Consider the following 57547-nt stretch of genomic DNA (forward strand, 5'->3'; position numbering starts at 1 on the left):
GCCCGTCCGGCGTTTGAGGACGGACCTTCGCGCTCAAGGCGGCTGGAAGGCCAAGGTCCCTCGGACGAAGCCGCTCGCCCGTGCCCTGCTCCCCGCCGCCTCGGGCGAGCCGGTCGGGTCGGTCAGTCCGGGCGGTGGTCAGTCCGGGCGATGCCCAGCTCGCAGCGACCGTCGGCACAGGAACTCCGCAACCGCCCCATCGAGACCGTCCGCACCAGCCCGATCGCCCAGCACATGGGACAGCCGCGCAGTGCGAGCAGCCCGACCGGTGCGAGCAACAGACTGCCCGGCCCGGTGACCGGCAGCAGCAGCACCGCACCGGCCAGCGCGCCGAACCCCACCGCGCCGCGCGCCAGATGCCGGGGCAGCGAGGCGCTGGCGAAACCCCGCCCGCCGCCCACGGACGACGTGCTCCCTTCCGACGCGGCCGGCTTCTGCGGGGCGTCCCGTACGCCTCCCTCCCGTACGCCCCCGTCCCGTACGCCCCCGTCCCGTACCGCGGCTCCCGCCCCGCGCCGATCAGCCATGACCGCCTCCCGGGACGGGTCCGACCGCCGGTCCCCGCAGTGATCGGCGGACGTTCATCCGGGCCCGGTGCAGCCGAGACTTCATCGCGGCGGTACTGAGGCCGAGCGTGTCGGCGACCATCCGGCCGCTGTAGCCCTGGACGTCCCGCATAATCAGCACGCTCCGCTGGTCGGCCGGCAGGGCGATGATCGCCGCCGCCACCCGCTCCGCCTCCAGGCGCTGAAACACCTCGTCCTCGAAGGACGGCACGACGGGCTCCGGCGCGGGTTCGGGCCTGCGCGGCGTCAACCGCGCCCGGCGCAGACACTCGTTGCGCACGATGCGGAACATCCACGAGGCCAGCGCGCCGGACGCCCGCAGCATCCCGATCCTGCGGTACAGGATGATCAACGCCTCCTGCGCGGCGTCCTCGGCGTCCTGGGGCGAGGCGCACAAGGAGTGCGCGAACCGCTGTACGTGCGGGTGCGAGCCGTGCACCAGGGCGGTCGTCGCCGCGGCGTCACCCCGCTGCGCGGCAGCGATCAACGGTTCGCCGGGCCAGCCGGTGTCAGCCATGGGAGCGCCCCCGCCGACGCAGCACGGCGACCGTGCAGGCGCAGATGAGCAGAGCCGAGACGATGACGGCACCAAGGATCATGACAGCCTCCGGTTTCCGTGCGGACGCTGATGTCCGCACAGATATAGGAGGCGCGATCGGCTCCGAAGGATTCGGCTCGTACTAATCCCGGTTCGTACGGGCCGGTCGTACGAACCGGGCCCTCCGGTGGCTAGCCAGCGACCGTGGTTGCGTGCTTGGCCGCGTATCGGCGCGCCTTGGTGCGGTTGCCGCAGACGCGCATGGAGCACCAGCGGCGGCTGCGGTTCTTGGACACGTCCCAGAAGACCCAGGCGCAGCCGTGTTCGGCGCAGCGTTTGAGCCGGGCGGCTTCGCCGGTGATGAGGAGTCGGCTCCAGGCGATGGCGATGGCGGCCAGCGCCTGACCGACCGGCGGCAGGTGGGGGGCCGGGACCAGCACGGTGCCGGTGGCGCGCCCGCCGACGGTGGTGAGCAGCGGCAGTTCGCGGAGCGCCTCGTCGGCGGCGCGGACGAGGCCGGGGTCGGGGGTGTCGCCGACGTGGAGGCCGAGTTCTTCGCGGATTCCGGCGCGCAGCCGCAGGCCGAGGTCGTGGTCGGCGGCACCGACCGGGGTACCGGGCGCGAGCAGTTCCCGCTCCGTGAGCCAGGCGGCGAGCTGGGCGGGCTCGGTGATGTCGTCGGTGCCGAGTTCTACGTCGACGGTGTTGGTGAACGCCTCGACCAGTTGGGCCGAGGCCGGTGTCTCGATCATGGGCCACCTCCCGTGGGCCCCCAGTCTAGCCACCCCTAACCGGCTAACTGCTTGACCGGTTCGGTCCGTCGGTGGCAGGCTGCACGCTGTGATTAACCGGTAAACGGCTTAGAGGGTTAGGGGACTTTTCTGTGGACGCTCACGCACCACCGGCCGCTCCCGGGGGCGCCGCACCAGTCGCCCAGTTAGATCAGGCAGTCGGGTCGGGTCAGGCAGCCGGGCCGGATCGGGCCGCCCGGCCCCCGGTCCGATCGCTGCCCGCCCCACCGTCGCCCCGTGGTCCGAAGGGTGATCCGCGCGGCACCCGGAACACCGTCGTCCTGCTCGCCCTCACCGCGGCTACCAACCTCGCGGACGGGATCATCAAGATCGCGCTGCCGGTGCTGGCCACCCGGATCACCAACTCTCCCGGCCAGGTGGCGCTGGTCGCCCTCGCGCTGACCCTGCCCTGGCTGTTCATCGGGCTCCCGGCCGGCGTCCTCGTGGATCGCGCGGACCGCCGCCGACTGCTCTGGCTGGCGAACGGGGCCCGACTCCTCGTGGTCGGCTGGCTGATCCATGTCGTAGCGGCCGGAAACGCCACCATCTGGACGCTGGCCGCCATCGGTGCGGCGCTCGGTGTCGCCGAAGTGGTGGCGCAGACGGCGGAGTCGGCGCTGATCCCCGCGCTGGTGCCGCGGGCGGGACGCGAACGCGCCAATGCGTGGATCGTCGGGGTCGAGACGGCTGCCAATGAGTTCGGCGGCCCCATGATCGGCGGATTGCTGCTGGCGGTCGGCACCGGCATCGCGCTCGGCGTCACCTGGGTCGGCTATCTCGCGGCGGTGCTGCTGCTCTTCGCGCTCGTGGGCCGGTTCCGGGCGGAGCGGCCCGCGACGGGGCCGAAGCGCGACACCGGGCGCGGACCGGAGCGCGTCACCGGGCCCGAGCGGAGGAAGGGTGCCGAGCGGAGGAAGGGTGCCGAGGGGAGGAAGGGTGCCGAGCGGAGGAAGGGTGCTGGGGTGCGGGCGTTCACCGAGGGGCTGCGCCACCTCTGGGGCCACCGACTGCTGCGGACGATGACCCTCATCCAGGCGGTCCTCTGTGCGGGCTGGGGAGCCTGGTTGGCCCTGATGCCCCTGTTCGCGAAGGAGTCGATGGGCCTCGGACCGCAGGAGTACGGGATCGTGCTGAGCGCGCTCGGCGTCGGCGGCCTGGCCGGCACCCTCGCCGTCGTCCGGGTCAACCGGTGGCTCGGCCGCCGCTGGGCCATGTTCGTGGATCTGCTCGGCACGCTGGCGATGGTGGCCGTGCCCGCCCTCACCACCCAGCTCTGGGCCGTCGCGGTCGCCGCCTTCCTCGGTGGCATGGGCGGCACGCTCTGGACGGTCAACGCTCGACTCATCGCCCAGAACGTCGTCCCCGACGAGCTGATGGGCCGGTTCTCCAGCGCCGCACGGCTCCTCGGTTATGGCGGTATGCCGGTCGGTGCCGGTCTCGTCGGCCTGCTCGCCGAGGGGGTCGGTGTCCGGATCGCGTTCCTCATCTTCGCGGTCGCCGTCGCCGCCTCTGTCCTCCCGTTCCTGCGGGTCGTCACGGCTGCCGAACTGCGGGCGGCGGTCTGACGACGGGTGCGGTATCGCGACCGGACGACGACCGGGCGACGGTCGGGCGACGGTCGAAACGCACGGCAACAAGGCGTGTTCTTTGTCTTCCCTCCCCACGGCCCCCGGCGTACCTTGAGCGCCGATCTGATGTTCCGTCAGTAACTTACGGCGGTGGATCGCCCGTACGGCCCGTGATGGCTCCGGCAAGAGGGGAACACTCAGGTGAGGTACCAGAAACGGTCAGCCCTCGCGCTGGCGGCGGCGATGGCGGGCCCGGTGGTGCTGCTGGCCGCCCCCACCGCCCAGGCCGAGGTCGTGAGCGTCAACTACCAGTGCCAGACGCCGATCGGACCCAAGGGTGCCGTCTCGCCGATCGACATCACGTCGGTGAAGAGCGGCAGCTCCTACAAACTGACCATGTCCTTCCAGAAGGGCGTCTCCTCCAGCCCGGTGGAGCTGGGCAAGGGGGCGATGAGCCCGAGCGCGAAGATCAAGCTCGGCGGGGCGGACTCGGGTTCGGTCCCGGTCAGCGGGCCCGCCAACGCGGCGGCGATCCCCGCCAACAGCCCGATCAAGATCAGTGATCTGACCGGAACGTACACACCGAAGAAGAGCGGCAAGGTCACCTTCACGGCCGGAGTGCTCACGATCAAGGCACTCGGGACGACGACCACCTGTACGCCCCAGAACAATCCGAAACCGTCCCTGGAACTGGACGTCACCGGCTCGGGCGGCTCCGGCTCCGGCGGCACGGACTCGGGCGGTTCCGGCTCCGGCGGTTCGGCCGACACCGGTGGCGGCTCCGGTGGCGGCACCCCGGACGGCGGCGGCGAACTGCCCAAGACCGGCCCGCTGGACTCGGCCGTGGCCCTCGGCACGCTCGGCGGCACGGTGCTGCTCTCCGGCGCGGCCGGAGTCCTCTGGCTGACCAGGCGCGGCGGCCGGCGAGCCACGGGCTGACCGGTGGCGGCACGGCTCTCGGTGACACTCGCGGTGGCGCTCTGCGTCCCCTGCGCTCCCGTGACGCTCATGACGGCGGGCCTCCTCGCCACCCCGGCCCTCGCCGCCCCGGCTTCCCCTGCTCGGGTTTCCGCGCCCTCCGCCCCTTCTCTCCCAGCCCGTTCTCTCCCGGCCCCGGCCTGGACGGTGGCCCCGGCCGGAGGCAGACCCGCCGTCTACGCGGAGGGCGCGCCCGGAGCCGTACTGGAGGACGGACTCGCGGTCACCAACCCGGGCTCGGAACCCCTGACCGTACGGCTCAGGACCGCCGACGCGGGCACCACACGGACCGACGCCCGCGCGCCCCGCCCCGGTCCGGACCCGTTGATCACCCTCGCGACCAGGGGCATCACCGTCCCGCCCCGTACCCGCGCCGATATCCCCTTCTCCGTCACCGTCCCCGCCCGCGCGGTCCCCGGCGACCAACCGACCTCCATCACCGTGTCGGCGGCCGGCCGGGAGGTGCGCGTACCGGTCCATCTGCGGGTGACCGGCCCGGCGCTGGCCGCGCTCACCGTCGAGGACGTATCGGTCACCCGGGGCGGCACCATCCGCTACACGCTGGTGAACCGGGGCAATACGACCCTGCGGCCGAAGGTGACGATCACGGCCGACGGTCTTCTCGGGGAGGTCCTGCGCCGCACCCCGCGCGCCCTGCCTGCGGAGTTGGCGCCCGCGCGGCGGGTGACGCTCACCGAGCGGTGGCCCGACCCGCCGTCGCTGGACTCGGTGGACGTCCGGGTCGAGGCGACGGCGGGGGCGGAGGTACGCGGCCGAGGGACGGCGTCGGCGACCTTCGTGCCCTGGCTCCCGGTGTCGGCGGCGGCTGCGCTGCTGGCGGCTGCGGCGGGCGCACTCCGGTTCGCCGTTCGCCGCCACCCCGGCCGGAGACCATCCGAACCGTCCGGTAGTGCACGCCGAATGAAAGACCCCAGGTCAGGAGCGTGATGATGTACGAGGCCGACGCGGCACGCGCGACGGATCAGGCCCGGCCGTCCGCGCCCGCCCTCATCCTGGTCCTGGTCCTGGTGCTGGCGCTGCTGCCCCTGCTGCTGCTCGCCCCGGTGACAGCGGCTCCGGCGCACGCCGCCACGGCCCGATCCACCCCCGGGATCACGCTCTCCCAACCACAGGCGGGCAAGGGCGCCGAGATCACGGTCAGCGGCAGCGGCTGGCGCCCCAACACCCTCCTCATGATGCTGATCTGCGGCCAGAACATGATCGGCGGCACCAACACCTGCGCCAACGCCGACGGCCGCGCGGTCACCACCGACGCCCAGGGGTCCTTCAGCAAGAAGATGCCGGTGACCGCACCCCCCAAGCCCTGCCCCTGTGTCATCCATGTGGCGACCGTCACCGGGGCCGCGGCGGCGGAGGACGCGCCGTTCACCGTCACGGGCCATCCGACCGCGCCCCTGCCCCGGCCCACCGGCGGCGGAAAGCTCGCGGTGCTGGCCACGACCCGGCTCGAAGGCGACTCCGGCGTACTCGTCTTCTTCGGCGCGCCGCCCTCCCGGCGCCTCACCTTCACCGTGGGCAATCTCGGCACCACCCCGATCAGGGACCCGCTCTTCCGGGTCGGTACCGCGCACGGCCTGTACGCACCCCAGTGGGAGGAGCGGCAGTGGCGCGGCACCATCGCGCCCGGCCAGAAGGCGCAGGTGAAGCTGCCGGTCGAACTGTCGGCGGGGGCGCACGGTGACTACGAGGTCTCGGTGCGGTACGGGGAGAAGGTGATCGTCGCCCAGCCGTGGGGCGTCGGCCGCCCCTGGGGCGTGACGATCTTCTGGGTGCTGCTGGCCGTCGTCGTACCCGCGGCCCTCTTCCGCATCGGCATGGCGATCGTCGACCGGGTCCGCCCGAACCGGGTCGCCCGTGGACCGGCCCGCCACCGCGCCCGCGCGGCCACCGGGCCCGCCGAGCCGACCGCGACCACGACCACGGCGGTCCTGCCGTGGTTCACAGCTGACTCCGCACCGTCAGAGAACCGACCGACGACGAAGGGACATTCGTGAGCACGCAACGGAGGATGAGCGCGGCCGGAGTCGCACTGATGCTCGGCGGCGCGGGAATCCTGTTGGCCGCGAGCCCCGTCCAGGCCGCCGAGGTCTCGTACGCGACGGAGTGCGTACCGCCCGCGATCTCCGGGCTGCCACCCGTCCAGGGCACGACGAAGGTGGAGCTCACCGCGCCGGCCCAGGCCAAGGTGGGGGACGAGATCGAGGTGGTGTGGAAGACGGTCCAGGCGGCGTCCAAGAACCCCGACGTCCTTGACCTCGGGAAGGACACGGTGAAGCCGACCGGCACGATCGCGCTCGGCGGCGCGGCTTCGGGGGAGCTGCGGATGGAGGGGCCGCGCCAGAACCCGCCGATCCCGAAGAACAGCCCGATGGTGTTGCCGCAGATGAAGGGCAAGCTGAAGCTGACGAAGGCGGGCGAGATCACGCTGACGCCGGGCGGGTACACGATCAACGTCTCCAAGCCGCTGTCGACGGACACGAAGTGCACACCGAAGGAGACGGTGGGAGCAGGCGCGACCATCAAGGTGACGGAGGGCGGCAGCACCACCACGGGCGGCTCCACGACGACCACCGGTGGCGCCACGACAACCAGCGGCGGTGCCACAACAGGCGGTGCCACAACAGGCGGTGCCACGACTGGAGGACCGGGTAGCGGCACCGACTTCCCCGGCAAGACGGTCCAGGTCACCTATGACTGCACCGCCCCGGGACCGAAGGGCATCAAGGCCCCCGTCACGATCAACGCCAAGAAGAGCGGCGGCGGCTACGCCCTGACGGTCAAGACCGGCACCTCGGTGATGGACAGCCCGGCGCCGCTGCCGGTGGGCGCCATGAAGGGCTCGATGAAGGTCGCCCTGGGCGGCGCTGACAAGGGCGCGGTCAACGTCGTCGGCGAGCCGAACAAACAGCCCATCGAGGCGGGCAAGCCGGTGGGCATCGGCGAATTGAAGGGCACCTACAAACCCGGCGCTACGGGCAAGTCGACGCTCAGCCCCGGCACGATGACGATCGATGTCAACCTCGGCGGCCAGAAGATCGTCATCCCCTGCCAGGTCAAGGGCGCGGCGGGCGTCTCCCTGGAGCTGACGACCGAGGCCCAACAGGGCGGCGCGAGCGGCGGCGACTCCGGCGCTGCGAGCGCGTCGGGTGGCGCCGGGTCATCGGGCGGCGCCGGTGGCGCGGCCGACTCGGGCGGCGGCCTCGCGGAGACGGGCGCCGAGGACAACGGCACCCTGCGGGCGCTCGCACTGGTGGCGGGCACGGTCATCCTGCTGGGCGGCGCGGTGTTCACCTTCACCCCGTGGACCAGGCTCCGCGGCACCCGCTGAGACCCGACCGGCTCGCGGCCGGGGACCGAGACCGCCGTGGAGGGGCGGCCGGTCCAGGACTCAGCCACTCGCGGTGAGGGCCCGGCGCTGGGTCTCGGTGAGGCGGTCCCGGCGGGCCTCGGTCGTGTAGGTGTCGGGCGGGGTCCGTACGACGGTGAGCGGGTCGGCGATGTCGGGGTGCCGGTCGGCGAGGCGCAGCGCTTCGGTGACCCGGTCCGGGGGCCAGCCCAGGGCGGTCGCCAATTGGTCGGTGGTGCGGGGTGCGGCGGTGTGGACCAGGGCGGCGAGGACGGTCAGGGTGTCGGCGAAGACGGCCGCCGTGGTGCCGCCCGCCATATCGTCGCCGAGGCTGCGGAAGAAGTGGCGCATCCGGTCCAGCCGGGCGCCGGCCGGGGTGGTGGTCCCGAGGAGTTCGGCGCCCCGCTCGGCGGTGTCCGCCCAGAGCGTGTTCGTCCGGGCGCTCGTCAGCCAGGCCCGGAGCCAGACGTCGTCGTCGATGACGTAGCTCTCGCGCCGCTGCCGGGGGTCCCGTTCGCGCCGGATCACCGAGAGCGGTTCGAGGTAGCCGACGGCTTTGGAGACCGAAGCCGGGCTGACCCGCAGCCGCTGGACGAGTTCGGCGGCGGTGAGGCGGCCGGCGTCGGTGGTGACCAGGTGGGCGAGGAGTCGGGCCGCCATCCGGGGGACCCCGGTCTCGACCATCATGGTGGCGAACTCCTCGGCGAACTCCGCGGTGGAGTCCCGTACGGCGCCGCGATCGTGCCCGTCCGTGCCGGCGCCGGACGCCGGCTCCGGGGCGCGGCGGCGGGCGCGTTCGCCGGTGGACCGGTGGGCGCGGTCCGCGCCGTAGCCGTCGGGGCCGCCGTTACGGGTGACCTCCCGGCTGACGGTCGATGTCGGCCTGCCGAGGCGCCGGGCGATCTCCGCGTAACCGAGCCCGTCGTCAAGACCCGCGCCGATCCGCTCACGGTCCCGCTGGGTCAGCCTGCCTCCGGGCATCCGGGGCGCCTCCTGCTCCTCGATGTGCGCCCAGTATGCGTTCACCGTCAATCCATTGCAACGAACAGCGCGATCCGTCGATGCATTCACGCTCAAGGTCATTGCAATGAAGGCTCCACATAGCCCTAATCTAAAGGGCATCATGGGTCTTCTCCATCATTGACGCATTCAGAAACGCAACGTAGCCTTCGCGGAATTCTGAATCTCCACGCCCCGCTGTGAGCCGCACACACCAGGCGTGCGCGGAGGCGTGCACACACGAAGGCGAGATGATGACGACGAGCGGAAAGACCGTGCTCGATGTCGACGGACTACGCATGCGCTACGGCACCCACGACGTCCTGCGCGAGGTGACGTTCCGGGCCAGCCACGGGGAGGTGCTGGCCCTGCTGGGCCCCAATGGAGCGGGCAAGACCACCACCATCGAAATCCTGGAAGGCTTCCGCATGCGGTCGGCCGGCCGGGTCGAGGTGCTCGGCCACGATCCGGCACACGGCGACGAAGCCTGGCGGGCCCGCCTCGGAGTCGTACTCCAGTCCTGGCGTGACCACGGCAAGTGGCGGGTGCGCGAACTCCTCGCCCACCTCGGCTCCTACTACGTCCCGTACTCCACCGAGGCGGTCCGGCGGCCGTGGGACCCCGGCGAACTCGTCGCGGCGGTCGGTCTGACCGCGCATGCCGGTAGCAAGATCAAGACACTCTCCGGGGGGCAGCGGCGCCGGCTGGACGTGGCGATCGGCCTCGTCGGCCGCCCCGAACTGCTCTTCCTGGACGAGCCCACGGCGGGCTTCGACCCGGACGCCCGGCACGAGTTCCACGGCCTCGTCCGCCGTCTCGCCGAGGAGCACGAGACCACCGTCCTGCTCACCACGCACGATCTGGACGAGGCCGACAAGCTCGCCGACCGCATCATGATCCTGGCCGGTGGGCGGATCATCGCCGACGGCACGGCGGACGAACTCGCGCGGCGCGCCGCGAGCCGGGACGAAGTGCGGTGGACGCGCGACGGGCGGCGGTGGTCCGAGTCGACCACCGAGTCGACCGCGTTCGTCCGCGGACTCTTCGGCCGGTACGGGGAGACGATCGGCGAACTCGAAGTGCGCCGGGCGTCCCTGGAGGACACCTACCGGGCGCTCGTACAGCAGGGCGGGCCCGCCGCCGACCGCCCCGCGGCGGTGGCGCTGTGAACCCGCGCGGCACGGCCTTACGGGCGGGCTGGAACCGTGGCCTGATCGAGCTGCGACAGTCGTTCACCAACGGCGAGGACCTGGTCTCCCATCTGCTCTGGCCGGTCCTGATGCTGCTCGTTCTCTTCTTCCTGCGCGACCGGTCCTTCGAGTCGGACGGAATCCCACTCTCCACCCTGGTCCTGCCGAGCGTGCTGGGGATGAACGCCGCGATGGGCATGGTCACCATGAGCCAGGTGCTCACCGCCGAACGCGAGGACGGCACCCTGCTCCGGGCCAAGGCCACCCCGAACGGGATGCCGGGCTACCTCGTCGGCAAGGTCGTCGCCATCTCCGGCGGTCTCCTCGCCGACCTGGCTATCCTGCTGCTCCCCGGACTGCTGATCATCGACGGGCTGACGGTCGGCAGCCCCGGCGCCTGGCTGAACCTCGCCTGGGTGCTGGTCCTCGGAATGCTGGCGACGCTGCCCATCGGCGCGATCCTGGGCTCGGTGTTCACCAGCGCGCGCGGCCAGGGACTGATCCAGCTCCCGGTGCTGGGCGTGATCGCGATCTCCGGCATCTTCTATCCGGTCACCGCGCTGCCGGAGTGGCTGCAAGGGGTCGCGCAGGCCACCCCGGTCTACTGGCTCGGCCTGGGTACCCGATCGGCCCTGCTGCCGGACAGCGCGGCGGCGGTGGAGATCGGCGACTCCTGGCGGCAGCTTGAGACGGTCGGGGTGCTGGGCGCCTGGGCCGTCGCGGGCCTGCTCGTGGCGCCGTTCGTGCTGCGCCGGATGGCGCGCCGGGAGTCGGGTTCGGGCGTGGCCGGCCGCCGCGAGAAGGCGCTCCAGCGGATCGGATAGCCCGGGTTACGGGGCGGAGACCGAAGGGGTACGGGGCGGAATGCCTCGCGCGAGCTGGGCTTCGGGGCGGAGCGGACGGCCCGGCGCACGGGGAAGGGCGCCGTACCGGTGATGTACCGGGCGGTCCGGCATACGGAGAAGGGCCGCCGCATCGGTGACGTATCACCGGTGCGACGGCCCTTCCCGGGAGTCAGCCCCTGCGGGTCCGGCTCCCCTGAGCGTCGGGCGTCAGTTCACGCCGCCCATGAGCGGCTTGACCTTGCGCCGGAACATGAAGATCGCGACACCCGCGAGCGCGGCGATCACACCCTGGCTGGCGAACCACCCTTGGGTGTCCGTCGGCGCGCCGACGAGCTGGAGCAGCGCGATGACCGAGTCACCCGCGGTCACCGCGAGGAACCAGACACCCATCATCTGGGAGGCGTACTTCTCCGGCGCCAGCTTCGTCGTCAGCGACAGACCCACCGGGGAGAGGCACAGCTCACCGACGGTCTGCATGAAGTAGACCGCGACCAGCCACATCGGGGAGACCTTGACGTCGCCGACGGCCATGCCCTGCGCCACCATCATCACGCCGAACGAGCCACCGACCAGCACCAGGGCCGCGGCGAACTTCGAGAGCGTGCTCGGCTCCTTGTTCCGCTTGAACAGCGCCACCCAGAGCATCGCGAAGATCGGCGCGAGCGCCATCACGAACAGCGGGTTCAGCGACTGGAACCAGCTCGCGGGGAACTCGAAGCCGAAGAGCGTGGACTCGGTGTTGTTCTTCGCGAAGAGCGAGAGCACGGAACCGGTCTGGTCGTAGATCGCCCAGAACGCGGCGGCGGCGACGAAGAACCAGATGTAGCCCGACATCCGGGACTGCTCCATCGCCGACAGGTCCTTGTCCCGCTTGATGCGGAAGAGGTACCAGGTCGGCAGCAGCAGGCCGAGGACGGTCAGCGGCCACAGCACCCAGTCCAGGCTGAACGCGCCCGAGAGACCGACGATGGCGTACGCGGCTGCCGCGACACCCAGCCAGATCAGGGCCTTGCGGATCATCGCCGAGCGCTCGTCGTCGGAGAGCGGCGACGGGACCTTGGTCGACTCCTCGTTGAGGTGCCGGAAGCCGAGGAAAAAGCAGATCAGGCCGATCGCCATACCGACACCGGCCATGGCGAAGCCGAGGTGCCAGTTGATCTTCTGGCCGACCCAGCCGATGGTCAGCGGGGCGAAGAAGGCACCGAGGTTGATGCCCATGTAGAAGATCGTGAAGCCGCCGTCACGGCGCGGGTCGTTCTTCTCCGTGTAGAGCTGGCCGACCATCGTGGAGATGTTGGCCTTCAGCACACCGGAACCGGCCGCGATGAACGCGAGACCGATGAAGAACGAGATGTCCGCGGGGACCGCGAGCAGGAAGTGGCCGGCCATGATGACGGTGCCGGCGATCGCGGTCGCCTTGCGCGCGCCCCAGACCCGGTCGCCGAGCCAGCCGCCCGGCAGCGCGAGCAGGTACACCATGGCGTTGTAGACGGAGTAGATCGCGACCGCGGTCGCATCCTTCATGCCGAGTCCACCGTCGGCCACATTGGTGGCCAGGTAGAGCACGAGCAGGGCCCGCATTCCGTAGAAGCTGTAGCGCTCCCACATCTCGGTCATGAACAGATTGGCCAGGCCGCGGGGGTGGCCGAAGAAGGTCTTCTCGGGGACGGAGCCGACCGAGTCCTTCGTCAGGCTTGACGCCATGGACGTTCCTTGCTGTCGGGACGCGCTGCTGGGTGAGCGGTGTCGCGCCCGGTGGGGGTGACCGGCACCGGTGAAGAGTCGTCCCGACCCCACGCCTGCGAAGGGGCCCGCTCCCGGCGTGGGGTGCCGGAGGCGCGGGGGACAGTCCGCACCGGGATCCACGCCCCTGAGGCGGCATTGCCTCGGGGCCCGGCCCACAGGTCGTTCACTGTCTTTTGGAACCGGAATCTCCGGCTCCACGCACAGAAGAGACCTCTGGCTTCTATACCGCGCTCACTGCTAGCTGCTCGCGCGGCAGGCCAAAGGTCTGCGTGTAGTGCTACAGGCGTACTCGACACCATACGACACGACACGGAGGGATATGGAAGGACTTGTAAGATGGATCACAGGTGATCGTGGAACCACCTGCCCTGTTTCCAAGGTGATAGTCAAGATCAAGTACCAGAGTCATGGGGCCTGTCGATCGCCCCTCGCCGCCTCCACCTCGCGGACTACCATCACCACATGACGCGTGTACTGCTCGCCGAGGACGACGCATCCATCTCCGAGCCGCTGGCCCGGGCCCTGCGCCGAGAGGGGTACGAGGTCGAGGTGCGCGAGGACGGCCCGGCCGCGCTGGACGCCGGGCTGGCAGGCGGCATCGACCTCGTCGTACTGGATCTCGGACTGCCCGGCATGGACGGCCTGGAGGTCGCGCGCCGATTGCGCGCGGAAGGGCACACCGTGCCGATCCTGGTGCTCACCGCCCGTGCGGACGAGGTCGACACGGTCGTGGGCCTGGACGCCGGGGCCGACGACTACGTGACCAAGCCCTTCCGCCTCGCGGAGCTGCTCGCCCGGGTCCGGGCACTCCTCCGGCGCGGCGCGACCGAGCCCGCACCGGCCCCCGCGACCCACGGCGTACGGATCGACGTGGAGTCGCACCGGGCGTGGATGGGCGAGGAGGAGCTACAGCTCACGGCGAAGGAATTCGACCTCCTGCGGGTCCTGGTCCGTGACGCGGGCCGGGTCGTCACCCGCGACCAGCTGATGCGCGAGGTGTGGGACACCACCTGGTGGTCGTCGACGAAGACGCTCGATATGCACATCTCGTGGTTGCGGAAGAAGCTCGGTGACGATGCGGCGAACCCGCGCTATATCGCCACGGTGCGTGGGGTGGGCTTCCGCTTCGAGAAGAGCTGATCCCGGGGGCCCTCGGGCCCGGACGCCCGGCTCCCCGGGCGGGCTGAAATGTTCGGCCTCTCCGGGCGGGCTCGAATCAGCCTCTCCGGCGTTTGAGGAGCGGGGTTCGGGGCGGAGGCCCGCGAGGGGCTGGGACTTACGGGAAGCCGGGCACCGGGCGGGCCACTCCGGTCGAGGGATCCTGTACACCTCAAGCCCTTGTGCGCGGGGGTCCGTCCTCAAGCGCCGGACGGGCTGAAATGTTCAGCCTCTCCGGGCGGGCTCAGATCAGCCTCTCCGGCGATTGAGGAGCGGGGTTCGGGGCGGAGCCCCGCAAGGTGCCGAGACTCACGGGAAGCCGGGCAACGGGCGGGCCGCTCCGGTCGAGGGGCCCGTACACCTCAAGCCCTTGTGCGCGGGGGTCCGTCCTCAAGCGCCGGACGGGCTGAAATGTTCGGCCTCTCCGGGCCGGGCGGAGGGCATCGGCGTCAGCGACCCGCGCCCCCCGGACGCGACTCCGGCATAGGCTCGGCCCAGCCATCCCCACCCCCGCCCGCCCGGAGGGCCCCTGTGCGTCGACGACTCATCAACTCCACCCTCGCCGTCGTCCTCGTCGTCATCGCCGTCTTCGGGGTCTCCCTGGTGATCGTCGAGACCCGCACCATCAGCTCCAGCGCCCAGGAGAGCGTCGACTCGGAGGCCATCCGACTGCTCAGTCTCGTGGACAACCTGCTGGCCGACGGCGAGGAGATCAGCCCCGGTGTCCTCGTCGAGCGGAGCGGCACCAAGCGCTACGCCCTGATCGAGATCCCCGGCCGGGCCCCCATCGAGATCGGCGACCGCCCCGGCGGCAGCGTCATCCAGGGCGAGGCGAAGGGCGACGACCGGGTGCAGGTCACCGTCAAGGAGCCCTGGTCGGCGATCACGGAGGAGGTCGCCCGCAGTCTGCTGATCATCGCCGGGGTCGCGCTGCTCGCCGTGATTGCTGCGGTACTCCTCGCCGTACGGCAGGCCAATCGGCTCGCCTCCCCGCTCACGGACCTCGCCGAGTCGGCCGAACGGCTCGGTTCGGGCGATCCGCGCCCCGGCCACAAGCGGTACGGCGTTCCCGAGCTGGACCGGGTCGCCGACGTCCTGGACGCCAGCGCCGAGCGGATCGCGCGGATGCTCACCGCCGAACGCCGGCTCGCCGCCGACGCCTCGCACCAGCTCCGTACCCCGCTGACGGCGCTCTCCATGCGGCTGGAGGAGATCTCCGAGACCGACGATCCCGCCACCGCCAAGGAGGAGGCGAGCATCGCGCTCACGCAGGTGGAGCGGCTCACGGACGTCGTGGAACGGCTGCTCACCAACTCGCGGGACCCCCGGACCGGCTCCGCCATCGTCTTCGATCTGGACGAGGTGGTGAAGCAGCAGGTCGAGGAGTGGCGCCCGGCCTACCGGAGCACGGGCCGCGCCCTGGTCGCCTCGGGGAAGCAGGGGATGCGCGCGGTCGGCACCCCGGGGGCGGTCGCACAGGTGCTGGCCGCGCTGATCGAGAACTCGCTGATGCACGGCGGGGGCACGGTGGCCATCCGTACCCGGGTCACCGGCAACCAGTCGGTGATCGAGGTGACCGATGAGGGCCCCGGCGTACCGGCCGATCTCGGGGCGCGGATCTTCGAGCGGACGATCAGTGGCCGGAACTCGACCGGGATCGGGCTGGCGGTGGCGCGGGATCTGGCGGAGGCGGACGGCGGCCGGCTGGAGCTGCTCCAGCAGCATCCGCCGGTGTTCGCGCTCTTCCTCAGCCGGGTGGCCCGCAAGCGCAAGGACGACCCGCCGCTGGTGCGCTGAGACCTGCCGGTGCGCACCGGCGCGTTGAGACCTGCCGGTGTGCGCCGGCGCGCTGACCGCCCGGCCGCGTCCGCTACGGGAGCGGGAGGCCGTCCGTCAGCGCCGGGGCCCCACGGCGCCCGGCTCCACCCGCCCCGGCTCCAGCAGCGCCTCCACCGGGTCGCGCGGAGTCGGAGTCGGAGCAGCAGTCGGAGCAGCAGCAGCCGGAGCCGATATCCGGGTCGCCGCCGTGGCCTTCGCGGCCGGTGACTCCCGGAAGACCCACGTCCGGTAGGACCAGAAGCGGAACAGCGTCGCGACCCCGATGCCGAAGAACTTGAAGAAGTTGCTCTGGAGCGGACCGTCCCAGTCGAACCCGTAGGTCGCCGCGTACAGAATGCCGTTCTCGATCACCAGTCCGATGGCGCTGAACACCAGGAACATCGAGAGTTCACGGGTGCGGCCGGTCTTGTCCCGGTCACGGTAGGTGAAGTGGCGGAAGCCCACGTAGTTGAAGGCGATCGCCACCACCGTGGCCAGTATGGAGGCCCGTACGACGGGGACCTCGGTGAAGTGCCGGATCAGATTGAAGACGGCGAGGTTGACGAGCACGCCCACGGCCCCGACCGCCCCGAACTTGGCGACTTCGCGCGTGAGCTGGTCGAGCTGCCCGCGCAGCGCTCCGCCTCGTTCACTCATAGTGAAGGTCCAGCCCCATCAGATCGATGACGTCAACCCCGTCATGCTAACCAGCGATGGGCGCCCGCGCCCGGGGACCTGGTCGACGGCCCCCGACCCGACCGCCCGGAACGAGCCCCCCGAACGGCCCCCCGCCGGGTGACTCCCCGGCCCGGCCCCGTACCCCCGGCCGCCCCGCATTATCACAGGGTGGGACGCATGGCGAGGCGGGAACGGGCCGTCAGGGTCCCGGAGCGTGGCGGATACCCTAGGAGGGTGACGTTTCCGGTAGTCGGCATGGTCGGCGGCGGTCAGCTCGCCCGCATGACCCACGAGGCGGGCATCCCCCTCGGCATCCGTTTCAAGCTCCTCAGTGACACCCCGCAGGACTCCGCCGCGCAAGTGGTCGGCGATGTCGTCATCGGCGACTACCGCGATCTCGACACGCTGCGCGAGTTCGCCCGGGGCTGCGATGTGATCACTTTCGATCATGAGCATGTCCCGATCGAGCATCTGCGCGCCCTGGAGGCCGACGGCGTTCCCGTCCGGCCGGGCCCGGACGCGCTCGTCCACGCCCAGGACAAGGGGGTGATGCGGGCCCGCCTCATGGAGCTGGGCGCGCCCTGCCCCCGGCACCGGCTGGTGACCGACCCCGCCGATGTGGCGGCCTTCGCGGCGGAGGTCGGCGGTTTCCCCGTCATCCTCAAGACGGTGCGTGGCGGCTACGACGGAAAGGGCGTCTGGTTCGTACGGACGGCGGCGGACGCGGCCGAACCGTTCCGCGCCGGTGTCCCCGTGCTCGCCGAGGAGAAGGTCGACTTCACCCGCGAGCTGGCGGCGAACATCGTCCGCTCCCCGCACGGCCAGGCCGTCGCCTACCCGGTGGTCGAGTCCCAGCAGGTCGACGGCGTCTGCGACACGGTGATCGCGCCCGCGCCCGACCTCAGCGAGGAGTTGGCGGGCCGCGCCCAGCAGCTCGCCCTCCGGATCGCCGCCGAGCTGGACGTGGTCGGCCACCTCGCGGTCGAGCTGTTCGAGACGGCGGACGGCCGCATCCTCGTCAACGAACTGGCGATGCGCCCGCACAACTCCGGCCACTGGACCCAGGACGGCGCGGTGACCTCGCAGTTCGCCAACCACGTACGGGCCGTGCTCGATCTCCCGCTCGGCGATCCCCGTCCCCGCGCGCCCTGGACGGTCATGTGCAATGTGCTGGGCGGCGACTACCCGGACATGTACGCGGCGTATCTGCACTGCATGGCCCGCGACCCGCAGCTCAAGATCCATATGTATGGCAAGGACGTGAAGCCCGGCCGCAAGGTGGGGCACGTCAACACCTACGGCGACGACCTCGCGGACGTCCGCGAACGCGCCCGCCACGCGGCCGACTACCTCAGAGGAACGATCACCGAATGAGCAACACCCCGCTTGTGGGCATCGTGATGGGCTCCGACTCCGACTGGCCCGTGATGGAGGCGGCGGCCGAGGCGCTGGCCGAGTTCGAGATTCCGCACGAGGTCGATGTCGTCTCCGCGCACCGGATGCCGCGCGAGATGATCGCGTACGGGGAGCAGGCCGACGCCCGTGGTCTGAAGGTGATCATCGCGGGGGCCGGGGGAGCCGCCCACCTCCCCGGGATGCTCGCCTCCGTCACCCCGCTGCCCGTCATCGGCGTGCCCGTCCCGCTGCGGTACCTCGACGGCATGGATTCACTGATGTCGATCGTGCAGATGCCGGCCGGCGTCCCCGTCGCCACGGTCTCCGTCGCCGGCGCGCGCAACGCCGGACTGCTGGCCGCGCGCATCCTCGCCACCGAGAACCCCGCGCTCCGCGACCGGATGCGCGAGTTCCAGCAGGAGTTGAACGACCAGGCCACCGAGAAGGGCAAGCGGCTGCGCGCGAAAGTCGACAGTGCTAGCTCCTTCGGCTTCGGGAAGTAGAGCCCCCATGACACTTTCCGCACCCTCTCCCGAGTCCGCCGCCCTCCTCGCGCGGGCCCGGGAACTGCTCGCCGCCCACCCCGTCGTCGACGGCCACAACGACCTGCCGTGGGCCCTGCGCGAGAACGTCCGCTACGACCTGGACCGCCTCGACGTCGCCGCCGACCAGACCGGCCGGCTGCACACCGACATCCCCCGGCTGCGCGCCGGAGGGGTGGGCGCGCAGTTCTGGTCCGTCTACGTCCGCTGCGGCATGTCGGGGGACGACGCGGTCAGCGCGACCCTGGAACAGATCGACGCCGTACGCCAGCTACTGGACCGCTACCCCGGCGACCTCGCGGCGGCGCTGACCGCCGACGATATGGAGTCGGCGCGCGCCCAGGGCCGGATCGCCTCCCTGATGGGTGCCGAGGGCGGCCACTCCATCAACAACTCCCTCGCCACCCTGCGCGCCCTGTACGCGCTGGGTGTCCGCTATATGACGCTCACGCACAACGACAACGTCCCGTGGGCCGACTCGGCCACGGACGAGCCGCGCGCCGACGGTCTGACGGCGTTCGGCCGTGAGGTCGTACGGGAGATGAACCGGCTCGGAATGCTCGTGGACCTCTCGCACGTGGCGCCCGCGACGATGCGGGACGCGCTCGCGGTGTCCACCGCGCCGGTGATCTTCTCGCACTCCTCCGCGCGCGCGGTCTGCGACCACGTACGGAACATCCCCGACGACGTGCTGGCGCTGCTGCCCGGCAACGGCGGGGTCGCGATGGCCACCTTCGTACCGAAGTTCATCCTGCCGGAGGCCGGCGAGTGGACCCTCGCTGCGGACAACAACCTCCGGGTGCACGGTCTGGACCACCTGGACACCACACCCGAGGCGATGAAGCTGCACGAGGCGTTCGAGGCGGCGAACCCGCGCCCGATCGCGACACCGGCGACCGTCGCGGACCATCTCGACCACATGCGTGAGATCGCGGGCATCGACCACATCGGCATCGGCGGCGACTACGACGGCACGGCGTTCACCCCGGCCGGCCTGGAGGACGTCGCGGGCTATCCGAACCTGGTGGCGGAACTCCTGGACCGCGGCTGGTCGGAGCCGGACCTCGCCATGCTGACCTGGCGCAACGCGGTGCGGGCACTCCGGGACGCCGAATCGGTGGCCCGCGCCGAGCAGGAGCGCAGGGGCCCGTCGAACGCGACGATCGAGGAACTCGACGCGTAGACCGTTACGGGTACGGGGTCCCCCGGCCAGGGGCCCCCGTACCGGCGCGAGGAGTACGCCTCCGCAGGCGAAGCCCCGCGTCCTGAGAAGCCCCGACATGTACGGCGGCTCAGGCGCGGGGGCGTCCCATCGCCCGGTACACCCATCCCGCCGCGCGCCACTTCTCGCCGTCCAGCGCGTTCCGCCCGTCCAGCACCGTCCGGTTCGTCACGACCTCGCCCAGCACGGCCGGGTCCAGCTCGCGGAATTCGCGCCACTCCGTCAGATGCAGCACCGCGTCCGCGCCCCGTACCGCCTCCAGCGCCGAATCCGCGTACGCCAGCGTCGGGAAGAGCCGGCGCGCGTTCTCCATCCCCTTGGGGTCGTAGACGGTCACCTGGCCGCCCTGGAGATGGATCTGGCCGGCCACGTTCAGGGCGGGGGAGTCGCGTACGTCGTCCGAGTCCGGCTTGAAGGTCGCCCCCAGCACGGCGACCCGCTTCCCCAGGAAGCCGCCCAGGGACTCGCGCGCCAGCTCGACCATATGGCCGCGGCGGCGCATGTTGATGGAGTCGACCTCGCGGAGGAAGGTCAGCGCCTGGTCGACGCCGAGTTCCCCGGCGCGCGCCATGAAGGCGCGGATGTCCTTCGGGAGGCAGCCACCGCCGAAGCCGATGCCCGCCCGCAGGAACTTGGACCCGATGCGCTCGTCGTGGCCGATCGCCTCGGCCAGCTTCACCACATCGCCGTCGGCGGCCTCGCAGACCTCGGCCATCGCGTTGATGAAGGAGATCTTGGTGGCGAGGAAGGAGTTGGCCGAGGTCTTCACCAGCTCGGCGGTGGGGAAGTCGGTCACCACGAACGGCGAGCCCTCGGCGACCGGGGTGGTGTAGACCTCGCGGAGCAGCTTCTCGGCCCGCTCGCTCTCCACGCCCACCACGATCCGGTCCGGGTGCAGGGTGTCGTTGACGGCGAAGCCCTCGCGCAGGAACTCCGGGTTCCAGGCCAGCTCGACATCGCGGGGCGCGTGCTCCGCCAGCAGCCCGGCGAGCCGGGCGGCGCTGCCGACGGGGACGGTGGACTTCCCGACGACCAGCGCGCCGGGCTTCAGCCGCGGGGCGAGCGAGGCGAAGGCGGAGTCGACGTACGACATGTCGCAGGCGTACTCACCGTGCTTCTGCGGGGTGTTCACACAGACGAAGTGCACATCGCCGAAGGCGCCGACCTCCTCCCAGGAGGTCGTGAAGCGCAGCCGCCCGGTCGATCCCTCGATCCCGGCGACATGCCGGGCGAGCAGTTCCTCGAGCCCCGGTTCGTACATCGGCACCCGGCCGGTCGAGAGCAGCTCGATCTTCTCGGGTACGACATCGAGCCCCAGCACCTCGAAGCCCAGCTCCGCCATCGCCGCTGCGTGGGTGGCGCCGAGGTAACCGGTGCCGATCACGGTGATCTTGAGGGCCATACGGTGCTCCAGGGATGTCGGGAGGATGCGCCCCGAGCATAACCGCGTGGTCACGAGGGCACTCTTGCCCTGTCGTACCCCTGTCGCCAAGCTCACGTATGCCCGGGAGCGGTCGGGCAACTAAAATTAGTTACTTAACGGTAGTTAGCATCTTTGGGGAGTGAGCAACGTGACCGGTAAGTCTGGTATCTCGGGGTTTGATCTGTACCGCCCCTCCGAGGAGCACGATGCGCTCCGCGACGCCATCCGCTCGCTCTCCGAAGCGAAGATCCTCCCCTTCGCCGCCGCCGTCGACGAAGAGGCCCGCTTCCCGCAGGAAGCGCTGGACGCGCTGGTCGCCAGCGATCTGCACGCGGTCCACGTCCCCGAGGAGTACGGCGGCGCCGGCGCGGACGCGCTCGCCACCGTCATCGTCATCGAGGAGGTCGCCCGCGTCTGCGCCTCCTCCTCCCTGATCCCCGCCGTGAACAAGCTCGGCTCGCTCCCGGTGATCCTCGCCGGCTCCGAAGACCTCAAGAAGAAGTATCTGGGCCCGCTCGCCAAGGGCGACGCGATGTTCTCGTACTGCCTCTCCGAGCCCGACGCGGGCTCCGACGCGGCGGGCATGAAGACCAGGGCGGTACGGGACGGGGACCACTACATCCTCAACGGCGTGAAGCGCTGGATCACCAACGCGGGCGTCTCCGAGTACTACACGGTGATGGCCGTGACCGACCCGGAGAAGCGCTCCAAGGGCATCTCCGCCTTCGTGGTCGAGAAGTCCGACCCGGGCGTGTCCTTCGGCGCCCCGGAGAAGAAGCTCGGCATCAAGGGCTCCCCGACCCGCGAGGTCTACCTCGACAACGTCCGCATCCCCGCCGACCGCATGATCGGCGCGGAGGGCACCGGCTTCGCCACGGCCATGAAGACCCTGGACCACACCCGCATCACCATCGCGGCCCAGGCCCTCGGCATCGCCCAGGGCGCCCTCGACTACGCCAAGGGCTATGTTCAGGAGCGCAAGCAGTTCGGCAAGGCGATCGCCGACTTCCAGGGCGTCCAGTTCATGCTCGCCGACATGGCCATGAAGCTGGAGGCGGCCCGCCAGCTCACCTACGCCGCAGCCGCCAAGTCCCAGCGCGTCGACGCCGACCTGACCTTCTTCGGCGCGGCGGCCAAGTGTTACGCCTCCGACGCGGCCATGGAGATCACGACCGACGCGGTCCAACTGCTGGGCGGCTACGGCTACACCCGCGACTACCCGGTCGAGCGCATGATGCGCGACGCCAAGATCACCCAGATCTACGAGGGCACGAATCAGATCCAGCGGATCGTGATGGCGCGCAACCTCCCGTAGCGGGACCTCCGGGCACCAACGAGCCCCGGCCCCTTTCGGGCCGGGGCTTCTTCGTGGGCGGGGACTACCGCATCGGGCAGTCCAGCTCCGGCACGGCCCGGTTCGGGGAGCAGCACACCAGGGCCAGCGACAGATACGAGGGCCGTTCGAGATACCAGCCGTGCGCCACGTCCCCGCCCCGGCCGAGTATTTCGGCAGCGGAGTTCACCAAAATCACCAGTCGCGTACGGTCACGGTCCGACCCGGAGGCGAACCGGGGCGCGTAATCGGCGAGCCGTTCCCCGAGCCACTCCGCCGCTTCCTTCGGCTCCTCCCAGGTGCCGTGGACGAGCTTCCCGGGCTTGATGAGCCAGTACGAGGTCTCGATCGGCGGGAGATCCACGACGGGGAACTCCGCCTTCACCTCCTTGTACCGCTGGATCAGCTCCGGCTTGCCGTCGGCCGGGGGCGGATCGGGGTGTACGGGTCTCCGCAGCGCCTCGTCGTCGAACCGTTGCTTGGAGCCGGTCCACAGATAGCCGTGGTGGTGCAACTGACGATCCTCGTCCAGAGCGGTTGAAGCGGCCCCCGCCGCGCCTTCGGAGAGCGGCGGCGGCCGATCGGTGTGAGTGGTCGGTCAGCCGAAGTCGGTGAAGCGCGCCGGGTCGATCCCGGCTGCGGTCAGTTCCTCGGTGGTGAAGCGCAACGGCGCCATGTCCGGCCGCTTGCTGTCAGCCAGCGCCCACGCGCCCTCGCCAATCTTTGAGAGGGACACACACGACTCGCCATCTGGGTGGGTATTGCCTCCGCACGCCTTGAAGTACTCGGCTCCGTCGATAGGCAGGCTGTACAGGTCGGGTCCGGGCATGGGTGTGCCTTCCTGTGAGGTGCTGAAGATCGCCGACCCATGGGCGGAGGAAGCGGCCTGCGCTTCTCTCTTCAGTCGGCGTGCAATCATCCTCGACCGTTCAAGCCGGGGAATCCAGCGTTATTCGCGTTGTCGGGTAGAAGGTCATGAACGGCAGTGACTGCCCCATGAGGAAAGCAACTCTCTCGCCTCTTGCCCGAAGTGGGCGTACTCCTCGTAGACGGCGAACTCATTCAGATGCGCGGAAACATCGCGATGGTCTCGAAATACCATTACTCCGGTAGCGGTCTCCACCGTCGCTATTCGCGTGTCATAGACCGTGAACGTACTGAGGGGGGCGACGGGCATATGGCCGGCGAGTGGAATCACTCCGAGACGGACATTCGACAGACGGCTCACCGAGACCAGATGGTCCATCTGCATGGCCATGGCTGCACCTTGGAGGTAGGGCCATCTGGCAGCCTGCTCGGTCAGAATGAACGTGAACCGTTTCGCGGCATCGTGAAGAACCGCCTGCCGCTCCAACTTCTTCGCGATGGCCTTGCTGTGGTCGCCGGGGATGTCGGCCAGGCTCGCCCTCACATATTCGGGGGTAGCCAATAGGCCCGTCACCATGGAGAGCAGGAAGTACCGGAAATCGGTTGCCGATCGCTCGAACCCGGCCAGTTCGTTCTGCTTCTTCTCCAGGCCCGTGCGACGCTGCGACCAAACGTCTTGCCATTCCATCATGCCGGGTTCCGGCGGGGTGTACAGGTCGATCGCGTTCCGCATCGGCTGCCTTCCGGATTGTCGATGCCTTCAGTATCGACTGATCAGAGGGTGCGCTCTAGTCTGTTTCCCGTTCCCGCAAGAATCCGTCTCGGATGCCATCGACCATGTTCCTCATCTCGATTCCGGAGAGAGCTACCCGTTCGAAACCGTCGAACTTCTTGATGTACAGGTCGACATCTTTCGGGTCGGTGACGACAACCTCCGCATGGACTGTTTCGATCGTGACCATTCGATCATCTCGGATGACGAATGAGTGGTTGGCTATGTCATGCTGTCGCACCCCGATGGGGACTACTCGAATATCCACATGGGGAAGCCGTGACACTGAGACGATCCGGTCGAGCTGAGCGGCCATCATGTGCGGCGGGACGATCTGCCACCGGAGAACGGGCTCGGTAAGAATGAAGTGCAACGACTTGGTTCCGTCGTAGAGGACTTCCTGGCGGTCAAGCCTGCCGGCCATGGTGCGTGTGAGTGAGTCCTCGGTGAGTTTATGGCGCTGCAAAACGGCTCGGATGTACTCCGGTGTCTGGAGCAGGCCGGGAACCATAGCCGGTTGGAAGAGTCGAAGCACGGACATTTGAGCTTCGAGCGCCTTGACGGTCTGTTGGCCCTTGTGAACGCCGATCCGCTTCAAGAGGCGCCAGGCTGTCGTCTCGGTGGCTGCCGCCCGTGCCGCCTCCGCGTACTCCTCCTTGACGGCAGGGGACACGCCTATGGCGGTCAGGATGCGCTCAACGTCCGTCGTGCTCGGGGTCAGCTTGGCGTTCTCAATCTTGGACAGCTTGGACGGAGACATGAGTGCGCTGCGGGCCACTGCTTTGGCTTCCTTTCCGGATGCCTTTCGCAATGCCCGCAGCGCGGTTCCAATTTGCGCCTTGTTCACTCGCCGTACTTGGCCCACCAGTCGGTGAACGGTTCCGCGTGCGCGAGAGCTGCGTCACGGTATCGTACGAACTCCGCGGAATCATCCAGTGGCAACACATCTGCCCCGAGGAAAGCCCCCTGGTCGTCATAGCGCATGACGGCCGTGTCCGCCGAATCGAAGATCCAGAAATCCGGCACGCCCTTCAGTGGGTTGGGCTGCTCGGTGGTGTCGAGGATGAAGAACTCCTCTCCTCCGGTCGAGTTCTTCTGATAGCCCCACCCCAGCTCGTACCTGAGATACTCGGTGAGTGGACGGGTCACGATGTGTACGCGATGGACGCGCTTTCCCTGGCTTGTGAGCGACCGAAGCTCTTTTACCCATTCGGAGTTGTAGCCGTCCGGCTGCCGCTCCCCTGCCAGAAATGCCCGGTACGCATCGGTGTTTCCTGAACGACTGTAGTCGTCCAGGGTTTCCAGGCGGAACGCTTCGTGCTTGAATGAACCGAAAAGATCGCCGAGATTCTTAGATGAGCTTGTCACGGATGGCCCTCCGGATGAGATCCATGGGGATTTCCACGAGGGATTCATGAGCGGGAATCCTCAGGCCGTGGTCAGGCGGAGTCTCACCCTGCACCAGGAGGGTGTCACGGTCCGTCGCGTACAGCGTCGGACAATCCTTGAGTTCGCACGTACTGACCAGCTTCGTTACCTTCACGGCCATTGGTTCCCCTCTCACCTGCTGCCGGATCCCCGCGATGTCCCGATGCTCCCGGCTTCGAGCGCTGAGGAGCAAGGGGCCACGGTTGACGGAACGGGAAACCGTGCGAACGGTCGACCCGTGGGAGCCCCGGACGCGCCGGGCCCCGGCGCGGTCTCAGTCCTGGAGCCGGTCCACCCCCGCCGCCCCCAACAGCACCCGCGCCGCCGCCTTCGCCTGGTGGGCCGTCCCCGGGTCCCCCGTGATGCCCGCCGTCGCCATCGCGCCGTTCGCCAGGATCGTCAGTTGGTCGGCGAGGGCGGCCGGGGCGCCCAGTTCGGTGGTGAGGTCGGCGAAATAGGACCGCAGCGCCGTCTTGTGGGCGCGGGCGAGGTCCGCGACGCCCGGGGTGACGGCGCCCATCTCCCCGTACGCGTTGATGAAGACACAGCCCCGGAAGTCGGGCCGGGCGAACCAGTCGGCCAGATAGTCGAAGACCGCAAGGGCGCGCTCGCCGGGGGTGTCGGCGTGCGCGGAGCCATGGGCCGCGATGCCGTCGCGGACCTCCGTGTCGCGGCGCCGGAGCACTTCAGCCACCAGGGCGTCCTTCGACGGGAAGACCTGGTAGAGGCGTTTCAGGGAGACGCCGGACGCGGTGCGGATCGTGTCCATGCCGACCGCCTGGAAACCGCGCTCGTTGAACAGCGCGCGCGCCGTCTCCAGCACGCGCCGCTCAGCGGTCTCCGCGTCCATGCCCAATCACCCAGTCTTTCGTCCGCGAGCCCCTCGCCCCGCCCGGCCCCGGGAGTAGCTGCCGGGAGCACCGGACTCCGCCCGGGCTGGGCGCACCCGCCCTCCGGCGCGTGCGCCCCGGGAAGCAGCCCCCGGAGCGTCCGGTCCCGCGAGAACCATCGTTCTTCCACGGTACCGGAGCGGTAGCGGACCGGAGCGGTGCCGGACCGGGACCGGTCAGTTGCCGGTCACCGTCACCTTCTCGTCCTTCTGGATCTGGTCCACGATGCGCGCCACCTTGTCCTTGTCCCAGGTGAGGTTCCCGCCCCGGCTGCCCGAGACCGGCATGTTCATCGAGGTGCCGTCGCCGCCCGTGACGCCCTTCATCCCGAAGAACATCTGGCTCAGGTCCCAGAGGGACATCTCCTTGTCCACGACGAGCGTGTCGAGGCCCGCGCCCATCACCGGATAGAGCTTGAACGGGTTGAGCACCGTGCTCGGCGTCGCCGTCTGGCTCGCCAGGGCCGCCAGGAACTTCTGCTGGTTCTTCGTCCGGGCGAGGTCCCCCTCGCCGAACGCGTACCGGGTCCGTACGAACGCCAGCGCCTGTTCGCCGTCGAGCGACTGCTTGCCCGCCTGGAAATCCGCGCCCGACTTCTTGTCCTTGAACGCCTTCGGGATGTCCAGCTCCACCCCGCCGATCGCGTCCACGATGCTGGCGAAGCCCGCGAACCCGATCTCCGCGTAGTGGTCGATCCGCAGGTGGGTGTTGTGCTCGATGGTGCGGACCAGCAGCTCGGGGCCGTCCTCCGCGTACGCGGCGTTCAGCTTCACCCGGCGCCCCTGGTTCGGGAAGACCTTGCCCGAGTCCGAGCCCTTGTACGACGGGATCTCGACATCGGAGTCGCGCGGCAGCGAGATCATCGTCTTACCGCCGGAGCAGTTGGCGAGGATCATCATCGAGTCGGTGCGCTTGCCCTCGGCCGACCCGGTGCGCAGCCGCTTCTTGTCCTCGGAGGACATGCCCTCCCGGCTGTCCGAGCCGACGATCAGATAGGTCGTGCAGTCGTCGTCACCCGGCCGCTCGATGACCTTGGCGAGATCCACCTCGCGCTTGACCTTGCCGTCCGCCCAGAAGTACGTGCCGACGGAGACCACCAGCAGCGTCCCGACGAGCACCAGCGAACCGATTTTGATCCGGCGCCGCCAGTCCGGGGCGGGCCGGGGCGGACCCGAGGGCGGCGGCGGGGGGCCGACCGGGGCGCCCGGCGGGTGCTGGCCGCCGCCGTGGCCTCCCGAGGGGGTGCCGTAGACCTGGCCCGTGTTGTACCCGCTGTCGTACGGGGCGTTGCCGTGGGGGGCGTCGCCGTATCCGCCCCCGTACCCCTGCGACTGTTGCCGCGGGACCGGTCGCCGCCGCACATGAGGCATCGAGCGAGCGCCCTCGGGCTCCGAGCCCTGGCTGCCGCGTCCGTATCCTTCGGGCCAATCATTCATGTCGGTAAGTGTGCCGGGCCACACTCCGCCCCCGACAGGGCGGGTGGCGAATCGGACCGGGCCTGTTGCGAAGCTGATGCAATGCGGCGGGCGTGCCTCCGCCCGGTCACGGGGGTCACACCCCCGCATAGGGTGGACGCTATGACAGATCAGGCCCAGTACTCGGATTCGCCTATTCCGGGCAAGCCCACCTCCGCGTCCCGCACCACCCTCAGCCACATCATGACCGCGAGCGACACCAACCTCCTCGGTACGGTGCACGGCGGAGTGATCATGAAGCTGGTGGACGACGCGGCGGGCGCGGTCGCGGGCCGTCACTCCGGGGGGCCCGCCGTCACGGCCTCCATGGACGAGATGGTGTTCCTGGCGCCGGTCAGGGTCGGCGACCTCGTCCATGTGAAGGCTCAGATCAACTGGACCGGCCGGTCCTCCATGGAGATCGGTGTCCGGGTGCTGGCCGAGCGGTGGAACGAGTCCACCCCCGCCCAGCAGGTCGGCTCGGCCTATCTCGTCTTCGCCGCCGTCGACGGCGACGGCAAGCCCCGCCCCGTACCCCCGGTGATACCCGAGACCGAGCGCGACCGGCGCCGCTACCAGGAGGCCCAGATCCGCCGTACGCACCGGCTGGCCCGGCGCCGCGCCATCAAGGAGCTCCGCGAGAAGCGCGCCGCCGAGGGCCTCGACGACTGATCCGCCCCGAGGACTGGCCCGCCCCGACGACCGATCCCCGCGCGACGACCGATCCCCGCGCGACGCGGGGTCCCCCCGGCAGCGGCGGCCTACGGGCAGGTCACCTGGTCACCGGTGACCGCGCCGAACTCGCCCTGCCGGGCGTCCCGCGCCCGTACCGGCGCCACACCCCGGTAGTCCGCCCCCGCCGTCACCCGCAGCGTCTGCCCCTGCCCCTTGGTGGGCCGCAGCTCGCACCCGCGCAGCGCCGTCGCCAGCGACCGCGCGGACCGGTCCCAGCGGGGGTCGTACGAGACGAAGGTGCGCGCCACGTCGGTGGCGGTGCCGTTCAGCGGGGTCCGGGTGGTGAGGAAGCCGGTCGAGCGCAGCGCGGTGTCGACCTTCCGGCCGAGACCGTCCTCCCGGGTCCCGTTGTAGACCTGCACCCGGATCTGCTGCGGGGCGACATCCACCAGCGTCGCCCCCGGCGTCGCCCGGCGGTGCGCAGCGAGCGGCTTGTCCTCGCGGATCATCCGGAAGAGCCGCTCGGCCTTCGCGGTGTCCCACTTCACCGCCGAGCCGATCCCCTTCACCGGCCCCATCGTCCCGAGCGGTACGGAGGTGAACTCCGACGACGCCGCCGAGAACCCGCGCATCGCCCGGCCGAGCGCGAACATCTCGTCCGCGCCGAACCCCTTGTCGGCCCGTACCGAGCCGAGCATGGTCGCGGCGACCGTCCGGAACCGCATCGGGTTCAGCAGAATCCCGCTCCCGGTCGCCTGCTTGATCAACGCCGCGAGGAAGCGCTGCTGGCGCTGCATCCGCCCCAGGTCGGACGCCCCGTCCACCGAGCGTGAGCGCACGTACTGAAGGGCCTGCCCGCCGTCCAGCTCATGGCTGCCGGCCGCCAGGTCCAGCCCGGTGTACTTGTCCTTCATCGGCCGGGTCGTGCAGACCTTCACCCCACCGAGCGCGTCCACCGTCTTCATGAAGCTGGTGAAGTCGACCTCCAGATAGTGGTCGATCTTCACCTTCGTCATCTGCTCGACGGTGCGGACGGTCAGTGCGGGACCGCCCTCCGCGTACGCCGCGTTCAACTTCACCGGATGCGCCTGGTGCCGCTCGCCGCTGTTCTGGTCGGTGTGCGCGGGGACCTCGGCGTAACTGTCCCTCGGCAGGCTCACCACGCTCGCCCGCTCCCGGTCCCGCGAGATGTGCACCAGCATGATCGTGTCGGTGCAGTGACAGGGCGCGCCCCCGAGCCGGTACTTGTCCTTCTCGTCCTTGGTGATCCGGTCCCGGCCGTCGGTGCCGACGAGCAGCAGATTCATGCCGTGCCCGGCCTCGGGCCGGTTCTTCATGTCCCGGAAGGGGTCCACCCGGCTGATCCCGGTGTCCAGGCTCGTCATCACCGCGTGCCCGATCGCACCGGCGCCCAGCACCAGCACCGACAGCGTGGTCGCCACCCGCAGGCCCCAGCGCGGTCTCGTGACCACCGGCCGTCTGGTCCGGGGCCGGGGATTCGGCCGGGGACGGGGGGAGCGGGGCGGCATGGACACGAGGGACACCTCCGCGGGCGGCACGGTACGGGCGGCGGACAGGGCGGGACGGTGGGGTGTGACGAGGTGGCGGACAGGTGGGGACAGTGGGGTGCGACGAGGTGGCGGGCTGGGAGGCTGCTCGCGGAACGCGGCTACCAGGCGTAATCGAGCACACGGTAGGCCCATACGATCGGCGACTCGTCACATCGACCGGCCGCCGCGCGTCCGTGTCCCCCATTCGCGGTAACGTGGCGACCGATGAACGCCATGCCGCCTGTCTCCGTGATCATGCCGGTCCTCAATGAGGAGCGGCATCTGCGCAACTCGGTCCGTCACATCCTTGAGCAGGAGTACGACGGCGAAATGGAGGTGGTGATCGCCCTCGGCCCGTCCACGGACCGCACCGACGAGATCGCCGCCGAGTTGGTACGGGAGGACCCGCGCGTCCACACCGTCCCCAATCCCACCGGGCGCACGCCCGCCGCGCTCAACGCCGCCATCAAGGCTTCACATCACCCGATCGTGGTACGCGTCGACGGCCACGGAATGCTCTCCGCGAACTACATCGCCACCGCCGTCCGCCTCCTGGAGGAGACCGGCGCGCAGAACGTCGGCGGCATCATGCACGCCGAGGGCGAGAACGACTGGGAGCACGCCGTCGCCGCCGCCATGACCTCGAAGATCGGCGTCGGCAACGCCGCCTTCCACACAGGCGGCACCGCCGGGCCCGCCGAGACCGTGTATCTGGGTGTCTTCCGGCGCGAGGCGCTGGAGCAGCAGGGCGGCTACAACGTGGAGTTCATCCGCGCCCAGGACTGGGAGCTGAACTTCCGCATCCGCGAGGCGGGCGGGCTGATCTGGTTCTCGCCGGAGCTGCGGGTGCAGTACCGCCCCCGGCCGTCCGTCCGCGCGCTCGCCAAGCAGTACAAGGACTACGGCCGCTGGCGGCATGTGGTCGCCCGCTACCACCAGGGCTCCATCAACCTGCGCTACCTCGCCCCGCCGGTGGCCGTCTGCGCCATCGCCGCGGGACTGGTGGTGGGCGCGACCGTCACCCCCTGGGCGCTGGTGATCCCCGGCGGTTATCTGGCGGCGATCGTCGCCGGCTCGATCCCCGCGGGGAAGGGCCTGCCGCTGGCGGCGCGGCTCCGGATCCCGGTGGCCCTGGCGACCATGCACATGTCGTGGGGCTTCGGCTTTCTGACCAGCCCCCGCGCGCTGGCGAAGAAGGTCATCGCGAGCCGCCGCCCGTCCGTCCGCACGGAGTCAGCGGCCTGACACCCCCGGCCCCACCGCCCCACACCCGTACGGAACCGGCCCCCGGCCTCACCCCCGTACGGGCAGGGGCGGACCGGGCCGCCCCCACTCCGTACGGAATCGGTCCACAGCCCTGCACCCGTACGGAAGCCGTCGGCCACGGAACGAGCCGGGCCCCCCGACAGGGCCCGCTACCAGATGAATCCCGGCTGGACCTTCATGCAGGGCGTGGACTCGCCATTGAGCGGGTTCGACGACGTCGGGGTGGTGTTGTTCTCCTTGACGACCGTCTTCGGGAAGGCGTCGCCCAGCCGCCAGTCCGCGCCCACGATCAGCTCGATCCCGGTGGACTCCGTCGACTTCTTCACCGCCGTCGGCGGTATCCCCAACGCCTTGGCGACCGCCTGGGCGTCGCCCTCCAGCTCCACGTTGGAGTAGTGGATCACGGTCGTCCGCTGCGGGTTCCTGGTCGGGTCGGCAACCGCCTGGGTGAAGCCCTTGTTCTGGAGCAGCGTGGCGACCGTGGTGGCCCTGCCCTTCTCGGCGATGGCCCCGTCCCCGCTGGTGCCGTTCAGCACCCGTACGGGGATCTCGGCGGGAGCGGCGGCCGGGTCCTTGGAGACGGGCGGCGGTGTCGCCTTCTTCTTCGGGACGCCCTTGCCGTCCAGCGGAATGTCCTCGCGCACCATCCGGAAGAGCTGCTCCGCCTCGTCCGGCTTGGGCTCGACCTTGCCCCGGAAGCCCGGCCGCTCCGTGTAGAAGTTCGGCATCGTCGTCATGGTGATGCGGCTGGTGGGCGCGCTCTTCAGCGCGTCGCCGATGTCGAAGAGCTTCTTGACCGAGTTGATGTTCTTGTCGACGGTGACCGCGTCGATCGCCGCCTCGGCGAGCTTGCGCAGCTTGTTCGGGTCGGTGAGCTTGGTGTTCTCCCGCAGCTCCCGCACCATCGAGTTCATGTACATGTGCTGTCCGCGGGTACGGGAGAGGTCGGTGCCGTCGTCGAACCCGTACCGGGTGCGCAGCCACTGGAGCGCCTGCTCGCCCTTGACCGCTGTGGTGCCCTTCTTCAACCGCAGGCCGGAGCCCTCGCCCTTGCTGTTGCGCGAGTAGACGTTGTTGTCGACACAGACCGGGACGCCGCCGATGGCGTCCGCCATGGAGACCACGCCCGCGAAGTCGATCATCATGAAGTGATCGATGGTGATCTTGGTCAGCTCGTGCCAGGTGGCCACCGTGCAGCCGGGACCGCCACGCCCGAGTGACTCGTTCGTCAGGGTCCAGCCGGTCGCGGGGTAGACCTTGCCGGTGTCGGGGTCCTCGCAGCGGGGAATCTTCAGTACCGTGTCGCGCGGCATACTGATCACCGAGATGTTGGAGCGGTCCGCCGAGAGGTGGAGCAGCATCTGCACATCGGCGAGCGCCTGCCCGCCGAAGGTCTCCTTCGCCCCGCCGAGCTTCTGGTTCGCCTTGGAGTCCCGCGCGTCCGAGCCGATGAGCAGGATGTTCAGCGGGGTCTGGCCCTCGGCGTTGACCCTGTGGTCCGGCATCCGGTCGCCGAGGGTCAGATCGTCCTTCTTGAGCTTGCCGTTGAGGCGCTCGTAGTAGAGGTATCCGGCGCCGGCCGTCCCGAGTATCAGCAGGGACAGAACGGACGCGACCCAGCGCAGTATCCGGCGTTTGCCGCGCTTGTTCCCACGACCGGCGCGGCCCGGGGCGCCGTGCCGGGAGCCCTGGGCGGGTACGGTTCGGGCCCGGTCGCCGCCTGGATGGTCATCGGGGGACGGATTCTTCCGTCGCACGTTGTCCTGTCGCACCCGATCCCCCTGTCATATGCGCCACGACGGGGAAGTACCGCGTCACTTGGCACACACCTGCTTGTCCGCTACGACCTTCTGCACACCGTCCGGCGCCTTCGACGGTCCGGTGACGGGCATTCCCGCGCCCTTGAAATCGGCACCGAGGGTCAGCGTCATCGCTTCGAGCCCCTCGGCGTTCTGCGTCCCCGGCTTCAGGGCCGTCACCGGCAGCCCCATCAGATCCGCGAGCTTGCGCGCCTGGTCGGCCTGGTTCGCCGCGTACTCCAGGGTGGTCTTGGGCAGTTTCGCCGGGGCGTTGCCCTCGTTGCTCGACTTCAGGACGGACTGCTCGGCCTGCTGGAGCCACTGCACGGTGGCCAGCGCCGCGCCCCGGGTCTCGCTGCCGTTGAAGATCTTGACCCGGACGTTGTTCGCCTCCGCGCGCGGCCCGTTGAGGAGCCCCGCCTGCTTCTTCTTGGCGTCCTTCGCCTTCTCCTCCACCTCGGTCAGCGAGATGTCGTTCTGGACCATCGCGAAGAGCGGCTTGGCCTTGGCCTCGTTGAGTACCACGGTCACGCGGTCGGTGTTGTCCAGCACCGGGATCGTGGTGAAGGTGATGTTCTTCGGGTTCACCTTCGCCAGCTCCATCCCCAGGGTCTGGAGCTTCTTGATGCTGCCTATCCCGGTGTCGACCGTGAGCGCGCTGGTCGCCGCCTCGGCCAGATCCCACATCTTGGCCGGGTTGGTGAGGGTCTCGCTGGACTTCATCTTCCGGATCAGCGAGCTGAGGAACTGCTGCTGGATCTCGATCCGGCTCAGGTCGCCGCCGTGGCCCACCGAGTGGCGGGTACGGACGAACGCCAGCGCCTTCTCGCCCTCCAGCGTGTGGGTGCCGGCCGGCAGGTTGAGCTTGGAGTCCTTGTCGTTGATGTCCTTGGCGAGACAGACCTCGACACCGTCGACCGCGGTCGTCATCGTCTTCACCGCGTTGAAGTCGGCCATCATGAAGTGGTCGACCTCGATCCCGGTGAGTTCCTTGACCGTCCGCATGGTGCAGCCGGGGTCACGGCCCGACTGACCGAGGCTTTCGTTGAACCGGGTGTTGAGCGTGCCGGGGATGGTCTTGGTGCCGTCGCCGGTCTTGGTCTCGCAGTCCGGGATGTCGGTGATCAGGTCACGCGGGATGGAGATCGCGGTGGCGTTCGTCCGGTCCTTGGAGACGTGGAAGAGGATCGAGGTGTCGGCGTGGCCGGGGCTGTTCCGGTCGCCGTATGCCTCATTGCCCTTGCCGGTCCGCTTGTCGGTGCCGATGACCAGGATGTTGACCGCCTGGTTCTTCTTGAAGCCGCCGCTGCCCGCGCCCGCGACGTCGACCGTGTTCAGGTTCGAGTCGAAGTGCTCGTAGACGAGGTACACCCCGACCGCGCCCGCGACGACGGCGAAGGCGAGCACGCCCCCCGTCCACATCAGGGCCTTCTTCTTGCCGGACGCGGACTGCTTGCGCTTGCGCCGCCCCACGCCTGCGAGGGTCCCGCCGCCGGAGGCGTCGCCACCGCGCCGGGAGCGCTGCGAGGGCACCTCGCGGCCCGGGGTCGCGGACCGGCGCCCGCCCTCCGATGATTGGCGTGCCTCGGCACCGCGGCCGCCCTTGGCCTGGCGGGGCCCTGGTGTCCGCGGCGGGGCGGTTCTGGGCGCGTCGGGGGAGCCCTCCGGGGACGACTGCGCTGCGGATTGGTCCAGTCGCAATTCGTAATTGCCGGTCTGCGGGTTGAGTACCCACTGATCGGCGGGGTCGACGTCGTCCGCCCGCCCACGGCTATGCGCATCCACGGTTGTCTGAATCCTCCGTCGCTGCCACGCGAAGCGCCTCCCCCGAAGGGCGCTCGGTCTCTCGATCCAGGAGTGCTACGACGCGAGGTCGGAGTACCGGATCGCGCCACACTATCCGCCCGGTTCCGGGTCGAGCGACGCCCGTGACACATTCCACGTCGCTTACAACCGGGCAATCCACCCAATAGGCGTGGAGTGTGAACCTGGCCTTGGTCATTGTTTTACTTGCATGTGCCCACCGCGGCGTTGGTGCCGGAGAAAGTGGGCAAGGCGGACGGGCTCGGGGAGACCGTGCTGTCGGGTGATTCCAGGTCGCCCTTCTTCTCGTCCTTCGTGGGGTCGCCCGGAGGCACCACCGTGATGGGGGTGTCCCCACGCAGATGTGCGAAGAGCTGATTGGCATCCGGCTGCACCAGTTCGTCGCGGTTGATATTGGCGATGTACGGGCGCCGGGGCACGGTCAGGAACTGCACCTTCTCGGTCGGCACGCTGCGGACCGAGCGGGTCAGGTCGTACAGGTCCCGCAGCGAGTCCAGCCCCGGGTCGGTCGTCAGCGATCTCGTCGCCGCGTCCAGCACCGGGTAGAGCCGCGCCGGATTGAGCAGCACGCCATTGCTCTGCACCTTCTTGACCAGCGAGGCCAGGAACTGCTGCTGGCGGTCCATGCGTTCGGTGTCGCTGCCGTTCCCGATGGACTTGCGGGCGCGTACGTAGCCGAGCGCCTCCTCGCCGTTGAGCGTCTGCTTGCCTGCCGCCAGCTTCAGATGCGCGGCCTTGTCGTCGATCGGCTTCTTGAGGCACATCTCGACGCCGTCCACCGCGTCGACCATCTTCTTGAAGCCACTGAAGTCCACGACCATGTGGTGGTCGATCCGGACACCGGTCATCTTCTCGACGGTACGGATGGTGCAGGCGGCGCCGCCGACCTCGAAGGCGCTGTTGAACTGTGCGAACTGCGCACGGGTACGGCCACCGTCGCCGTTCGTGCGGCGGCAGCTCGGGATCTGGGCCATGAGGTCGCGCGGCAGGGACACGGCGGTCGCGCTCTGCCGGTCGGCGGCGATGTGCAGCAGGATCGTGGTGTCGGCGCGCTGACTGCCACCCTCGTCCCGCCCGTACTTGCTGTTGCCCTTGCCGGCCCGGCTGTCGGAGCCGAGCAACAGGATGTTCTTGGCGTCCAGCACTATCGGGGTGGGCCGCTCCTTCTCGAACGTCTGGAGCTCGGCGGCGGCGGTGGTGTCGGTGGTGATGTTGCTGTCGAGCTTGCGGTAGAACCACCAGGCGGCGCCGGAGGCGGCGAGCAGGACCAGCGAGGTGCCGAGGGCGACCCAGCGGAGCATATGGCGCTTGCGCGCGGGGTTTTGGTCCGGGATGTCGATGGAGTCGGCGGCTGTGCCCGTGGGGGCGGCGTCCTTGGCCTCCAGGGGGACGGCGTCGTGCGGGGCGGCCGACGCGTCCGGCGTCCTGCCCCCGTGCTCCCCATCCCCTTCACCCTCCCCATCCCCTGCACCCTTTTCCGGCTTTTCCGGGGGTGGGGCGTCGGCGGTGGGCGGGTCGGGCTCCGGTACGGCGGCGGGCTCGGCGTCGTCGCCGTCGACCTCGTCGCCTGATTCCGTCTCCGCCTCGGGGTGGGACGTGGGGGGCGGGGTGGTGGGTCCGGGCTCCGCGTCGTTCGGGTGCTCGTTCTCGGCCCGGCCGTCCGGGCCGGTCGGAGTGCCGGCACTGTCGGTCACGTCTGCGTCCATCCTTCATGCCGTCGGCGGTGCGCTGGACCGCCGGTCGCAGGGCTAGACGGCTGAACCTCGCGCTTGGTTGTGCGTTGAAGCACACGTATCCCCGATCATCCAACGGAGTTGGGACCGAAGACCGGGGCTAGGTCGTGTCTGACGGATCTTGCGGGGCTCGCGTGCCCTGGCACCACGCTCCCCCTGGGCCCTGCGGCACGGGAGGTACCCCCACCGCATGGACTCCATTCTCCGCCTTGCGACCCGTCCCCTCGGCCCTTGCGGGCCTGGGGAGGCCCCATGCCTAGGCCCTTGCGGGCCCGGGGAGACCTCATGCTGGGCCCTTGCGGGCCCGGGGAGGCCCCATGCCTAGGCCCTTGCGGGCCTGGGGAGACCTCATGCTGGGCCCTTGCGGACCCGGGGAGACTCCATGGCTGGGTCCTTGTGGGCCCTTGCAAGACTCCATGCACCAGATCCCGCTCACTGACCCAGCCTGATCCGTCAGACACGACCCGGGACCGGGCGTGTGCCAACCGGGTGTACTTCAGCGGCCTTTCACCGGGCGGTGACGGTGACCCGCTCGCTCTCGGTCCGCTGCTGGAGAGCGTCCGGGGCGAGCTGGTCGAGATGCCGGCAGAGCACGACCGAACCCCCGGCCGCGAGCGGGGCGAACAGCCCGGCCGACAGTCCGTCCCAGGAGTCATAGCCGCGCCCTGTCAGCAGCCGACCCCCGCTGACTAGGCCCAACCCGGCCGCGTCCGCGAGCGCCCGCTCCACCACACCCGTACCGCTCAGCTCCAGACCGTCGACCCGGAGCGCGGGCGCGGCGGGGTCGACCGGTGCGTACGGGGCGAAACGATCACCCTGGCCCGGCACCTCCACCGCGTAGTCCGAGAAGCCGGCCGGCGGCTGCGGGAAGCGCCCGCCCAGCGGACGCAGCGCCAGCGCCACCCGCTCGCCACCGCAGGCGCGGGCCTCCTCCAGGGTGTCCGGACCGCTGACGACGAGATCCGCGTCGGCGGGGTCGCCGCCTATCTCCACCGTCACTCCGACCGACGAACACGCGAGCAGCCAGACCGCGCTCTGCCAGTGCGCGGGCAACAGCAGCGCGAGCCGGTCGCCGGGCTCGGCGCCGAGATCGCCCTGGAGCAGATTCGCCGTCTTGGCCACCCAATTGGCGAAGGTGGCGACGGACAATTCGACGCGCTCACCGGTGGCGTCGTCGTAAAACGTGACCAAGGGGCGTGCGGGGTCCGCGGCGAGCGCGGAACGCAGCAGGTCGGCGGGGGTACGGTCGCTGGCGTTCATCGGCGCTAGCGTACGCGCAGAGCGGCCGGGACAGACGGCCGTACCGGTGACGGGTCCTCCGGTCGGACCGACGGACCACCGGTTTCCCGATCGGCCCTCGGCGGGCGAAGTCGCCGGGCCGTGCCCACGCTTTCGGTATGCGTGGATATATGGCTTCCTCGATCAGTGTCGCGGCCTGCGCCGCGCTCGTACTCCCGCTCTCGCTCCCGACCGGCGCGACGGCCGCGACCCCTCACCGGGTGCTGGCGCCTGACGTGCCCGGCTCCACCCAGTCGCTCCCCCTCCCCCCGGCACCGACGGCCCGCTCCCACAACCGGTCCGCCGATCGGTGGCTCAGCACCTCCGACGTCGGAGCCTTCTCCATGGTCGGCGTGGTCTGGTCCGATCCCGACGCCGAACTGCGCGGCTCGGTCGAGGTCCGCACCCGCCCGGTCGGTTCTGGCACCTGGTCCGCCTGGCAGGACGTGGAGACCCACAACCATGAACACGGCGCCGACCCCGACACCCGGGAGCGGGCCACCGGAATGGTGCGCGGTGCGACGGCCCCGCTGTGGGTCGGCGCGTCGGATGCCGTTGAGGTACGGGTACGGGCCGATTCGGGCGATCCGGCCCGGCTGCCGAAGGGGCTGCGGTTGGAACTCGTCGACCCCGGCGAAGCGGCGGAGACGGCCCCGCCCCGTACCGCCTCGGTACTTCCGGCCGCGGGCCCGCGCGCCCGCCGCGCCGGGGCGCCGTTCATCGGACCGCGCCCGAGGATCATCACCCGCAAGGGCTGGGGAGCGCGTGAGTCGCTGCGGGAGCGGGGGCTCGTCTACACGAAGACCGTGAAGGCCGCCTTCGTCCACCACAGCGCGACGGGCAACGGATACAGCTGCAAGCAGGCTCCCTCAGTCCTCCGCAGTATCTACCGCTACCACGTTGTGAGCAGTGGCTGGCGGGACTTCGGCTACAACTTCGCCGTCGACAAATGCGGAAACATCTACGAAGGGCGTGCGGGGGGCGTGACCAAGCCGGTGCTGGGGGCGCACACCCTGGGTTTCAACCGGAACAGCATGGGAATCGCGGTGCTCGGCACCTACAGTCGCAGCAATCCGCCCGCGTCCGCCGTGACTGCCGTCGCCCGGCTGACCGCCTGGAAGATCGGCCTTTTCAAGGGCAATCCGAAGGGCAAGGTGACGCTGACATCAGGGGGGAGCGGCAAGCACTACCGGGGCAAGAAGGTCCGCTTCAACGTCATCGCAGGACACCGCGACGGGTTCACCACCGACTGCCCCGGTTCCCGCCTCTACAAGAAGCTCGGCACCGCCCGGACCGTCTCGGCCAAGTACCAGGGACGCCGCTGAACGGGAGCCGCCGACGCCGACGCGCGAAAGCACACCCTCCCACTGCATAAACTGGCCGATCTCGAACGAGTGACCCACCCCGGCCCGGACAGGAAGCAGAGACCACAAGGTGACAGAAGCGATCCTCCTGGTCGGCGGCAAGGGCACGCGACTGCGTCCGCTCACCGTCAACACCCCCAAACCGATGATTCCAGCGGCGGGCGTCCCCTTCCTCACCCACCAGCTCGCGCGGGCGCGCGCGGCGGGGGTCGAACACATCGTGCTGGCGACCTCGTACCTGGCGGAGGTCTTCGAGCCGTACTTCGGCGACGGCTCGGCGATGGGTCTCAGCCTGGAGTACGTCACCGAACAGGAGCCCCTCGGCACCGGCGGAGCGATCCGCAACGTCGCCGAGCGGCTCACATCGGGACCGGACGAACCGGTCCTGATCTTCAACGGGGACATCCTCACCGGCCTGGACATCGGGGCGCTGGTCACCACGCACCGCACATCGGGCGCGGACGTCTCCCTGCATCTGACGCGCGTACCGGACCCGAGGGCCTTCGGCCTGGTGCCGACGGACGCGGACGGACGGGTGACGGCGTTCCTGGAGAAGCCGCAGACGCCCGAGGAGATCGTGACCGACCAGATCAACGCGGGGGCCTATGTGTTCCGCCGCTCGGTCATCGACACGATCCCGACCGGGCGGCCGGTGTCGGTGGAGCGGGAGACCTTCCCCGATCTGCTGTCCTCCGGGGCGCACCTCCAGGGCATGGTCGACTCCACCTACTGGCTCGACCTGGGCACACCCCAGGCATTCGTCCGGGGTTCGGCGGACCTCGTCCTCGGCCGGGCACCGTCCCCCGCCGTCCCCGGGCGGCGCGGCGACCGGCTGGTCCTGGAGTCGGCGTCGGTGGCGCCGGACGCGAAGCTGACCGGGGGCACGGTGGTGTGCGAGGGGGCCACGGTCGGCGCCGGCGCGCGGATCGACGCGGGCGTGGTCCTGCGGGACGCGGTGGTGGAGGAGGGCGCGGTGATCACCTCGTCCCTGATCGGCGCGGGCGCCCGGGTGGGCGCGCGGACCCGTCTGTCCCATGTGGTGATCGGGGACGGCGCGGTGGTGGGTGCGGACAACGAGCTGCGGGAGGGCGCGCGGGTGTGGTGCGACGCGCGGCTGCCGGCCGGCTCGGTGCGCTTCTCGTCGGACCAGTAGGCGGCACCACGAGGGCGCCGGGAAGACAGACCGGAAACGGGCACAGGAGGACGGGAGGGGGGCGCGCAGGAGTGGTGGCGGGACGTAAAGCGTGATTTGTGGCGCTGAGGCGCCTCCGGAGAACAGGCGCCCGAGTAGCGCCGTAAATCATGCAGTCCCGCCGCCACACCGGAGCGCACCCCGGCCCCACCCACGCACCTGCACCGCACCCGGGCCCCGCCCGCACCCGCACCACCCGGGCCCCACCCACGCACCCGCACCGCACCCGGGCCGCACCTGGGCCCCGCCCACTCACACCAGACCAGACCCCCCTGTCACCCCCATCACCTACCCTCGAAGGACCAGCTACCTCCGAGGACCCCGTGTCAGGCCGCTTCACCCCCCGTCGTACCACCGCAGCCCCCGCCACCCACGCCGGGAGCACCCCGGGCCGTACCCGGAGCTGGACCCCGCCCGCCCCCGTGGACCTGGGGCTGATCCTCACCCCCCTCCGCCGCGGACCCGGCGACCCCACCTTCCGGAACACCCCCGACGGGGCCTTCTGGCGCGCCAGCCGCACACCCGCGGGCCCCGGGACGATCCGGATGGCCGCCGGCGTCGGCGGCGATGTGTCCGCCGAGGCATGGGGGCCGGGCGCGGAGTGGCTGCTCGACGGTCTCCCCACCCTCCTCGGTGCCGGCGACGACCCCGACGCCTTCGTCCCCCGGCACCGGATCGTCGCCGTCACCCGGCACCGCAGGCCGGGGCTGCGCCTCACCCGCACCGGACTCGTGCTGGAGTCCCTGATCCCGTCCGTGCTGGAACAGAAGGTCACCGCCGACGAGGCGTACCGCGCCTGGCGACTCCTCGTCGGCAGGTTCGGCACCCCCGCGCCTGGCCCGACGCCCCGGATGAGCGTCATGCCCGACCCGCGCGGCTGGGCCCTCATCCCGTCCTGGGAGTGGCACCGCGCCGGGGTCGACGACAAGCGGGCCGCCACGATCCTGCGCGCGGTCCGGGTCGCCCGCCGTATGGAGGAGGCCGCCGCGATGGAGCCGGGCCCGGCCATGGCCCGGCTGGAGCTGATCCCCGGCATCGGCCCCTGGACCTCCGCCGAGACAGTGCAGCGCAGCAATGGCGCACCCGACGCCGTCACCGTGGGGGATCTGCATCTGCCGGGCATCGTCGGCCACGCCCTCGTCGGCGACCGGGACGCGGACGACGCGGCGATGCTCGAACTCCTCGCCCCGTACGCCGGCCAGCGCCACCGGGCCGCCCGCCTCATCCTGCTCAGCGGCAGGATCCCGGCCCGCCGCGTCCCGCAGATGCCGCGCACCGACATCGGCCGCCTCTGAGGTTCCCCACGAGGGGCCGCCCATCCAGCCCGTCCGGCGCTTGAGGACGGACCCTCGTCCTCAGGCCGCTGGGATGTACGAGGCCCCGTACCGAGGCTCCGTACCGAGGCCCCCGTACACAGCCCCCGGGCAAAAGCCTTCAGCGCACCTCGATGAAGGCCGAAGCCTCCCGCGCCGGCCGCGCCTTCGGCGGCCCCGCCGCGTGCCCGACCGCCACCGCCCCCATGGGATCCCAGCTGTCCGGCAGCCCCAGTACGTCGCGTACGACGTCACGGCAGAACATCGTGGACGACACCCACGCCGAGCCCAGCCGCTCACCCGCCAGCGCCACCAGGAAGTTCTGGACGCCCGCGCCCGCGGCGACCACGAACATCTCGCGTTCGGCCGCGTCCCGCCGTACGTCCCCGTAGTGGTGTGAGCCGTCCATCACCAGACAGGGGACGACGAGGTACGGGGCCTTCCGCAGCACATCGCCCCGGCGCACGCGCTTGGCGATCGACTCCTCGGGCTTGCCGTCGCGCCGCAGATCCGCGATCCACGCGTCCCGCATCGCGTCGAGCAACTCCGTCCGCGACGCGGCCGATTCGAGCAGCACGAACCGCCACGGCGTCGTGTGGTGCGGCGCGGGCGCGGTCACGGCGGCGGCGACCGCGCGGCGGACCGCGCCCGGGTCCACCGGCTCGTCCGTGAACTCCCGCACCGTGCGCCGCTGGGTGACCGCCTCCCGTACCGCCTCGGAGGTACCGAGTCGGAACATGTCGTCGGCCGCGGACCGGACGATCGCGCGGGCGCCTTCACCCTCGCCGACCAGATGGGCCAGCCCGCGCACCACGGCCACCGGCAGCCCCGCCACCTTGCCCTTCACCAGGTCGCCGGCGGCGGCCAGTTCGTCGGCGGTGGCAACGACGGTGGCGGCGAGCGGGTTCCCGTGCGCGTCGGTCCCGCCGCGCAGATCGTCCAGGACCCGGACCCCCGCGGCGCCGATGGCGACATCGGTCAGGCCGTTGCGCCAGGGCCGCCCGAAGGTGTCCGTGACGATGACACCGATGTCCACCCCGAGCGCGGCGCGCAGCCCTGCGCGGATCGCCCGGGCCGAGCCGTCGGGGTCGACGGGCAGCAGCAGCACCGTCCCCGGTGGGGTGTTGGAGGCATCGACCCCGGCCGCCGCCATCACCAGCCCCTGCCGGTTCTCGACCACCCGGAGGGCGCCGCGCCGGGCCACCACACGGACCGTCTCGGCCTCTATGGCCGCCTCGCGGTCGTCGGCGGCGAGGAGACGCCCCTCGGCCTTGCTCACGATCTTCGAGGTGATCAGCAGGATGTCACCGTCGACCAACTCCGGCCCGGCGGCGGCGATCAGCTTGGCGATGTCGTCGCCCGGTCCCACCTCCGGCACTCCGGTCAGCGCGCGGACGGCGAAGGACGGGGCGTCCGTCATGCCGTGACCTCCTCGGCGAGCGCCAGCGCCTGGCGCGCCATCTCGGCCGTCGCGGTCACATCGGTCATCAGCAGCGGCACGGCCCGGCAGCGGATCCCGGCCGCCTCGACCTCGGCGACCGCGCCCGCGTCCACGGTGTCCACGAGCCAGCCGTCCAGCAGCCCGGAACCGTAGTGCGCGGCGACGGCGGCGGCCGTCGACTCCACGCCGACCGCCGCGAGCACCTTGTCCGCCATTCCGCGTACGGGCGCGTCCCCGACGATGGGGGAGAGCCCCACGACCGGTACGCCCGCGTCCGCGATGGCCTCGCGGATGCCCGGCACCGCGAGGATCGTCCCGATGCTGACCACCGGGTTCGACGGCGGGAAGAGGATCACATCGGCCTCGGCGATGGCCTCCAGCACCCCGGGCGCCGGCTTCGCCTGGTCGGCGCCGACGGGGACGACCGCCTCGGCAGTCACGGAGGCCCGCAGCCGCACCCAGTACTCCTGGAAGTGGATGACCTTCCGCTCGCCGTCCAGTTCGACGGCGACATGGGTCTCGACCCGGTCGTCGGACATGGGCAGCAGCCGGACACCGGGCTTCCAGCGGGTGCAGAGCGCCTCGGTGACGGCGCTGAGGGGGTAGCCCGCGGAGAGCATCTGGGTGCGGACGATGTGGGTCGCGAAGTCGCGGTCGCCGAGACCGAACCACTCCGGCCCGACCCCGTACGCCGCCAGCTCCTCCTTGACGTGGAAGCTCTCGTCCGTACGTCCCCAGCCCTGCTCCTCGTTGATGCCGCCGCCGAGCGTGTACATCACCGTGTCGAGGTCGGGACAGACCTTCAGCCCGAACAGATGGATGTCGTCACCGGTGTTGCCGATGACTGTGACGTCCGCCCCGGGCGCGGCCTGCTGAAGGCCACGGAGGAAACGGGCGCCGCCGATACCGCCGGCCAGAACCACAATGCGCATGGGGACAGTTTGTCAGGCGGAGCCCGGCCGGTGGTGGGGTGGTGCGCCGGGGCCGGTTGACGGGACGGTCAGGCGGGGACGGTGGCACGGTCGGCGCGGTCGGTGGGGCGGCTGCCCTGGCACTCCGCGTGCGGGATGCCGTCGGTGTGCATCGGCATCTCGGTCAGTCCGGGGTAGTAGATGTGCAGCGAGACGGCGGGTTCGAGCGAATCGTTGACGACGTCGTGCGCGTAGCCGGGGGCGAACACCCGCTGGGCTCCGGTGACGAGTTCGTGGGAGCCGCCCCGGGTGCGTTCGGTGAGGCTGCCCTGGACGACGGTCAGGATCCCGGAGGAACGGCCGTGGTCATGGGGTCCGCTGCGCTGTCCCGGTACCCAGGAGAGCAGCCAGACCTCGTAGCCGGGGCCGGTGCGCAGCCGGTGGTACCAGCGGGTGGTGGCGTCGTACTCGACGAGGGGGGCCCACTGCGCGCGGTCCCCGGCGATGGAGCGGGCGAGCCCGACGTAGTCGGCGACGGTCGCCGGGTGCTCCGGGGCGGGCTGGAGGAGGTGCTGCACGGCGAGGATGTCGCCGGCGATCTGGATATCGCTGTCGCTGTTCATGGATGTGGTGGTTCCTCGGCGGAGTTCGCGGCTGCGAAACAAGCGGGCGGGGGTCACATACGGGGATCGCATGCCGCTGGGTACCGGTGGGGCGGAACCGCGAGGTGTCCGCGGAAACGGGGGCCGGGTGGGTGTGCGGCGGATCGCTGGAGCGCTACGGCATCAACAGCTGGAACAGCAACAGCGGGCCTGGACAGCGCTGCGGAACCCGCGGATGGGGGTTGCGGAAGGCGCTGCGGTCGCTGACATGCCACCAACGGTGACGGTTGGGACCGTTTCATGTCAACTCAATGACCGATTTGGCGGCAATGTTTCACCTCATCCGGTTACGAAGCCCGGAGAAAGGTTTGTGCAGGTGGGATGGCGGAGACATGGCGCAGCAACCGGTGCTCGACGCGTCGGCCGCGCGGTGATACGGGCGGCCGTCCCGTGACTGGACTGTGATCCGGATCGCTTCAGTGGCTCGATCGCAACAGGATCGAACCGCGTGTCGTCCTCCGTCGTAGGGAGGGGGGCACGGAAGGGCGCGGGGCAGGCGGTGGGCATGTGTCAGGTTTTTGGTGATTTGAACACTTTCCGCATAGCCTTGGTTCCGCAGAGTGAATACGGGGCCCAATAGCAGATCTTGGCTTGACTGGCCTTGATCCACACACTTGTAATTTCACTCGTGTCGTTTGGCCGAAACCGATCACGGCAACATCACGGGGACGCAAAGACAGACGAGGGGCGCACATGACCGAGCTGTTCGAACAACTGCTGGTCGAGGACGCGGACGACGAAATCGGCTGGCAAGAGCGCGCGTTGTGCGCCCAGACCGATCCCGAGTCCTTCTTCCCCGAAAAGGGCGGATCCACGCGTGAGGCGAAAAAAGTCTGCCTGGCGTGCGAAGTCCGTTCGGAATGTCTTGAGTACGCGCTCGCGAACGACGAGCGGTTCGGCATCTGGGGCGGCCTGTCGGAGCGTGAGCGGCGACGGCTCAAGAAGGCCGCCGTCTGAAGACCGACCGGATATCCCGCACCCGCCGGAACGGCGCCCACCGGAATTCCGATCATAGGAAAAACGATCGCCGAAAGGCCGTTCTCCCGAGCACCCGTCACCGGAAAGCCGGTCGCCGGAGCAAGAGGACCGGAACACCCCAGGATCCCGACATCCAGCACCCCGACATCCAGCACTCGAACGCCCAGCCTCGGAAATCCCAGGTCCGGAAACCCCGACCTCGGAAAGACCGGGCCCGGAACACCGGTCACCCGAATATCGATCACGGTCCGCCGCCCGCGAGGACATCGCAGCCGGCGGACCGTTCGCGTGCTCCCCGGCCCAGAAGCATCCGGTGCCACGACGGCGCCCGGCCCGCGCCGCCGACCGCTCGCGCTCCGCGGCGCCCCGCCAGCTCCGCGGCCCGCATCCTCGGCCGCACTTGCGACGGCCTGCTCTCGTGCCGCCGACCGTGCCCCGGCCGCGGCCCGCATCCTCGGCCCGCACTCGCGCCGGCCCGCTCCTGCTCCGCCGGCCCGCTCCTGCTCCGCCGGCCCGCTCCTGCTCCGCCGGCCCGCTCCTGCTCCGCAGCCCGCCCCCGCCAGCACCGCGCCCGCCCCGACCGATGCCCCCTCTCGCCCGGATCCGGCGTGGATCCCGCCCGGGCCCCGCGTGGGTCCCGCCCCGACCCCGCGCCGATCCCGCCCGGGGCGTCCCACCGCGCGCGCATCCCCACCGGGTGCGCCGGTCAACCCACTTCGCGACCCGACACCCTTCCCTACCGTTAGTGTGGGGCCCCGTCCCAGACGCCTCAGCGCCCGCGCCCTTGACGGGAAGGGGCCGACCCCGGCCGGAGGGCCCGTACCTCAATGTCCCCCACCACCGCCGCGTTCAGCCCCGCGCATCCGCCGGAGTTCCCGCGGCACGTCGTCACCGCCGTCCTCGTCTCCCACGACGGCGCCCGCTGGCTCCCCGACGTCATCGCCGGCCTCCTCGGACAGGACCGCCCCGTCCAGAACGTCGTCGCCGCCGACACCGGCAGCGCCGACGACTCCGCACGGCTGCTCGCCGAGGCGCTCGGCGCCGACCGCGTCCTCCACCTCGCGCGCCGTACCGGCTTCGGCACCGCCGTCGACGAGGCCACGCGCACCGCGGGCGTCCTCACCCCCGAGGACCTGCCGTATCTGAAGCGGCCCAGCGGCTGGGACCCGGCGACCAGGACCTGGCACGACGACGCCTACGAGATGCCCGAACTGCCCCACGGCGAACCGGTGCAGTGGCTCTGGCTGCTCCACGACGACAGCGCCCCCGACCCGGGCGCCCTCGCCGAACTCCTGCGCGTCGTCGACTCCGACCCGTACACCGCGATCGTCGGCCCCAAGCTCCGCGGCTGGTACGACCGCAAGCAACTCCTCGAAGCCGGCGTCTCCATCGCCAACAGCGGACGCCGCTGGACCGGCCTCGACCGCCGCGAACAGGACCAGGGCCAGCACGACCAGATCCGTACCGTCCTCTCCGTCTCATCGGCGGGGATGCTCGTCCGCCGCGATGTCTTCGACCAGCTCGGCGGCTTCGACCGGCGACTGCCCCTCATGCGCGACGACGTCGACCTGTGCTGGCGCGCCCACCGCGCCGGACACCGCGTACTCGTCGCCCCCGACGCCGTGCTCCGGCACGCCGAGGCCGCCTCCCGGGAACGCCGCACCGTCGACTGCGCCGGCCGGTCCGTCACCAGCCCGCACCGCGTCGACAAGGCCGGCGCCGTCTACACCCTGCTCACCAACGCGCGGGGCGCGACCCTCCCGTACGTACTCCTCCGGATCGTCCTCGGCACCGTGCTGCGGACCCTCGCCTACCTCATCGGCAAGACCCCCGGCCAGGCCGTCGACGAGATCATGGGCCTCTTCGCGGTCCTGCTCCGCCCCGAACGCGTCATCGCCGGACGCCGGGCCAGATCGGCCGGCCACGTGGTCGACGGGTCCGAACTCCGGCCCCTGTTCCCGCCACCGGGCGCCACCGTCCGCGCCACCGTCGAACAGGTCGCGAGCCATCTCGGCGCCGGTGACGACTCCGACGCCAGCGGCTCCCGCCACGGCGCCGTCGAGTCCGGACCGGGCGGTGACGACGCCGACTTCCTGGAGGTCGAGCAGTTCGCCCGGCTGAAGAAGATCGCGCGCAAACCCGCGCCCGTCCTCTTCGGCCTGCTGCTCCTCGTCTCCCTCGTCGCCTGCCGCGGCCTCTTCGGCGGCGGATCGCTCGCCGGAGGCGCACTGCTCGCCGCCCCCGCCGACGTCGCCGACCTGTGGTCCCGGTACGCCGACACCTGGCACCCCCTCGGCACCGGCGGCACCCAGACCGCGCCGCCCTACCTCGCCGTACTCGCCGGACTTTCCGGCCTCTTCCTCGGCTCCACCGGCCTCGCGCTCACCGTGCTGCTCGTCTGCTCGGTCCCGCTCGCCGGACTCACCGCCTACTTCGCCTCCCGCCCCCTCGTCGGCTCCCGGCTGCTGCGGGCCTGGGCGAGCATCGCCTACGCCTTCCTGCCCGCCGTGACCGGCGCGCTCGCCACCGGACGGCTCGGTACCGCCGTCCTCGCGATCCTGCTGCCGCTCATCGCCCGCGCCGCCGTCGCCGCGCACGGACTGCACCGGGCCGGCCGTGGCTCCTGGCGCGCCACCTGGGCGTACGCCCTGCTGCTGACGGTCGCCACCGCCTTCACCCCGATCGTCTGGCCGATCGCGGTCGTGCTCGGCCTCGGCATCCTGGTGCTGCGCCGCGGCGACCTGCTGGCGTACGGATCGCGCTTCGTCGCCGCCGTCGGCACCCCGCTGCTGATGCTCGCGCCCTGGTCGCTGACGCTGCTCACCGACCCGGCCGCCCTCCTCCGCGAGGTCGGACTCGACATCGGCGGTACGGCGGCCTCCGCGACCGACCTGCTCGGCATCAGCCCCGGCGGCCCGAAGACGGTCGGCGGAGTGCTGCTCATCGGGATCGTCCTCGCCGCGCTCGCCGCCCTGCTGCGCGAGGAACGGCGATCCGCGATCCGCGCCGCCTGGGTCGCCGCCCTGGTCGGTCTGGTCTTCGCCGTGCTCGCCAACCGCTCCGGCTGGGCCGGGCCCGCCACCCTCGTCTACGGTCTCGCACTGCTCGCGGCGGCCGTGCTCGGCGCCGAGCTGGGCCGTACCCGGGTCGGCGCGCAGAACTTCGGCTGGCGGCAGCCCGTCGCGGTGCTCATCGCCGTCGCCGCCGCCGTCGGACCGGTCGTCGCCGCCGCGAACTGGATGATCAGCGGCGCTGCCGGACCGCTGGAGCGCCGGGACCCGGTCCAGGTCCCCGCGTTCGTCGCGGAGGAGAGCGACACCCGCGACCAGCCGCGCACCCTGGTGCTCGGCGGTACGACCGCCGCGAAGGTGCCGTACACGCTGGTACGGGGGGCCGGTGGCCGGCTCGGTGACGCCGAACTCGCCGCGGCCGGTGACGGCGACGCCCGGCTCGACAAGGTCGTCGCCAACCTCGTCGCGGGGTCCGGCGCCGACCAGACCCGTCAGCTCAGCGGCTTCGCCATCCGCTATGTCCTGGTACGCGATGGCGCGCCGCGCCAGACCACCCGCACCCTGGACGCGACCCCTGGCCTCAGCAGGCTCAGCCGGCTCGACGGCAGCGCGCTGTGGCGGGTGGACCGCCAGGTCGCCCGCGCCACCATCGTCAGCGGTGACGCCGATCCGCTGCCGGTGGCGTCGGCGGCGGTCGGCGCGAACGCCGAGATCCCGGCCGGCGCCGGGGGGCGCGTGCTGCGGATCGCGGACCGCGCCGACGACGGCTGGCGCGCCACCCTCGACGGGCGCGAACTGCGGAAGACGACCGTCGACGGCTGGGCCCAGGGCTTCGAACTGCCCGCCGACGGGGGCAGGCTGGTGCTGACGCACGAGAACTCCACTGCCCGCACCGGCTGGGTCTGGACCCAGGTGTTCCTCGTCCTGGTCCTGGTGGTGCTGGCGCTGCCCGGCCGCCGGGCGCGGATCGACGACGATCTGCCGGAGGAGACTCCGGAGACGATCGCACTGCCCGAGCAGCCGGTGGACGGCGAGGGCCGCAGGGCGCGCCGACTGCGGGCCCAGGCCACCGAGGCCGATCCGGTGCCGGTACCGGATCGGGGAGCGGCCGGGGAACAGCCGTACCCGGGGCAGGGGTACGAGCGGCCGTACGGGACCGACCCGTACCGATCGGGCTCCGACTCCGCCGCTTCCGACCCGTACCGACCGGGCTCCGACTCCGACGCGTACGGCACGGGCTCCGCCACCCCCGATCCGTACGGCACGGGCCCCGACACCGCCCCCCGCCCGTACGGCACCGGCACCACCCCCGGCGCCCCCGACCCGTATCCCTACGGCGCGACCGCCCCCGACCCCTACCGCACCGACGCGACCCGAGGCGAGTCAGAGTGAAGCGCACGACCATCTCCCTGCTCGCCACCGCGACCGCGCTCGTCGCCATCACCGGCTTCGCCTCGCTCACCGCGCCGGAGGACACGGACCCGGCGACGGCCGCCGCCGCCCCGGCGCGGCTCCCGGTCGAGCGCTCCAGCCTGCTCTGCCCCGCGCCCAGCAGTTCCGAGCTGGCCGAGACCGCGTACACCTCCGTCACCCCGGCCACGAAGGGCGGCACCGGCGAGACCGGTAAGGCCGAACTCACCCCGCCGAGCGGGATCCTGACGGCCCCGGGCGACGACCCCAAGAAGAAGGCGGCCCAGAAGGCCGCCGCCGAGAAGCCGCTGATCGCGCTGAAGGCACCCGGCAAGCCGGTCGCCGCCGAGGCGAGCGGCGGTGACGCGCCCGCGCTCATCGGCACCGCCAGCGGCCGGCTCGCCCCCGGCTGGACCGCCCAGCAGACGACCACGGTCGAGGCGGGCGGCGCCCGCGGTGTGCTGGGAATGAGCTGCACGCCGCCCGATACGGAGTTCTGGTTCCCGGGAGCGTCCACCGCCAAGGAGCGGCAGGACTACATCCACCTCACCAACCCCGACGACACCCCCGCGATCGTCGACATCGAGCTGTACGGGAAGGAGGGCGAGCTGAAGACGATGCTGACCGAGGGCATTCCGGTGTCGGCCGGCTCCAGCTTCCCGATCCTCCTCTCGACGCTGACCTCCGAGGTGACGCCCGATGTCACGGTCCATGTCACGACCCGTACCGGCCGGATCGGCGCGGCGGTTCGGACGGCGGAGGAGTCGGTGGGCGTCGACTGGCTGACGGCGGCGGCCGATCCGGCGAGCAGGCAGGTGCTGCCGGGCATCCCGGCGGACGCCACCTCCGTCCGTCTCGTGGTCTTCGCACCCGGTGACAACGACGCCGATCTGAAGATCGAGCTGGCGGGCCCCGGAGGCAGGTTCGTACCGTCCGGAGGAGAGTCACTGCACGTCAAGTCGGGTATGACGGCCAGTCTTGAGTTGCGGGACGTCACCAAGGGCGAGGCGGGTTCGCTGATCGTCGGCCCGACCCCGGGCACCCGGGCGACTCCGGTGGTGGCCGCGCTGCGGGTGGTGCGCGGCAAGGGTGACAAGCAGGAGGTCGCCTTCATCCCGGCGACGGTGCCGGTGGGGGAGCGGGCCTCGGTCGCCGACAACCGGGCCGAGGGCGGGACGCTCTCGCTGACCGCGCCGGGCGCCGCCGCCGAGGTGACGGTCACCGCGTCGGCGGGTACGGAGGGCGGTGAGCCCGTCAGCAAGACGTACGCGCTGAAGGCGGGCGCCACACTGGCGGTCGCGCCACCCGCACCGGCCGGACTGAAGGGCTCGTACGGGCTGACGGTGGAGACGGAATCGGGCGGTCCGGTCTATGCGTCACGGTCGTTGGTGCTGCCGGAGGACGGGATCGCGATGTTCACGGTCCAGACACTGCCGGACGACCGGGGCACGGTCGCGGTCCCCGAGGCGGAACAGGACCTGTCGGTCCTCGACGACTGACCACCTCACGCCGCCCGCCGGGGTGCGCGCCCGAATCCAGCGGTACGCGCCGGAAGCCACGGGTACTTCCCCGTCACACGCGGGTATTTCCCCACTCCACGCGGATACGTCTCAGGAATCGGGCGAGCGCAGAACCCGCAGATGGCCGCGGCGCGCGACCTCCATGGGGTCCGCCGAACGCCGCCCGTTCTGCGCCTCGGCGGCACGGCCGTGCGGACGGGCCGCTTCCCGTACGGCGTTGGCGAGAGCCTCCAGATCGTCACCGCTGGGCCGGGCCGGGGCCGAACCGTCCGTGAGCCGGACGACCTCCCAGCCGCGCGGGGCGGTCAGCCGCTCACTGTGCTCGGCGCACAGGTCGTAGCAGTGGGGCTCGGCGTAGGTGGCGAGCGGGCCGAGGACCGCGGTCGAATCGGCATAGACGTACGTCAGTGTCGCGACGGCAGGGCGGCCGCACGCGGTGCGCGAACAGCGACGTACAGGGCTCACGACGTTGGACGGTACCGCACTCTTGAGCGGGCTGCGACGACTCTCCATCAGGTCACTCCACCGTGTCGTGGTCTGAGATCATGTTCGGACGCTCGCCGGACGCCACTCCTGACCTGCGACGGAGGAGGGGCCCAGGGCGGGCGATCCATACTGACTCGGTCATGGTGTGGTGTAAATCAGGTCATTGGCCGTCCCTCACGTGATCGTCGGTGCGCAGGGAATCGGCCTCAAGGCCCGCCCGAACGCTCATTTAGCGACAGGCTGCCGGTGAGAGCCGTCCCCACCGCGCGTGAACCGATCGTCACGCGCCCCGGAGAGCTACCCTGCGTCAGTGATGGACAGTCCTGTGCCGCCCCGCCCGACTGAGCCGAGGCCACGTCGCCGCGACCGCCACGGCCGCGGTATGCGCGGACCGGTCGCGCCGCCGCAGGTGCCTCTCTCGACGAGCAGAGCCGAATCGTTTCACGACCTCGTACAGGATTCGGTGGAACGGTTGGAGCGTCGCTGGCCCCAACTGGCGGAAGTCGACTTTCTGGTGCTGGACGTGCCGGGCGCGCCGGAGGACTCGGTGCCGCTCGGTGACTCACTGCCGGCCGACAAGGGCAGGCCGGCGCGGATCGTCGTCTATCGGCGCCCGGTGGAGATCCGTACGAAGAATCGCGAGGAGCGCGCACTACTCGTGCATGAGGTCGTGGTCGAGCAGGTGGCGGAGTTGTTGGGGCTTGCCCCGGAATCCGTTGATCCGCGCTACGGCCAGGACTGAGGGTGCCGGTAGTTTGAGGTGACCGCAGAGACTTACTGAAGGGCTGGCCCGTGGCTGCTGATCTGTCGCAGATCGTGAAGGCGTACGACGTTCGCGGGGTGGTGCCGGATCAGTGGGACGAGGCACTGGCCGAACTGTTCGGAGCGGCGTTCGTCCAGGTGACGGACGCGAAGGGCATTGTCATCGGCCATGACATGCGGCCGTCGTCCCCCGGACTCTCGGGCGCGTTCGCCCGCGGTGCCGCGGCGCGCGGCGCCGATGTGACCCTGATCGGGCTGTGCTCGACGGACCAGTTGTACTTCGCCTCCGGCCGCTTCGACCTGCCGGGCGCGATGTTCACGGCGTCCCACAACCCCGCCCAGTACAACGGCATCAAGATGTGCCGCGCCGGCGCCGCGCCCGTCGGCCAGGACACCGGCCTCGCCGACATCCGGGCCCTGGTGGAACGCTGGTCCGACGAGGGGGCCCCGGCACCGGTCGCCACGCCCGGCGAGGTCACCGAGAAGGACACGCTGACGGATTACGCGGCGCACCTGCTGTCACTGGTGGACCTGTCCGAGATGCGCCCGCTGAAGGTCGTCGTCGACGCGGGCAACGGCATGGGCGGCCACACGGTCCCGACGGTGTTCGAGTCGCTGCCCCTGACCGTCGTACCGCTCTACTTCGAACTGGACGGCACCTTCCCCAACCACGAGGCCAACCCCCTGGACCCGGCGAACATCGTCGACCTCCAGGCACGGGTCCGCGAGGAGGGGGCCGACCTCGGCCTCGCCTTCGACGGCGACGCCGACCGCTGCTTCGTCGTGGACGAGCGCGGCGAAGGCGTGTCCCCGTCGGCGATCACGGCCCTGGTGGCGGCCCGGGAACTCGCCAAGCACCCCGGCGGCGCGGTGATCCACAACCTGATCACCTCGTGGTCGGTCCCGGAGGTGGTCCGCGAGAACGGCGGCACGCCGGTACGGACCCGGGTGGGCCACTCCTTCATCAAGCAGGAGATGGCCCGTACGGGGGCGATCTTCGGCGGCGAACACTCCGCGCACTACTACTTCCGCGACTTCTGGAACGCGGACACCGGGATGCTGGCGGCCCTCCACGTACTGGCGGCCCTCGGCACCCAGCAGGGGACGCTCTCCGAGCTGGTGGCGCAGTACGACCGCTACGCGGGCTCGGGCGAGATCAACTCGACGGTGGACGACCAGACGGCCCGCACGGCGGCGGTACGGGAGGCGTACGCGTCCCGCCCCGGCGTGACGCTGGACGAACTCGACGGCCTGACGGTCACGACCGAGGACTGGTGGTTCAACCTCCGCCCCTCGAACACGGAACCGCTGCTGCGCCTGAACGTCGAGGCCCGCGACGAGGAAACGATGCACCGCGTCCGCGACGAGGTCCTCACCCTGGTCCGCGCCTGACCCCAACTCCTCCCGGCCCCTGCCCCTCCCCGAGGAGCAGGGGCCGCCGGGTATCTCACGGCTCCCCACCCCCGAGGCCAACCCCCTCCACCGCGCGCCCTCCATCCCCCGACGGGCCAAGCCCAACCCCTCCGCCGCCCACCCGGCTAAATCCAGCCCCTCAACCGGGCAAATCCAACCCCTCTCGGGCAGTAAATCCAGCCCCTCCGGCGTTTGAGGAGAAGCCCAGCCCCTGCGGGGCCGCGAGGTTGTGGTGGCGGATCCAGCCCCCTCCGTCGGCCAAATCCACCGCCTCGGGCGGGCAAGTCCAGCCTCTCCGGTGTTTGAGGAGCTTGGGCTTGCGGGTTGGGTAGGCGGCTCCGGGTGGTGGTCATCCAGTTCCTCAGTCGTCCGATCCCGGCCTGCCGCCCGGTTAGGTCCAGCCGCTCCGGCGTTTGAGGAGGAGCCTGTCCTGTGCGGGGCCGTGAGGTTACGGGTGCCAATTTCAGCCTCTCCGGTGTTTGAGGAGCTTGGGCTTGCGGGTTGGGTAGGCGGCTCCGGGTGGTGGTCATCCAGTTCCTCAGTCGTCCGATCCCGGCCTGCCGCCCGGTTAGGTCCAGCCGCTCCGGCGTTTGAGGAGGAGCCTGTCCTGTGCGGGGCCGTGAGGTTACGGGTGCCAATTTCAGCCCCTCCGGCGTTTGAGGAGCCGGGCCCGGGGCGGCGCCCCGCGAGAACACCCGCCAGACACCCCGCCCCGCGGCCCCGGCGCCGAATCCGCCCCCGGATCACATCCAGCCCCTCCGGCGATTGAGGAGCCCCGCCCCCAGAACGCGCCCCCGCTCACCCCCCAGCGGTACGCTGACGTGGCCGATCCGCCCACCCATTCGCCCCATCCGTCCCGCCGCACCCCGAAGGAACCCCCATGCCGCTCGAAGCCGGCCTTCTCGCGATCCTCGCCTGCCCCGCCTGCCACGCCCCCCTCAGCGACAGCTCGGCAGCCGACGCACCCGAGCTGATCTGCACCGGCAAGGACTGCGGCCTGGCCTACCCCGTACGCGACGGCATTCCCGTCCTCCTCGTGGACGAGGCCCGCCGCCCCGACTGACGCACCACTCACCCCGTCCACCGCCCGGCGATCGGAGGCCCCACCCCATGCTCGACGAGTCGCTCCTCGACGCCCCGGAAGCCCTAGCCCGTGCCGACCGCCGAGGACTGCTCCGCGGTGCCGCCGAAGCCGGCGCACGCGTCCGGACCGCGGCCCGCCACGCCGCCGAGGCGGGCATCGGCAAACTGAACCCCGAGGGCCGCCCCCGCGCCGTCCTCGTCGCGGGTTCGGGCACCGCCGCCACCGGTGTCGCCGATCTCGTCGGCGCGCTCGCCGGCGCCGCGGCCCCCGTCACCCCACTCCGCCCCACCGGCGTCGCGCCCGCGCCCGGCGCGCTGCGCTGGGCGCTCCCCGGCTGGGCGGGCAATCTGGACCTGCTGCTCGTCGTCAGCACCGACGGCACCGAGCCGGGCCTGTCCCTCCTCGCGGAGCAGGCGTACCGCCACGGTTGCACGGTCGTGGCCGTCGCCCCGCCGCGCTCACCGCTCGCGGAGGCCGTCGACGGCACGCACGGTCTCATCGTGCCCATGGCGACCTCCCCGTACGAGGTGTACGAGGAGACGGCGGCGGCCAGTCCGGGCTCGCTCTGGGCCCTGCTGACCCCCCTCCTCGCGCTGCTCGACCGCGTCGGCCTCATCGATGCGCCCCCGGAGACCGTCGCGCTGGTCGCCGACCGGCTCGACCGCACCGCCGAACGCTGCGGTCCGGCCATCGCCACCTACAGCAACCCCGCGAAGACCCTCGCCGCCGAACTCGCCGACAGCCTCCCGCTGATCTGGACGGAGGGTTCCGGCGCCGCTCCGGCGGGCCGCCGCTTCGCCGCCGTCCTGGCCGAGCTGGCGGGCCGGCCCGCCATCGCGGCACAGCTCCCGGAGGCCCTCCCCGCCCACGGCGTCCTGCTCGCGGGCTCCTTCGCGGCCGGAGCCGACCCGGACGACTTCTTCCGGGACCGGGTCGACGAGCCGCAGACCATGCGGGCCCGGGTGGTCCTGTTGCGGGACCGCCCCACCGGCGGACTGACCGCGGCCCCGGCCGCGCGGGAACTCGCACTCGGCCATGACACACCGATCAGCGAACTCGAACCCGAGGACGGCACCGAGCTGGAGTCGATCGCCGAACTCCTCGCCGTCACCGACTTCGCCGCCGTCTATCTGGCGCTCGCCACCCCGACCACCCCCTCCTGATCCCGCGGTGGACGGGCGCCGGGCATCCCGGCACCCGTCCACCGCGTCATCAGGACTGACCAGCACCCACGGCAAGAACCGGGAAACACGACATGGACCGCCTCCACAACACGGTGCGCCCCTACGCCTGGGGCTCCCCGACCGCCATCCCGGAGCTGCTCGGCACCGCCCCGACCGGGGAGCCCCAGGCCGAGTTGTGGATGGGCGCGCACCCCGGGGCCCCCTCCCGCCTCGATCGCGGCGCGCTCAATGAGGTGATCGCCGCCGACCCCGTGCACGAACTCGGTTCCCGGACGGTCGCGAAGTTCGGTCCGCGGCTCCCCTTCCTGTTCAAGGTCCTCGCGGCGGGGGCGCCCCTGTCGCTCCAGGTCCATCCGGATCTCGCGCGGGCGAAGGAGGGCTTCGCCGCCGAGCAGCGCGCGGGCATCCCGATCGACGCGGCGGAGCGCAACTACAAGGACGCCAACCACAAGCCCGAGCTGATCTGCGCGCTCACCCGGTTCGAGGGTTTCTGCGGTTTCCGGACGCCCCGCGACGCCGCGCGGACTCTCGCCGGGCTCGATGTCGACGCCCTCAAGCCGTACGTGGATCTCCTGAGCGCCCACCCGGAGGAGGCGGCCCTGCGCGAGGTCCTGACGGCCGTACTGGGCGCCGAACCGGGGGAGATGGCGGCCACCGTCGACGAAGCCGCCGCCGCGGCACAGCGCCTCGGCGGTGCGTACGCCCCGTACGCCCGACTCGCCCACCACTTCCCCGGCGATCCGGGCGTCCTCGCCTCGATGCTGATGAACTACGTGGAACTCCACCCCGGCGAGGCCCTCTTCCTGGGCGCCGGAGTCCCGCACGCCTATCTGGACGGCCTCGGCGTCGAGATCATGGCCAACTCCGACAACGTCCTGCGCTGCGGCCTCACCCCGAAACACGTCGATGTGCCCGAACTGCTCAGAGTCGTCCGTTTCGAGGCGCGTGACCCCGCCGTACTGCGCCCCGAGGCGTCGCCGTCGGGGGAAGAGGTCTACGACACCCCGATCGACGAATTCCGACTCTCCCGCTATCTCCTCGCCCCGGGCGCCACGGCTCAGGACCTCACCATCGAGGCTCCGCAGATCCTGCTCTGCACCGCCGGCCGGGTCACCGTCAACGA

At 70.8% G+C, this 57547-nt stretch carries 50 protein-coding genes (1 of these 50 running past the window's edge); 26 read left to right on the top strand and 24 right to left on the bottom strand.

Features of this window, described 5'->3' with window-relative positions; translation table 11 throughout:
• Positions 1-122: 122 nt before the first annotated feature.
• From ACH4S7_RS28650 to ACH4S7_RS28660, 3 genes are all read right to left on the bottom strand, one after another.
• Positions 123-527, bottom strand: coding sequence for a hypothetical protein (locus tag ACH4S7_RS28650; RefSeq protein ID WP_398524202.1), 405 nt, complete (start codon positions 525-527; stop codon positions 123-125).
• Positions 520-1083, bottom strand: a complete 564-nt coding sequence (locus ACH4S7_RS28655) for an RNA polymerase sigma factor (protein ID WP_398524203.1) — start codon at positions 1081-1083, stop codon at positions 520-522. The genes ACH4S7_RS28650 and ACH4S7_RS28655 overlap by 8 nt, the downstream gene beginning before the upstream one ends.
• A 212-nt stretch (positions 1084-1295) precedes the next feature.
• Positions 1296-1856 carry a CGNR zinc finger domain-containing protein gene (locus ACH4S7_RS28660; protein WP_398524204.1) on the bottom strand — a complete coding sequence of 187 codons (561 nt, stop codon included), beginning with the start codon at positions 1854-1856 and terminating at the stop codon, positions 1296-1298.
• A 254-nt stretch (positions 1857-2110) separates the two neighbouring features.
• On the opposite strand from ACH4S7_RS28660, the gene ACH4S7_RS28665 reads away from it, so the two are divergent.
• The 5 genes from ACH4S7_RS28665 to ACH4S7_RS28685 all read left to right on the top strand — a co-directional run bounded on the left by ACH4S7_RS28665 (position 2111) and on the right by ACH4S7_RS28685 (position 7790).
• Positions 2111-3460 carry an MFS transporter gene (locus ACH4S7_RS28665; RefSeq protein WP_398524267.1) on the top strand — a complete coding sequence of 450 codons (1350 nt, stop codon included), beginning with the start codon at positions 2111-2113 and terminating at the stop codon, positions 3458-3460.
• Between the two features lie 204 nt (positions 3461-3664).
• Positions 3665-4402, top strand: a complete 738-nt coding sequence (locus ACH4S7_RS28670) for a peptidase (RefSeq protein ID WP_398524205.1) — start codon at positions 3665-3667, stop codon at positions 4400-4402.
• 186 nt (positions 4403-4588) lie between these two features.
• Positions 4589-5389 (top strand): hypothetical protein, encoded by an 801-nt coding sequence (locus tag ACH4S7_RS28675; RefSeq protein WP_398524206.1) that lies wholly within the window; start codon positions 4589-4591, stop codon positions 5387-5389.
• Positions 5390-5391: 2 nt separating this feature from the next.
• Positions 5392-6456, top strand: coding sequence for a neocarzinostatin apoprotein domain-containing protein (locus ACH4S7_RS28680; protein ID WP_398524207.1), 1065 nt, complete (start codon positions 5392-5394; stop codon positions 6454-6456).
• A gap of 14 nt (positions 6457-6470) precedes the next feature.
• Positions 6471-7790 carry a hypothetical protein gene (locus ACH4S7_RS28685; protein WP_398524268.1) on the top strand — a complete coding sequence of 440 codons (1320 nt, stop codon included), beginning with the start codon at positions 6471-6473 and terminating at the stop codon, positions 7788-7790.
• 60 nt (positions 7791-7850) lie between these two features.
• Here ACH4S7_RS28685 and ACH4S7_RS28690 read toward each other — a convergent pair whose 3' ends face one another.
• Positions 7851-8834: a MarR family transcriptional regulator gene (locus ACH4S7_RS28690; RefSeq protein WP_398524208.1), complete on the bottom strand. Its 984-nt coding sequence runs from the start codon at positions 8832-8834 to the stop codon at positions 7851-7853.
• A gap of 227 nt (positions 8835-9061) precedes the next feature.
• On the opposite strand from ACH4S7_RS28690, the gene ACH4S7_RS28695 reads away from it, so the two are divergent.
• Positions 9062-9976 (top strand): ABC transporter ATP-binding protein, encoded by a 915-nt coding sequence (locus ACH4S7_RS28695; protein WP_398524209.1) that lies wholly within the window; start codon positions 9062-9064, stop codon positions 9974-9976.
• The gene (locus tag ACH4S7_RS28700) at positions 9973-10821 is read left to right on the top strand and encodes an ABC transporter permease (protein WP_398524210.1); all 849 of its coding nucleotides are present in this window, start codon (positions 9973-9975) and stop codon (positions 10819-10821) included. Before ACH4S7_RS28695 ends, ACH4S7_RS28700 begins: the two co-directional genes overlap by 4 nt.
• A gap of 228 nt (positions 10822-11049) precedes the next feature.
• Here ACH4S7_RS28700 and ACH4S7_RS28705 read toward each other — a convergent pair whose 3' ends face one another.
• Positions 11050-12546 (bottom strand): peptide MFS transporter, encoded by a 1497-nt coding sequence (locus ACH4S7_RS28705; RefSeq protein WP_398524211.1) that lies wholly within the window; start codon positions 12544-12546, stop codon positions 11050-11052.
• A gap of 504 nt (positions 12547-13050) precedes the next feature.
• Here ACH4S7_RS28705 and ACH4S7_RS28710 point away from each other — a divergent pair.
• Positions 13051-13728, top strand: a complete 678-nt coding sequence (locus ACH4S7_RS28710) for a response regulator transcription factor (RefSeq protein WP_398524212.1) — start codon at positions 13051-13053, stop codon at positions 13726-13728.
• A 549-nt stretch (positions 13729-14277) separates the two neighbouring features.
• Positions 14278-15543, top strand: coding sequence for an ATP-binding protein (locus ACH4S7_RS28715; RefSeq protein ID WP_398524213.1), 1266 nt, complete (start codon positions 14278-14280; stop codon positions 15541-15543).
• A 96-nt stretch (positions 15544-15639) separates the two neighbouring features.
• On the opposite strand, the gene ACH4S7_RS28720 is transcribed toward ACH4S7_RS28715, so the two are convergent.
• The gene (locus ACH4S7_RS28720; RefSeq protein ID WP_398524214.1) at positions 15640-16221 is read right to left on the bottom strand and encodes a GtrA family protein; all 582 of its coding nucleotides are present in this window, start codon (positions 16219-16221) and stop codon (positions 15640-15642) included.
• Between the two features lie 255 nt (positions 16222-16476).
• Here ACH4S7_RS28720 and ACH4S7_RS28725 point away from each other — a divergent pair, with 255 nt between their 5' ends.
• From ACH4S7_RS28725 to ACH4S7_RS28735, 3 genes are read left to right on the top strand one after another with little or no spacing between them, the layout of a single operon-like run.
• Positions 16477-17616 (top strand): 5-(carboxyamino)imidazole ribonucleotide synthase, encoded by a 1140-nt coding sequence (locus ACH4S7_RS28725; RefSeq protein WP_398524215.1) that lies wholly within the window; start codon positions 16477-16479, stop codon positions 17614-17616.
• Entirely contained in the window at positions 17613-18140 is a 528-nt protein-coding gene (gene purE, locus ACH4S7_RS28730; protein ID WP_398524216.1) for a 5-(carboxyamino)imidazole ribonucleotide mutase, read from the top strand. Before ACH4S7_RS28725 ends, purE begins: the two co-directional genes overlap by 4 nt.
• Before the next feature lie 7 nt (positions 18141-18147).
• Positions 18148-19362 carry a dipeptidase gene (locus tag ACH4S7_RS28735; protein WP_398524217.1) on the top strand — a complete coding sequence of 405 codons (1215 nt, stop codon included), beginning with the start codon at positions 18148-18150 and terminating at the stop codon, positions 19360-19362.
• 109 nt (positions 19363-19471) lie between these two features.
• Here the strand turns inward: ACH4S7_RS28735 and ACH4S7_RS28740 are convergent, their stop codons facing one another.
• Positions 19472-20803: a UDP-glucose dehydrogenase family protein gene (locus tag ACH4S7_RS28740; protein WP_398524218.1), complete on the bottom strand. Its 1332-nt coding sequence runs from the start codon at positions 20801-20803 to the stop codon at positions 19472-19474.
• A 187-nt stretch (positions 20804-20990) separates the two neighbouring features.
• On the opposite strand from ACH4S7_RS28740, the gene ACH4S7_RS28745 reads away from it, so the two are divergent.
• Positions 20991-22139 (top strand): acyl-CoA dehydrogenase family protein, encoded by a 1149-nt coding sequence (locus ACH4S7_RS28745; RefSeq protein WP_398524269.1) that lies wholly within the window; start codon positions 20991-20993, stop codon positions 22137-22139.
• A 64-nt stretch (positions 22140-22203) separates the two neighbouring features.
• Here ACH4S7_RS28745 and ACH4S7_RS28750 read toward each other — a convergent pair whose 3' ends face one another.
• The 8 genes from ACH4S7_RS28750 to ACH4S7_RS28785 all read right to left on the bottom strand — a co-directional run bounded on the left by ACH4S7_RS28750 (position 22204) and on the right by ACH4S7_RS28785 (position 27550).
• Complete coding sequence (locus ACH4S7_RS28750; protein WP_398524219.1) at positions 22204-22671, bottom strand: hypothetical protein; 468 nt, start codon at positions 22669-22671, stop codon at positions 22204-22206.
• An 84-nt stretch (positions 22672-22755) separates the two neighbouring features.
• A complete protein-coding gene (locus ACH4S7_RS28755; protein WP_398524220.1) occupies positions 22756-22986 on the bottom strand; it encodes a DUF397 domain-containing protein in 231 nt (76 codons plus the stop codon).
• 144 nt (positions 22987-23130) lie between these two features.
• A complete protein-coding gene (locus ACH4S7_RS28760) occupies positions 23131-23757 on the bottom strand; it encodes a DUF5753 domain-containing protein (RefSeq protein ID WP_398524221.1) in 627 nt (208 codons plus the stop codon).
• A 55-nt stretch (positions 23758-23812) separates the two neighbouring features.
• Positions 23813-24643: a helix-turn-helix domain-containing protein gene (locus ACH4S7_RS28765; protein WP_398524222.1), complete on the bottom strand. Its 831-nt coding sequence runs from the start codon at positions 24641-24643 to the stop codon at positions 23813-23815.
• On the bottom strand, positions 24640-25164 hold the full coding sequence (locus tag ACH4S7_RS28770; RefSeq protein WP_398524223.1) for a DUF6879 family protein: 525 nt from the start codon (positions 25162-25164) through the stop codon (positions 24640-24642). The genes ACH4S7_RS28765 and ACH4S7_RS28770 overlap by 4 nt, the downstream gene beginning before the upstream one ends.
• Positions 25148-25339: a hypothetical protein gene (locus ACH4S7_RS28775; protein WP_398524270.1), complete on the bottom strand. Its 192-nt coding sequence runs from the start codon at positions 25337-25339 to the stop codon at positions 25148-25150. Before ACH4S7_RS28775 ends, ACH4S7_RS28770 begins: the two co-directional genes overlap by 17 nt.
• Positions 25340-25498: 159 nt before the next feature.
• Positions 25499-26074, bottom strand: a complete 576-nt coding sequence (locus ACH4S7_RS28780) for a TetR/AcrR family transcriptional regulator (protein WP_398524224.1) — start codon at positions 26072-26074, stop codon at positions 25499-25501.
• 216 nt (positions 26075-26290) lie between these two features.
• The gene (locus tag ACH4S7_RS28785; protein WP_398524225.1) at positions 26291-27550 is read right to left on the bottom strand and encodes an LCP family protein; all 1260 of its coding nucleotides are present in this window, start codon (positions 27548-27550) and stop codon (positions 26291-26293) included.
• Between the two features lie 141 nt (positions 27551-27691).
• Between ACH4S7_RS28785 and ACH4S7_RS28790 the strand changes: the two genes are divergently transcribed.
• A complete protein-coding gene (locus ACH4S7_RS28790) occupies positions 27692-28240 on the top strand; it encodes an acyl-CoA thioesterase (RefSeq protein WP_398524226.1) in 549 nt (182 codons plus the stop codon).
• Positions 28241-28329: 89 nt separating this feature from the next.
• On the opposite strand, the gene ACH4S7_RS28795 is transcribed toward ACH4S7_RS28790, so the two are convergent.
• Positions 28330-29691, bottom strand: a complete 1362-nt coding sequence (locus ACH4S7_RS28795) for an LCP family protein (RefSeq protein WP_398524271.1) — start codon at positions 29689-29691, stop codon at positions 28330-28332.
• 327 nt (positions 29692-30018) lie between these two features.
• On the opposite strand from ACH4S7_RS28795, the gene ACH4S7_RS28800 reads away from it, so the two are divergent.
• Positions 30019-31038 carry a glycosyltransferase family 2 protein gene (locus tag ACH4S7_RS28800; RefSeq protein WP_398524227.1) on the top strand — a complete coding sequence of 340 codons (1020 nt, stop codon included), beginning with the start codon at positions 30019-30021 and terminating at the stop codon, positions 31036-31038.
• A 170-nt stretch (positions 31039-31208) separates the two neighbouring features.
• Here the strand turns inward: ACH4S7_RS28800 and ACH4S7_RS28805 are convergent, their stop codons facing one another.
• From ACH4S7_RS28805 to ACH4S7_RS28820, 4 genes are all read right to left on the bottom strand, one after another.
• Positions 31209-32831, bottom strand: coding sequence for an LCP family protein (locus tag ACH4S7_RS28805; RefSeq protein WP_398524228.1), 1623 nt, complete (start codon positions 32829-32831; stop codon positions 31209-31211).
• A 42-nt stretch (positions 32832-32873) separates the two neighbouring features.
• The gene (locus tag ACH4S7_RS28810) at positions 32874-34643 is read right to left on the bottom strand and encodes an LCP family protein (RefSeq protein ID WP_398524229.1); all 1770 of its coding nucleotides are present in this window, start codon (positions 34641-34643) and stop codon (positions 32874-32876) included.
• 221 nt (positions 34644-34864) lie between these two features.
• Entirely contained in the window at positions 34865-36376 is a 1512-nt protein-coding gene (locus ACH4S7_RS28815; RefSeq protein ID WP_398524230.1) for an LCP family protein, read from the bottom strand.
• Between the two features lie 546 nt (positions 36377-36922).
• Entirely contained in the window at positions 36923-37675 is a 753-nt protein-coding gene (locus ACH4S7_RS28820) for a TIGR03089 family protein (protein ID WP_398524231.1), read from the bottom strand.
• Positions 37676-37812: 137 nt separating this feature from the next.
• Here ACH4S7_RS28820 and ACH4S7_RS28825 point away from each other — a divergent pair, with 137 nt between their 5' ends.
• From ACH4S7_RS28825 to ACH4S7_RS28835, 3 genes are all read left to right on the top strand, one after another.
• Entirely contained in the window at positions 37813-39018 is a 1206-nt protein-coding gene (locus ACH4S7_RS28825) for a peptidoglycan recognition protein (protein WP_398524232.1), read from the top strand.
• Positions 39019-39127: 109 nt separating this feature from the next.
• The gene (locus ACH4S7_RS28830) at positions 39128-40210 is read left to right on the top strand and encodes a sugar phosphate nucleotidyltransferase (RefSeq protein WP_398524233.1); all 1083 of its coding nucleotides are present in this window, start codon (positions 39128-39130) and stop codon (positions 40208-40210) included.
• 362 nt (positions 40211-40572) lie between these two features.
• Positions 40573-41544: a DNA-3-methyladenine glycosylase family protein gene (locus tag ACH4S7_RS28835; protein ID WP_398524234.1), complete on the top strand. Its 972-nt coding sequence runs from the start codon at positions 40573-40575 to the stop codon at positions 41542-41544.
• Between the two features lie 139 nt (positions 41545-41683).
• Here ACH4S7_RS28835 and ACH4S7_RS28840 read toward each other — a convergent pair whose 3' ends face one another.
• From ACH4S7_RS28840 to ACH4S7_RS28850, 3 genes are all read right to left on the bottom strand, one after another.
• On the bottom strand, positions 41684-42982 hold the full coding sequence (locus ACH4S7_RS28840) for a coenzyme F420-0:L-glutamate ligase (protein WP_398524235.1): 1299 nt from the start codon (positions 42980-42982) through the stop codon (positions 41684-41686).
• The gene (cofD, locus tag ACH4S7_RS28845) at positions 42979-43935 is read right to left on the bottom strand and encodes a 2-phospho-L-lactate transferase (RefSeq protein WP_398524236.1); all 957 of its coding nucleotides are present in this window, start codon (positions 43933-43935) and stop codon (positions 42979-42981) included. The genes ACH4S7_RS28840 and cofD overlap by 4 nt, the downstream gene beginning before the upstream one ends.
• Before the next feature lie 68 nt (positions 43936-44003).
• Entirely contained in the window at positions 44004-44537 is a 534-nt protein-coding gene (locus ACH4S7_RS28850) for a cysteine dioxygenase (RefSeq protein ID WP_398524237.1), read from the bottom strand.
• 732 nt (positions 44538-45269) lie between these two features.
• On the opposite strand from ACH4S7_RS28850, the gene ACH4S7_RS28855 reads away from it, so the two are divergent.
• From ACH4S7_RS28855 to ACH4S7_RS28865, 3 genes are all read left to right on the top strand, one after another.
• Positions 45270-45533 (top strand): WhiB family transcriptional regulator, encoded by a 264-nt coding sequence (locus tag ACH4S7_RS28855; protein ID WP_006348971.1) that lies wholly within the window; start codon positions 45270-45272, stop codon positions 45531-45533.
• Between the two features lie 848 nt (positions 45534-46381).
• Positions 46382-49957, top strand: a complete 3576-nt coding sequence (locus tag ACH4S7_RS28860; protein WP_398524238.1) for a glycosyltransferase — start codon at positions 46382-46384, stop codon at positions 49955-49957.
• The gene (locus tag ACH4S7_RS28865) at positions 49954-51474 is read left to right on the top strand and encodes a DUF5719 family protein (RefSeq protein WP_398524239.1); all 1521 of its coding nucleotides are present in this window, start codon (positions 49954-49956) and stop codon (positions 51472-51474) included. Before ACH4S7_RS28860 ends, ACH4S7_RS28865 begins: the two co-directional genes overlap by 4 nt.
• Before the next feature lie 111 nt (positions 51475-51585).
• Here ACH4S7_RS28865 and ACH4S7_RS28870 read toward each other — a convergent pair whose 3' ends face one another.
• Positions 51586-52008, bottom strand: a complete 423-nt coding sequence (locus tag ACH4S7_RS28870) for a DUF3499 domain-containing protein (protein WP_398524240.1) — start codon at positions 52006-52008, stop codon at positions 51586-51588.
• A 286-nt stretch (positions 52009-52294) separates the two neighbouring features.
• Here ACH4S7_RS28870 and ACH4S7_RS28875 point away from each other — a divergent pair, with 286 nt between their 5' ends.
• From ACH4S7_RS28875 to manA, 5 genes are all read left to right on the top strand, one after another.
• On the top strand, positions 52295-52723 hold the full coding sequence (locus ACH4S7_RS28875) for a metallopeptidase family protein (protein WP_398524241.1): 429 nt from the start codon (positions 52295-52297) through the stop codon (positions 52721-52723).
• A gap of 50 nt (positions 52724-52773) precedes the next feature.
• On the top strand, positions 52774-54135 hold the full coding sequence (locus ACH4S7_RS28880; protein WP_398524242.1) for a phosphomannomutase/phosphoglucomutase: 1362 nt from the start codon (positions 52774-52776) through the stop codon (positions 54133-54135).
• Positions 54136-55036: 901 nt separating this feature from the next.
• Positions 55037-55219 carry a Trm112 family protein gene (locus ACH4S7_RS28885; protein WP_398524243.1) on the top strand — a complete coding sequence of 61 codons (183 nt, stop codon included), beginning with the start codon at positions 55037-55039 and terminating at the stop codon, positions 55217-55219.
• A 47-nt stretch (positions 55220-55266) separates the two neighbouring features.
• The gene (locus ACH4S7_RS28890) at positions 55267-56403 is read left to right on the top strand and encodes an SIS domain-containing protein (RefSeq protein ID WP_398524244.1); all 1137 of its coding nucleotides are present in this window, start codon (positions 55267-55269) and stop codon (positions 56401-56403) included.
• A gap of 92 nt (positions 56404-56495) precedes the next feature.
• On the top strand, positions 56496-57547 hold the 5' portion of the coding sequence (gene manA / locus ACH4S7_RS28895) for a mannose-6-phosphate isomerase, class I (protein WP_398524245.1). 112 nt of this gene lie beyond the right edge of the window; the window shows 1052 of its 1164 coding nt (coding positions 1-1052); the start codon lies at positions 56496-56498; its stop codon lies off the right edge, out of view.

The sequence above is a fragment of the Streptomyces sp. NPDC020965 genome, from assembly GCF_044333555.1.
Lineage (GTDB): Bacteria > Actinomycetota > Actinomycetes > Streptomycetales > Streptomycetaceae > Streptomyces.

Coding starts and splice junctions, on each gene's coding strand:
- ACH4S7_RS28695 (WP_398524209.1), top strand. CDS start 9,062: ATGACGACGAGCGGAAAGACCGTGCTCGATGTCGACGGACTACGCATG.
- ACH4S7_RS28680 (WP_398524207.1), top strand. CDS start 5,392: ATGTACGAGGCCGACGCGGCACGCGCGACGGATCAGGCCCGGCCGTCC.
- ACH4S7_RS28705 (WP_398524211.1), bottom strand. CDS start 12,546: ATGGCGTCAAGCCTGACGAAGGACTCGGTCGGCTCCGTCCCCGAGAAG.
- ACH4S7_RS28760 (WP_398524221.1), bottom strand. CDS start 23,757: ATGCGGAACGCGATCGACCTGTACACCCCGCCGGAACCCGGCATGATG.
- ACH4S7_RS28740 (WP_398524218.1), bottom strand. CDS start 20,803: ATGGCCCTCAAGATCACCGTGATCGGCACCGGTTACCTCGGCGCCACC.
- ACH4S7_RS28650 (WP_398524202.1), bottom strand. CDS start 527: ATGGCTGATCGGCGCGGGGCGGGAGCCGCGGTACGGGACGGGGGCGTA.
- ACH4S7_RS28720 (WP_398524214.1), bottom strand. CDS start 16,221: ATGAGTGAACGAGGCGGAGCGCTGCGCGGGCAGCTCGACCAGCTCACG.
- ACH4S7_RS28790 (WP_398524226.1), top strand. CDS start 27,692: ATGACAGATCAGGCCCAGTACTCGGATTCGCCTATTCCGGGCAAGCCC.
- ACH4S7_RS28860 (WP_398524238.1), top strand. CDS start 46,382: ATGTCCCCCACCACCGCCGCGTTCAGCCCCGCGCATCCGCCGGAGTTC.
- ACH4S7_RS28870 (WP_398524240.1), bottom strand. CDS start 52,008: ATGGAGAGTCGTCGCAGCCCGCTCAAGAGTGCGGTACCGTCCAACGTC.
- ACH4S7_RS28800 (WP_398524227.1), top strand. CDS start 30,019: ATGAACGCCATGCCGCCTGTCTCCGTGATCATGCCGGTCCTCAATGAG.
- cofD (WP_398524236.1), bottom strand. CDS start 43,935: ATGCGCATTGTGGTTCTGGCCGGCGGTATCGGCGGCGCCCGTTTCCTC.
- ACH4S7_RS28710 (WP_398524212.1), top strand. CDS start 13,051: ATGACGCGTGTACTGCTCGCCGAGGACGACGCATCCATCTCCGAGCCG.
- ACH4S7_RS28840 (WP_398524235.1), bottom strand. CDS start 42,982: ATGACGGACGCCCCGTCCTTCGCCGTCCGCGCGCTGACCGGAGTGCCG.
- ACH4S7_RS28655 (WP_398524203.1), bottom strand. CDS start 1,083: ATGGCTGACACCGGCTGGCCCGGCGAACCGTTGATCGCTGCCGCGCAG.
- ACH4S7_RS28855 (WP_006348971.1), top strand. CDS start 45,270: ATGACCGAGCTGTTCGAACAACTGCTGGTCGAGGACGCGGACGACGAA.
- ACH4S7_RS28875 (WP_398524241.1), top strand. CDS start 52,295: ATGGACAGTCCTGTGCCGCCCCGCCCGACTGAGCCGAGGCCACGTCGC.
- ACH4S7_RS28755 (WP_398524220.1), bottom strand. CDS start 22,986: ATGCCCGGACCCGACCTGTACAGCCTGCCTATCGACGGAGCCGAGTAC.
- ACH4S7_RS28685 (WP_398524268.1), top strand. CDS start 6,471: ATGAGCGCGGCCGGAGTCGCACTGATGCTCGGCGGCGCGGGAATCCTG.
- ACH4S7_RS28785 (WP_398524225.1), bottom strand. CDS start 27,550: ATGAATGATTGGCCCGAAGGATACGGACGCGGCAGCCAGGGCTCGGAG.
- ACH4S7_RS28890 (WP_398524244.1), top strand. CDS start 55,267: ATGCTCGACGAGTCGCTCCTCGACGCCCCGGAAGCCCTAGCCCGTGCC.
- ACH4S7_RS28885 (WP_398524243.1), top strand. CDS start 55,037: ATGCCGCTCGAAGCCGGCCTTCTCGCGATCCTCGCCTGCCCCGCCTGC.
- ACH4S7_RS28820 (WP_398524231.1), bottom strand. CDS start 37,675: ATGAACGCCAGCGACCGTACCCCCGCCGACCTGCTGCGTTCCGCGCTC.
- ACH4S7_RS28780 (WP_398524224.1), bottom strand. CDS start 26,074: ATGGACGCGGAGACCGCTGAGCGGCGCGTGCTGGAGACGGCGCGCGCG.
- ACH4S7_RS28850 (WP_398524237.1), bottom strand. CDS start 44,537: ATGAACAGCGACAGCGATATCCAGATCGCCGGCGACATCCTCGCCGTG.
- ACH4S7_RS28825 (WP_398524232.1), top strand. CDS start 37,813: ATGCGTGGATATATGGCTTCCTCGATCAGTGTCGCGGCCTGCGCCGCG.
- ACH4S7_RS28660 (WP_398524204.1), bottom strand. CDS start 1,856: ATGATCGAGACACCGGCCTCGGCCCAACTGGTCGAGGCGTTCACCAAC.
- purE (WP_398524216.1), top strand. CDS start 17,613: ATGAGCAACACCCCGCTTGTGGGCATCGTGATGGGCTCCGACTCCGAC.
- ACH4S7_RS28735 (WP_398524217.1), top strand. CDS start 18,148: ATGACACTTTCCGCACCCTCTCCCGAGTCCGCCGCCCTCCTCGCGCGG.